The sequence below is a fragment of the Marmoricola sp. RAF53 genome (assembly GCF_052114005.1).
Classification (GTDB): domain Bacteria; phylum Actinomycetota; class Actinomycetes; order Propionibacteriales; family Nocardioidaceae; genus Marmoricola.
This window is the reverse complement of the sequence record NZ_JBFRDX010000030.1, coordinates 1-41,624: the sequence shown is the minus strand read 5'-3', so window position 1 is coordinate 41,624 and position 41,624 is coordinate 1. Positions and strand designations below refer to the sequence as shown.

Below are 41,624 nucleotides of genomic sequence, written 5' to 3'. Positions count from 1 at the left end.
CTACCGTGCTGGATGTTCAGGAGTGGATTGACCGCGTACGTCAGCAAGTGCGCGAAGACAACGCTGAATTGGAACGCACCGGCAAGGACGAGAAGTTCTACACCTTCACGCTGAACGAGATGAATCACCTGATGCTACTCTTGGCACCGAAGGCAAGCGCAGTACAGGAAGGCTGGAAGCTGGTGCCGGTGACGATCACCGAGGCCATGCATATCGCAGCGGTGAAGGCAATCCTCCGCAGCACCGGCAACGACGATTGCCCGCCGAGCGTATGGAATGCCATGCTCACAGCCGCTCCATCTGCGCCACAGGCAGAGGATGTGTTGGTCGATCTGCATCGCCTTTTCGCTTCAGCACCGGCGCAGGAAAGCTGCAACGGCCGCCCCACCTTCGAAGCACTCTATCGCAAGCTTACCCGCATGCCTGAAGGTGAATGCCTGAATTGGCGTGCGGCGCAGGTGATGACCGCGTTTGAGTGGTGGCAGCGGGGTATGCGCTGCGCGGCCGAGGTCGCAGCGTGAATCGCCTATTCATCATCCAGCGGGGTCGTCATTGGCGCGGCAAGGTGCTGGATCGTTCCGATAAAGCGGTCAGTGTCATGGTCGCACACCAAGTAGACCGGCTCAATCGACACTCCGGAAAGCTTGAGCCTGTGCTCAATTGCGACGCGCGCCGCGTCGTCGCATTTGACGACGTCTTCCATACCTTCTGGCCAGACACCATCGCGGAACTGAAGAAAATATTTTTGCTCGGATGCTTCGGCCGGCTCACCAGTCCAGACAGTTACATGGGCAACGGAACCAAGCACTGTCACATCGAGCAGGCCACTGCCCACAGGGCGAGCGAAAAAGTTGATACGCATGTTGTCTCCTTGTTGGCGTCCAATCGTACCACCACTCAACAGTAGAGACACAGCAAGACAAGTTTGTAGGAGAATGAATTATGAAGATGTTTCTTGACTCGGACGAAGTGCGGGAGCTCACTGATCGAATTCAGCGGGCCGCGCAAGCGAAGGTGCTGAGATCCATGGGGATCGAGCATCGCGCGCGCCCGGATGGCAGCCTGGCTGTGCTCCGCGCGCACGTGGAACAGGTGCTGGGTGTGGGCGCTACTACGTCCCGGAAGAAGCAATCGTCTGAACCGAATTGGGGTGCATTGGATGCCGCGCGCTCGTAAGCCAGAGAATCAAGGCCTGCCAGCCAGGTGGCGGCATGTGCATGGTGCGTACTATTATCAGGTACCGCCTGGGCAGGAATCTGCCTGGGACGACAAGAAGCTATTTCGCCTCGGCGCCACATTGCCAGCGGCATACGCCGAGTGGGCCGAACGCATCAAGGTGACCGACGACGCGCGGAATATTGGCCAGCTCTTAGACCGGTACACCCTCCAGGTCATCCCAACTAAGGCGGTCACAACACAAAACCACAACCGCACCGCAATGAAGCGGCTACGCGCAATCTTCGGAGCCATGGGCCTGAATGATATCAAGCCTCGCCACGTCTACCAGTATGTCGACAAGAGCAAGGCCAAGACGGCCGCGCACCGCGAAGTCGAAGTCCTGTCGCATGCGCTGACGAAAGCCGTCGAGTGGGGTTACATTGATCGCCACCCTTTCAAGGGCGAGGTGCGACTGAAATCAGAGAAAGCCCGGACACGCTACATCGAAGATTGGGAAATCGTGGAATGCCTGTCCCTGGAATCGAAGCGCAAGGCCGGCAGCGTGCTGGCGGTCCAGGCGTACATCCGCATCGCCCTGCTCACCGGCCTGCGCCGCGGCGACTTGCTGCGCCTGACCATGAGCGATCTGCAGGATGACGGCATCCATGTCACGCCGCGCAAGACCGCCAACACGACCGGCAAGAGCATCATCATCGACTGGACCGATGAACTGCGTTCGGCCGTGGCCAGCGCCAAGGCAGCCCGCCCCGTGAAACTGGCGAAATATCTTTTTTGTAATAGGGATGGCGAATGTTATTTCGATGAAGAGACTGGCCGCGCCGGCGGTTGGGAATCGATGTGGCGAGGATTCGCGCAGCGCGTAATCGCAGAAACCGAGGTCAGAGAGCGGTTCACGGAGCACGATATCAGGGCTAAGTGCGGCAGTGACGCCGAGAGCCTGGAGCATGCCCAGCAGCTGCTTTCTCACGCAAACAGCGCTATCACACAGCGCGTTTACCGGCGGAAGGCTGAGCGAGTCAAACCACTGAGGTAGTTAATAGGTTCGCTCTTTTCATTAAGCGCCTGGTGGCGGCAACGCGGGCAAATCCGGGACAGCCCCGTGATTATCTGGTCCGCGCGCCGCCGCGCCGATGTCAATCCCTGCGGACTTCAGTTGTATGGCCAGCAGTTCAGCTAAGTAGTTGTGGAGCGGGGTCAAATCCAACGCGCCGGCTTTGAGCGAATTGTCCACCGCTTTTAGTGCTTGCACGTATTCATCTCGGTAAAGCCTGATCAATTCGGGCAAGATAGTCTCGCCTGGAAGCCAGTCTCCGGCCTTTACACACAAAACAAAGTAACACGCGGCCCTAGCTGTCCTACCATTGCCATTGATGAACGGATGAATGTAGTTCAAGCGCCATAATGTGTATGCGGCTAGACCCACCGGATCACCACCCGTCCACTGGCTGTTGACCAGATTGACGAAGTCATCCATAAGTGCCTGAACTTGGTAATGCTGAGGCGGGAGGAAATCGTCCTCACTTCCATTCCCAACGCGCACCGGACATGGCCGGTATTCGCCGGGATTGGTATGCAGGCATGTGATCGCTTGGAAGTTGAGCGCTTTTATTATGTGTTGAGACAGAAACCGGCGTTCAGCGCCGATTACTATGGAAACGATCGAGCGCAGAAAATCGTACTGACGCGCGCCATTAGATACTTCGAGCGCTTGGTACAGTGGATCATTCTCCGTCCCAGTCAGCTCGAAAAGGATCATTTCCCAGTACGTCCCTCGTGTTGATCCAATACGACTTGAATGCTTTCACGAGGCAGCTCACTGTTCTTGTCGAGTGACCCGTAGATGAACGAGATCTTTTGTTTCCGCAGCTCGTCTTCTGTAGGTTTGTGGTGGATTGCGCGCTGCATGGCTGCGAGTAAATTCGGGCTCGTTTTGATAAGTACGTTGTCCATCGCGATCTCCTAGCAAGGCATGCCTTGCATTCACATTCGTTAGCCTATCCGGCTTATCGGCGCCAAGCGCCAGGGCGAACAGCTCGCGTTAAGTTAACACGTGCTAACAATTTAATCAACAAGGATTCGTGTAGGAAACAAGAATCAATAGTACAAATGGGATCAATAGTACAAATGCAAAGGGCTACTTGAAAGTAGCCCTTATGTATCCTTGGCGGAGAGAGGGGGATTCGAACCCCCGATAGGCTATGAACCGGTACTCTTCTGAGACACAAAAGCCAAAGAAATCAAATGGTTATGTACATCTATGTGTACTATAGATCAGGCCACTGAAGCTCTGTAACCCGTTGATTTGATTGAGACAGGCAACTTTCAATAGTACATGTCATGAGACATATCGCCGTTCAATATCGACTTGGCTTCCGTATCTGTCGGCACTGCCGGTGCGCGGCCCTTGGCGCAACCCTTTACGGAAGATATACTGTGCATACATACAGTAAAACTACCATGAGCCAAACCTTCAAGCCATCCCTCACTCGCACCGAACTGAGTGAGATCAAAGCACGTCGCGACGCCGCTGACATTCCGCTGCTGTTGTGGGAAATCGCGAGGCTCCGCGCGGTCGCTTTACGTGCAGACCAGTTCTTGCGGGCTGTAGGGCCGCTTGGAGGTGGTCCCGGCATCATTGGCGACGCGATGCGGCGTGAATTGGATGAGTTGGCATGCATCAGGGAGTTTGATGCGATCAGGGTTGATATCGAGCGCCCTGGAGGCTAACCCGCACGCACTTCATTGCGGCCAAGCGTCATCTAAGGTTTTTGCGTCATTGGCGTGGCGATCAGCCTTTTCTGCCAGTCCTCGATATCTTGCTTGGCACTCGTTGAGTACGGTACTGAGGGTTGCGGTTGACTGACGGAGGGTTTCGATGGTGGCCGTGGGCACGCCGGTATTGATGGCGTTGAGGGTGTCGCGCAGGCTGAGAGAAGCAGCGCTAGAGCCAGCGGCCAGATTGCGGATAGTGATTTCACGTTCATCCCTTTTTGCGACAGCGTCGTCGCGTTGCTTGAGTAATTCGGTCTCGCGGATTCGGCTTGCCTCTTTTGCGGCAACTTCCTGCTCTTTCCACTCTTTGCGCACTTCCGCGCGGCCGATCTCGCGCTCATGTTCGAGAAATTCGTGGATACCCCAAACAACGCCGATTGCGAGTGCGCCGAAGACGATGATCTCGGCGACCAGCTTGTAACGTGACAACGTAGCCATGAACATCATGCAATCCCCCGCGAATAGACCACACCGCCAGGATTGAAGTTCGCCGTCAGCACCTCGCGGCGCGGCTTGTCTTCCGACAGGCCGATGTGCACCCAAGTGCCTTCATAGATCAGCTGGTCGAACAGGATATTGCTGGCCAGGATCATCTTGGCCAGCGCCTTCGGGGCCATGCCCGGCACATTGATGTCGGCGGCCAATCCCAGCAAGTGTGCGCTGTTCGCGGCGCCGCCCACAGCCTGGTTGACCGCTTTCGAGCGGAAGCCGCTGGAGACGGTGACCGGCGCCCCAACGAGTGCTCGCACCTCCTCAAGTACCACACACACGCGTTTCAGGTTGGCCAGCTCCTGTGGACCTGGGCGATTATCCAGGCGGCGGCGCGTCGCAATTTGCGAGGCGACCATCTCTTCGAGAGTGAAGTGTTCCGAGAGGTTCATAGCCCGCTCCGCACGTTTTTGACGACCGCGGCTGCATCCTCCGCCATTTCGCCGATATCCTTGCCGCGGCGCTTCTCAAGCCACAGCACAATGGCTCCCAGTACCCACCACGCTGGCAACCCTGCTAAAACCATGATCGGCGCGGAAACAAACAGCATGCCGAGAGCCTGATCGATGCCATACATCACGGCCATTTCCTTCGCGGACGTAAATAGCGTCGGCCACCAAGCATGCAACGCGATCACCAGCACCGGCCCGAGAATGGCCGATGTCAGGATCGTAGACAGGAAGCGCACGAATGCTTCGCGACGACTGTTCGGCCACATGAACAGGAACGTCAGCGCCACCGCCGCCGAGCCGGCCAAGACGGGTAGCCCAAAAATTTTGATCCCGGCTCCGACGCCGGCAGTTTCGATTGCCATATTTGCTTTCATGGTTTGGTGAATTGGACATTGACGAAAGTGGGACCGCACTGGACGAGCATGCGACTGGAAAGCATGGCGAATGCGTCCGCCGGGCTGAAGCGGAAGCCTTGACCAACTGCCACGCCGCACGCCTCTACGCCGCCTTCGGAGCAAAAGATCTTGCGCACCGCGCCACGAATCGGCGACCACACGAAATGTAGATTGCCAAACAGGTCATAGCCCCAGCCGACGCGATCTTCGAAATACTTGCGGGCGTCCGGCTCCATCCATTCAGGGAGATCAATAAAGTCCCAGTTGGTGTCCGTGGTGTAGTTGATTTGCTTGAACCTTACCCCACCGTCCATGTATGAGGCGGAGGCGGATAAACCATCGGAGAACTGAAGCTCCATGTGCGAATAAATGGAATTGGTCCACCACTGCACTACACGGTTATAGATGCCAGGGAGGCCTGCGTGCACCCCCTTGTAGAAGCAAGCGCGGAAGGCCATTACGGTCCCTTTGGCCTTTCTTCGTCTGCGATCGCTGCGTCTAGAATCTCCTGCGCGCGACCCATGGCGAGAATGCCTCCGTCCTCCAACGCTTGCACGCCAGCACGGGTATCCGTGCGGTTCAAGTCAATGTAACTGGCCGCCGCTGAATCCGCCAGGCTCGCACGGATCGCAGCGGACTGCTGGCGCGCTGGCAGAGAGGCTGATGGATCATCTAGAGCAGCCATCTCTATGGCTACTTTTTCAGCCTGGGTAAAGCGATTGCGAAACGCCAGCTTCGTGATATGGCGCGGCAGCGTCGAAGGATCGACGTAGCCTACCGGATAAATTATTTCATCGGTCATGAGTAATTCCCATAAGAGCGTAGTACGTTGGAGGAAACGTTCGCGAATTTGGTGGTGCTGATCGGGAAGAACAGTGCTGGCACGCCAGACCAGCTGTACCAGGTGCCGCCATAATTGACTGCCTTGTCCGATAATGAGTCGGAAAACACCGCAAGCGCTTGGGACGCCAAGGTGTACGCAGTCGAGATAGTTGTTCCTGTAATCGACAACTTGGAATAGGTTGCCGTTCCCGTTGAATATAGGTTCAGTCCAGTTGTGATATCGGTCAGAATTCCCTGCGGCGAGCCAGAGGAAAACACTGCGCCAAACGTCAGCGTCGTACCAGAGATGGACACCGCTATCAGCGATCCGCCAGTACCCAGCAAACCCAATACAGTGGTGCTGTTGACCAGTGCGCCGTAGAGCCAGTTCGATCCGCCAGCACCGATCGTCCCATGGCGATAGATGAAGGTGGAACGCTGATAGCGGGTCCAGAGAACACTGGTTTGCACTGATACAGTGCCGATCGTGACGGTTGTTCCTGACACCGTAATGCCGTACCAACTACCATCACTTGAGCTCGTGCTATTCGTGGCGCAGAAGATGTAACTCGCGCCAGCCGACACGGTAAACAAGCTTGCAAATGGGCTTGTGTTACCCTGAATTACGCTCGTTGCCGACACAGCCGCAGTGTTGAGCGTCAACGTGGTGCCGCTAATAGAAACTACTCGTGCAGTGAGCGAAGTAGGCGAAGTTCCAGCCGTGGCATACGCAATGATCGCAGCTGTTGGCGATATCGGCGCCAGCCGAACGCCGGCATTTGCTGCTGACTGCGCTGTGACTGCCGTACCGAGTGAAATAGTCGTGCCACTCACGGATAGAACAAACAGGTTGTTTGTCGCGGCACCGACCGATACCAGATATGTCGTTGCCGTAAGCTGTATTGGCGCGTCAGTCGGGTTCGCGCTAAGCGCTTGGCTTGCTCCCAGGGTGATGGTTGTTCCAGAGAGGCTTCCAGCTCGGGCGAACTGTCCGCCTGCCCCCACGTAAACGAACGACGTGGAAGAGACCGCATAAATCCAGCCCGATCCGCTAGTTGCGGCAAGCGTTACTGGAGCGCCCCACAATCCGGTCGTAGGATCGACCGCGATCGCATACATCCCTGGCGTGACAGACTCAAGCAGCACATAGACATGGCAGGTTGCCGACAGCGCAACAGACGCTATGACCGACAACGATCCAGAGCCGACCGCCGCCGATGTCCCGTTGAGAGGCGGCGTCATAGTCAGACTTCCCCACCACCCGTGAGGTGACCCGAACGCCAATGGTGCCGCTGTCTTGGTTGACCCGGCTGAGAATCCGAGATTAACCGTCCACCCATCCGAAGTGGTCGGGTTGTTGGTGAGCGTCGGGAGGTTGCTCGGCGTGGTCAACGAAAACTGCTTCGCCACCGAGAAATCTGGCATCGTTACCGACACATCGGCGCTGTAAATATAATGATTCTCCGCCAATGTACCTGTTGCAGTAATCAGCGTGGTACCAGGGACGGCTGGTGACCAATTAGTCGGATCGATAGCGGGATCGGTCGGACTGCTGCCTGCGGTGTTGCGACGATAGGTCCGAAGATTCAGCAAAGAGAGCGCCGCCCCATATTGGGCATAGTTCGTGGCAGCATTGAAAGGCAGCGCATTCGCGGTGGACGAGGCCGCGTTCGCTGCCGCCTGTGCCAATGCGACTTGTGCTGCTGCCGCCGTAACCGATGCCGCTGCGGCCGCCGCGCTTGCACTGGCAGCCCCTGCATCCGTGTTTGCGCCACCTGCCATCGCGTTCACCTGCCCGGCTAACACATTGAACTGGTCCTGTGCATTGCCTTCAGCGTCTACCCAGGCATCAGCCCGATCGGGGAAAGTAGCCGGATCGGTGCGCGATGGCTTGGTCAGGCCCGTAAAGGCGGTAACGGGGGTCAATGGGTAGGTCATCAAATCAGCCCTTGCACTTTAAGATTGAAGAAGGACCCCGCCGACGAATCGAGCACGTGATCGAAGTCATTTTTGAAGCCAAGTATGTTCATGGATGGGTACTTGTCGCCCTGGAACGACCAGGTGACAATCTGGCCAGTCAAATCGGCCATCTGCCGGTTCACATCGTCAAACGAGCCATTGAGGCGAGGCACAAAGACCTTTGCTTGCACCACCAGCGCTGGAACACGCGGCGTGATCTTGATGTTGCCGAACGTGTCCTGCTTGTAGGTGGAGAAGTCCAGATGCCGGACGCTCGGTTGCCATTGGACTTCGCCCATCTCGCGTGACAATCCGCACTGAACCGTCCCTACCGTCATCGTCCCGCCGCCGTGAAACGTCAGCGTCACCCTCGCGACACCAATCGGCGGAAGGTCGAACAAGGCCATGGAGTTCTGCATCAGGATCGGTTCGAACCAGTAGTCATACCAATCCACGACATTGGATGATGCGAGACTTACGGTGCGGCTATATACCGTAGTTGCTCCCTGCGACACGGCTACATCGATGCTGGTCACCCCATCGATATTTCCGATGAAGATGGAGTTGATGCGTCCCGGATCGAAAACAACGGATTTTGCGGATGGCCCAGTCGCAGTGCTCACACTGGAATTGACCGTATCGAACATCCGGTAGGGGTTCGTATAGGTCACCTCAGCCCAGTAAATTGTTCCTGTCGTAGCACCCGCAATAGTGCTCGGCGGATTCTGGTTCGTATTCGCGACCAGGCACTCATAAAGTTTGTGCACGCTCCCTGAAACATAGGCGCGCTGCCCTACCGCGTATGCAACGGCATTGCTCCACAGCGCGCCATCAAACGTCTCCACAAAATCCGACGAAACAAGTTTTGGAAATACAGCCTCCACGTTTGCGAAGGCTGGCCGGATAACGCGCAAAGTCATACTTGGGTTCCTTATCGCTCGGCAGGCAAGCCTTGCAGGTTGAACTGGTCGAGCGTATCGGCCGTGCTCTTCGTATGCGCGGCAATATTCATCATTCCGCTGGTCAGAGCTTGTTCCAACGAATCGAGGCGCTTCTCTACACCCTGCATCGTGTTCGACACTTCAGGACTAACCGCCCGCGACGGCGCACTGACAATCGCTCCTCCAATGGCGCCGTTGCGAGCGAAATCAAGCGCAGTGTTCTCCCAGAACGATGTGACGAAACTATCTGGATTCGCTGCTTTTGCTGGAGTTGTGCTCGTACTTGCGATCCCGGAGGCCGCACCGCCACCACCAACCGCTGACTGTGCTGAAACGGCGTTACTGATGGATGACGCAAAGGCCGTGAGTGCGTCGCGTACAGTGAGCACCGAAGTGTTCACGCCGTTAATCGCGTCAATCTGCGCCTGCGCTCGCTCCAGCTGGCTGTTCAGCGCATCCAGCTCCGCCGTCTGCTGTGTCTCGTACTCAGATTTCCATTGCTGCACCACCGCGAGCGAATGCTCTTCACCAGTGAGTTGACGGCCTGCAGAGTCTTGAATAGCCAGCAGATCATTGCGGGTTTGCGACGTCGCCTTGACCAGATCAAACTGACTGGCGAAGTCCTCCGGATTAACCTGCGTGGCACCCGCAATCGCCTGCCGGATAACATCGATATCGGGAAGGGAGGAGCCATGGGCGATGTCCGCAAGGCGCCGGCGGGCATCAGTCCCAACTTGTGTTTCTTGACCTGGCAGTGCAAAGGTCTGGATAGCATCCTTGGTGAGAGCAATAATGTCCTTGGTGCGCGATATCGACTGCCCCAATCCGTCTATAGCAGTGGACAACGATCCAACTATTCCGCTATAGCGGCTGGCGATCGCTGCTCGTTCTCGATCCACCGCACTACTGAGGGCGCTGAATGCATTCTGAGCCACCGATTTCGCAGCGCTGAACGCATCGGCCAACTGCTGGGCCAATTGCACAGCCTGCTGTGCCTGCTGCGCAGCCAAGTCGTCCGCAGATTTCTTGACCTGATCCAGGTAGTCCGCCACCTGCTTAAACTGCGGCGCAATAGCGAGTAGCCCCTCATAAGCCTTCTGGCCCGCTTCGGTCGCCAGTGCGCCGGAACTCGTCAGGTCCAGCACCGCGTCGCGGAACTGGTCCACCGTCGTCAGACTGGAGTAGCCCAGTGCCGCGAGCGCGTCCGTCACTTGCTTCTGTACGGGCGCAATCCGCTGAGCGTCGGTAAGGAAATTCTGAGCAAAGTACGCAGTCTGGTTGACCAGACTGTCAATCCCGCCCGCCAAAGCAATCAGCTTTTCGCGAGCGGATAGAGATGCGACACCGACGGCGCCGAAGGCCTTGTCCGCGTCCACACCAATCGCGGCCAGGGATGCGCCGACCGCCACAAAATCGCCAGTAACGCGCTGTAACGTTACGCTAGCTGCTTCTCCAGCCTGACTAAACTCTGACAGGTTTGGAACGAGCGCATTCGCCAACTCGTTGCCAATGCCAGCGAACATGTCTGCGATCAGCTTTTCATTTTCAGCCTGGTCCTGCGTCAGGGTCAGCTTGATCTGCTTGCTGTAGCCAGTGATGACGTCGGTGGACACACCCAAAGCTTCAGCGTAGGACTTGGTGGAATCCTTGATAGCCTTGAAGGCGGTATCGAAGGCCGTTTGCTGGTCCGCAGTCAGGCTAGAAACGTCGGTACCGGTCTTGTCCGAACGGAACCAGCCGCCCTTTTGAATCCAGTCTGCGAACTGCTGGCCGGTGAAAGTATCGCCGCTGAAGGTGCCAGTAACGCCGCTGGCGGTCGTCTCTTTCGGGCCGCGACCAAATGCACGGTTCACCAGGCCGCCAATAGCGCCGCCAACAATGCTCCCAAGGCCGGGCAGCAGGAACGTGCCGATTGCAGTACCGATGGCGGTTGCGGTAAGGCTGTTATTGCCAATCGCCGAATAGCGGCCGGAAATCAACTGACCGATACCGACGCCACCTGCAATGCCCAGCGCAGGGCCGAGATAGGGAGCGATTGCGGCGCCGGAGCTGAAGCCAGGCAGCAGAGCCGATCCTTGTGCGGCGATACCGCCTCCGCCGGACAGCCCCATACCAAAGCCTTGCAACGACTGAATGCCCAACGTAGAACCAATCGATGCGATGCCGCCGCCGATCGTAGTTCCCACGCCAGCAGTGATCAGGCTGTACAGGTTCTTCGCGCTGTTGGCGATACTAGCAATCGAGCCGATCTGGCCAAGCGCACTGCCGCCATCGGCTCCAGGGATGACGTTGGCTGCATTTGCGGTACTGCCGAAGACGCCAGCGGGAACGCCCAGGCTCGTGCCGATATTAATGATCCACTTCTTGACCGTCATCTGATACAGCCAGTCGAAGAAAATGCTCTTGAAGCTGTCGCGCAGCCGCTGGGCGACCGACTTGCCGCCTTCGCCGATTGATAGGAACGCCTGGCGTGCAGCGTCATCAACAGAGGTCCAGAACGTTTTTTGGCGATCGAAATCTTCCTGCTTCAGCAGGCCATCGCGTTGGGCCTTTGCAAGCTCCCGGATGCGAGAGGCCGTCAGGCGAAGCTTATCTGCCTCCTGTTCGCGACCAGCGGTGGTGTCCAGAATTGCCGCTTGCACGTCCTCGCGGCGCGCAGCCTCCTCCGCCAAAGCAACGTTCAGATCGGCTATTTGCTGGCTCGACATGCCAATCTGAGCATTCGAGTCCTGCTGACCACGAATCTGCTTAAGTAGGCTTTCGTTGTAATCGTCCCGCTTAGCAATCAGATCGGCGTAGTTATTTGCCGCCTGGCGTGTTTCCTTCACTTCCAGGGCAAATAGCTCGTTCTCATACTGTAGGCGGCGGCTCAGTGATTTCTCGTCCAAAGCTGCAATTTGCCCGCGAAGTGCAGCCTGGTCCTTCTGACTGTTCTGCTTGCCTGCCGTTAGTTTCAGCTCTTCTTGCAGGCGAGCTTTCTCCCTGGCGAAAGCGGCTTGATCCAATTCCTCCGTGGCTTGGATGTATTCGCGCTCATTCGTGATGCCAGCGGTCTTATAGGTATTGAGAGCATCCAGCGAGCGCTTTGCCACCTCGTCCTCAACAGCACCTCGGCGCTTGATCGCTTCAATCTGGCTATTAATGCCATCATTGAAGATGTCGGAATATTTTTGGCGAGCCTTGTTTTGTTCTGTGAGAATTTCTGCTTTTTCTTTACCCGCAGCTATCCCTTTGTTCTCGATGGCCTCAAGTTCCCTCTCCATCAGGGTTCGCCGAGTTAGATTACCCTCGACAACCTTGTCCCATTCCGTCTTGGCCTGTTGCGACTTCACTTCGTTGGCCTCGATCATCGCCAGGATCTGTTGCGACGCAATGCGCTTGGAAAGGTCAGATGCATCCGTGCGTAGATCGTCCAACCCCTGCGAGGCTGACAGGTTCGAAGCGCTGGAATCAAAGCCTGTACCGCCACCAAATAGCGACTTTTGCGTCGCCTTAGGCGTGCGCGCAGCAATACGCGCTTGCACCTTGTCCAGCTTTTCCTGCATCGTGTCTTCGCGACCGACATCCAGCATGGCATCCCATGCGGACTTCGCCCAGTCTTTAACCCCGGCCCAGGATTTTTCTAACGTCCCTAGGCTCGCTTTGATCCTGTCGGCGCGGCTGGCAAGCGCGTCTGCATAGGCTTTCTGAGCCACTTCTCCAGCTTCATCCTGCTTGCCGAGGTCCTGAAGGGTCTTGATCTGCTTATACGTGGACTCCGTCAAGTAATTCAGTTGCTCGTTGAGTTTTTCTGTAGCGCGAAGGGGCGAATTATTCAGCTCCGCGAAGTCCTTTGCGGTGTCCTGTACGCTCTGGCCGATTGATTTTTGCACCTTGACGGCTACGGTGGCGAAGTTTTGAAGATTATCGGAGCCGACCTTTCCGGTGCCAGCCAGAGCCGCCAGTGCTTCAGCCGCAGCGCCGCGCGTGGACACACCCGATGCGCGAATCTGTCGGGACATCTCCGACAACTGATCTGCGGTAGATCCCGCCGCGTTTCCGGTCAAAATCAGCGCTTTGGCATAAGCATCCGCCTCTTTGCTACCCTCGTGATATGCGACCGCCAGAGCAGCAGCTGCCGCTGCAGCGAGCGTGAACGGATTGATTAGTCCGACAACGTAGCCGCCGAGAGCGCGCGCGGCCGCACCGGCGGAGCCGAACATATCGCGCAGCTGGCCGCCCTGCTGGAGAATGACGGTAAGCGGGTTCTGACCGCCTTGCAAGGATGTGATGATGTCGGTGAACTGCGCCGGCACGCCGCGTAATGCTGCTGCAGTCTGGGCTGCAGATACACCAACGCTACGCGTCTGGGATTCGATCGCGCGCAGCTGATTCAGGTACGGCGTCAGGGCCGCAGGATCAACGCCGCGTTGGCGAGCGAGCGTTTCATAGTATTCGGCACTGGTCCGGCTGCCGGCCTGCATTGCGGCCGTCGTGCGCTGAATCGAGCCAATCAGGTTGCGCTGAGCGGCTTCCACCTTCTCCGCAGACTGGTCAGCGCCACTGCCGATAGAGCTGACCGCGCGCTGTGCACGTTCACCCGCCGAAGAAACGGCGTTGGCCATGGTGCTGGCTTGCTGGCCGATTTCCTGAAAGCCTTCGCGCGTGCGCGTCGTATCAAGTTCAGCAACGAGTTGGACGCGCCGTTCTTCGTTCATGCCTACTCCCTTTGTTCCTGCATCGCTTCAAGTGCGGCGAATTCCATGGCACATACATCCGCCTCCCACTGTTCGTACTCAGTAAGAGGAAGATCCATGCGATCTAACTTGTGATAGAGGACGTTGTAGTCGAGCCCCAGTAACCCACTCGATCCGGCTCGCCATTGGGTCTGAAGCTGGCAAAACAGGTGAAAGACTGGCCAGTTTTCTGGCCACACCTCGAACCCGCTTGCGTCGGCCTGGGCGGCGGCCATGGCCGCGAGGAATGGGTTAGCTTCCTTCGGCTTGGCCGGTTCGTAGAACGTCGCCGCCGCCTGCTTTAGTTTCCCAAACGGCCTTCGGTCATCGCCTCGCGGTATGCCGCGATAATGGTGGTGGCTGCGAGCGGCAGTTCATCGACCAGCTGCTCCACGGCTTCGAGGTCAAACGGGATGTCGAGATTCCACTCTTCTACGCAGCCCATGATGAAGTCAGCTTGGCGTTGCGCCTTCTTGGCGTTGATTTCGGTTTCCGACACGCCCAGGTCGATCGACTGCACGGCGTCGTCCGCCTTGTCCTTCGCCTTTTCGCGTGCGGCCGCAATGGCCGCTTCGCTTTCCTGTTTGATGACGTCGATCATGCTGTCAACGAAGGTACCAAACTCGGTGCGGGTCCGGTATTTATACGTGACCTTAATGCTGCCCGTGGTGCCGTCGAGCATTGGGAATGTCAGCTCTTTGGAGATTGCTTTGGGTGGTTTGCCAAGGATGACTTTTGCCATGATGTGTTCCTTTCGCGGGAGGATATAAATGCCCGTGCCAGCCGCCGCGCCCGCGAAGGCGACAGCAGCCGGCCGGTGCTCTGGTAGTGGCTTGCGCCGGTTTAGTAGGAGATCGTGCGGCCCAGGAAGGAGAAGGCCGCGTCAACGGTGTTGACCTGGTTGTTATTCAGCTTCGGTTGCTCGGAAACGCTCATATAGCCGTAGCCATACTGAACGGCGCCGCCGGAGATGATCTGTTTGAATGCAACCGTGGACAGTGTGCGACTGATGCCGACCATCGACTTGTAGTTGGCGTTCTGAGCATCGTGTGCCAGCGACAGCGTGAGACTGGTCGCATTGAATCCGGTTGGGATCTTGATAGCGTTGCGCTTGGCGAGCGGCGCCACGTCGGTGAAGCGTGGGTCACCGCCAGATCCACCAATAGTCAGCACCTGCGGGATCGTCGTCCAGCCGGTGATTTTCTGGGCGCTACCCGTGCCACTCCCCGACGGGAAGAAGCTGGTGTTGGAAGCATCCAGGCCGTTGATGCTGAACGAGTTTGCGTCAATGACGGTCACCGTCCATACCGTGTTGGTTGCATCTTCCCAGCCGGACGTCAGCAGAATCTCGTCGCCGGTTGTGTAACCGTGCGCGTTGCTGGTCGCCACGGCTGGATTTGCATTGGTCAGCGCGGTGATGGTTTTTGCCGAAGCAAAGGTATTGGAGAACTGCTGTTGACTGCCCTCCGCGAAGTAGTACGCCATGGGTGGCCCTTTCTATGGACGAAAAAAAAGCCGCACATGGCGGCTGGTGACGCCCTGTTACGGGCAGAAAGATTGGTTCGCTCGGCGAACCGGGTAAATCAGGTGCTCTTGTCGCACCAAATCGTGAAGTCTTGCCTGCTGCAATAGATCGGGATATTGCTATCGAAGTCCGAAGCTGGTGCTGCGCGCGGCTTGGCCGTGAATTCGGAGGCCAGGATCAGAGCAGATTCAATTTGCTGAATTGTCGCCTTCGCTTCCGCGCAAGTGTTCGACCAGACATTGATCTGGATTTCGGCGTTCTCAACATTAGGGACCGCGCGTCCAAGCAGGACGATAACGTCGCCGCCGATCTGCTGGTACGTCACATACGGTCGCGCAGTTCCGGCGTCAGCAAAGTTGGGGAAAGTGCGCGGGCAGATCCCCTTAAGAATTGCCGTGAGCTTAGCTTCGAGTGCCACGATTGATGATCTCCAAGAGCTTCGCCTCCGCTACCGCCATGGCAGCGGGGAATTTCGATTGAGCCGCGCGCAAAAATGATCTGGCTGGTACCTGCCTGGGCGTCGCGAGCGGGACGTAGTACGCGTCCTTGACTTCTTGCGATGCTCTTCGCGATGGTTTCCGTTGACCTCGCATCGATCGCCGAATGGCTGTATGCCACCTTCCGTCTTTGCCGATGTAGGCCTTGTATCGCTGGATGTACCCGAATTCGATCAAATAACCGTGGGGTGCCTTACGAGGATTCCAGCTGACGTGATATGTCGCATGGCCAGGACCACTGTTGGCTTGGGAGAACGCCTGATAAATAGCATTATCCAAGTTGCCTGTCTTGCGGCCGATAGACTGGACGTTGCGCTTTACCTCGTCGTATAAGACTTGGGCGACAGCCTGAGCTACCGGGCGGGCTGCCGCTATTGATGCATCGCCCATTTCATCCAGCATGCTACGAAGGCCGCCAAGATCAACCTTGAGGAAGCTCACTCGATCACCTCGCACGCTAAATCCAGAAAGACCCTGCCCTGCTCCTCAGGAAGCACCGCGTTGATCTGGTACGTCGTTGCTCCGTGCACTACACGCATCGCAGCGGACAAGCCCGTCCGGTACCGGATGCGGATCGAGGCCCGTACCACGGATGTGTCGGCGCCACCCTTGACCGTCTCCAGACCGTTCAAGTTCCGGATATCAGCCCATGGACTGGCGATGGTGTTCCAGCTTTCCAGCGGCTGCCCAAAATCGTCTGTACTGGCGGAGCGCTCCTGGATCTGCACTTTATGGCGCAACTGCATCGGCAAGTTCATGCGTACACCACATATCTGTCCAAAAGACGGTCGATGTAACAGCCTTGTATCGTTACCTGCTCCGCGCGAATCGCAGGGTCATACTGCTCGCGCAACTTGGCAATCAGGTACAACTTGATCCCGGCCGGAACCGCCGTATCATCGGCGCCATACCCGCAGGTGTAGTCCACGGATACAGTGTTGATTTCGGCATACGTAGCAGGCCAAGCCTTGCCGCGCGCAGGCACGACATAACCCGGTTCGCTGGAAGCGTCCAGCACATAGTCAGCTGGATCGAGCGTCTGCATGGTGCCCGAAGTAGGCATAAACCGAAGCTGCGTGACAGTAGCGATGGGGGGATGAGGAAGCTCGATCGCATCAGGGAAGCTGTCGAGGGTGACACGCCAGGCCTGGTTAATGAATGCCCGTCCCGTATAGTGCTCGGCATGCGCGACGATACCCGCCACCCATGCCGCAACCATTGGATCTTGATCATCCGTGTCGATCTTCAGAGCGTCCTTCGCGTCAGCGAGGCTCAGGGCCAGCGCTGCAGGAGGTGTGATCAGCCGTACCGTCATCGTTGATTCCTTTGTGTTGCGGCTTGCCGTCCGCCACCTGATGCCTCTGGTCGGCTGGTGGCCTCGTCGCGGCCAGGCGAATAGCCAGCACCTGCTGGCGCGCGGGCGTATTGCGAACTTTGCGTAATCGTCGGAGCGTAGCCGGTCAACATCAGCACAGCAGCGCCGGGCGAAACATACTGCGCCGCAGTTTGCGTGATCGATGGTGCGAAGCCGGACAGGGTCAGGCTGGCCGCGCCGGGCGAAATCGTCTTCGGTTGGGCAAAGGTGGGGGCGTACCCAGCAATCGATAACGTCGCTGTGCCAGGTGTAATCGTGACACCGCCGCTTTGCGTGATGCTCGGCGCGAAGCCAACAATATTCAACGCAGCCGCGCCCGGTGCAACGATTTGATTACTTGTCTGTCCGAACGACGGTGCATAACCCGTAAGGGTTAGGCCTGCCGGCGCGGGAGTCACTACCCTGTTATCCGTTTGAGTAAGACTTGGCGCGTAGCCCGTCAAGGCCAGCACAGCGACACCAGGTGAGATATTTGTGTTCGTGCCAGCCGCGGACAGTTGCAAGCGCATGGACTGAAGACGGAATAGCTGCCAAGGATTGTCGGCGAGCGACTGCATTTCCGTGTCGGACAGCGTGCGATTCCAGCCAAGAACAAGGTTAAGTCCGCCAGTTCCCCACGAGGAGCCGCCCGACCCTTTGTGTCCTCCGAGACGGAAGCTGCCCGACGGCACCCTCTGAGTACCGGCCGCCGTATTGGCGGTCTTCGTCCCGCCCTGATAAACAGCGATACTGTTACCAGCTACCGCTGCCCCGATCACAAAACCACTCGCCAGCTTTGTCGCAGACATCGCTGGTGCAGTAGCGAAATACGGGTTGGAGCTTGTATCGAACGTAATCAGTTCGGCCTTGCCGGCATTGACACGGAACTGGAAACAGCGTGGCGAGCCTGTATCGACGTCATCATCGACCGCGTTCTGAATTGCCGATGTGCTGGTGCAATTACCTACTACAAGCAGCGAATAATTGTTGCCGACAATCCCGGTGGCGCCAGTGTCGTAAAGATAGTTGGTGGCTTGGCTGGCAACACCCTGACTATTAACGACCTGACTGCTGCCCGATGCATACGGAAAGGTAACCTGTTTGCCACCGATAACACCAAGGGCCGATAGGTTCTGTCCGTTGAGCGCAACAAGACACAGCCCTTGCGCAATGGGATTTCCCCAATCGACCTGCAATGCACCTTGCGGCTGGCGCCAGGCCCGCCGCTTCAACAGAAGATCTGTCACGATCAGGTGTAATAAATTTCGCGATACTGCGCTGTGACGGTGGCGCCCAATGCGGTGCCAGCGTCATTGAACAGAACGACGCCCCATTTGGGCGGCACGCAACCAAACGGGCCAGAAAGCTCGAGCTCGCCACGAATAGTACGCGAATTGGCACCCTGATTAAGTTGAATCGTGCCGAGTTGGACGAGATTCGAAGGCGAACCCAACGCTGTGAGCGCCTTGTCGGTGCCGTCCACATCGTCAGCCGTGCCCGAAGCACCACTGAAATTTGTTCCGTCAGTCGATTTATAGCCGTACACCACGACCTGCTTGTTCCCCGAAGGCGCGGTGGCGGTGGTCAGAATCGACACCTCAAGCATGATGCCGACGACATTTTTCGTTGTGTCGGTCGAAACCGCAGCTGACGATCGGCTAGCGCCCACGCCGAGGGAACCGGCAGTCATGGTCAGCGCGGTTGCTGCTCCGTATTGAATTGCCATTATTGTCCCTCCTGAACATCAGGGATGGTTACAAACGGAAGACCAAGCATTTCGGCGCGGCTGGCCGCCTGCGTCGCACGCGCCATCAGGTCGTCGTGCTGGGCCGGCGTAATAAGGCTCGCGGTTACCCAGCCTGCAAACATCTCCTGCATTTCCGGCAGTTCGACGTGAATCATGTCGCCGGCCATGAACGCGTCTCGGATTACCAAACACGACGCGCGGCAGGGGTGATTGGGGCTGTTCGAAGCGTCCACGATTGCCGCATACGGGCCGGTAGCAGCCCAAGCCTTTGCGGTAGTCGTGCGAAGCGCTTTCACCATGCTTTGCGTCTGCGCATTCAGCAGATCAGCAACGGTACCGGGCGAGGCAGGCAACCACTGCGCATACCCGATGCCATTGGGATCGGTGTGCAGCTCAGTGCGAAGGGTGTTCAGCTGTTCCGGGCTCATTCGCTTACACCAGAGTCAGGATGCCGGAGGCGTTCGGGGCGAACGTCAAGGTATTGGTTGCAGTGGTCGCGGGGACATCGGCTGGCGTGGCATCGCCCAGGGCGTGCGCCAACAATGGATTGACCTTGCCGTTCACGGTGCCAAGGTAGTACAACACCAACCGGCGCCAGGCGGGAATAGAACCGCCCGACGCCGTCCAAATGAAATTACTGCACGTGAACTTGACTGTTCCGCCCGACTGGTTGAGCGTCACGCCTGTCAGCGCGCCGCCGCCAGTGCTGTAACCGTTGCCATTGGCGATTTCGTTGGCGGAGACATCTGCCCACACTTCGTCGGTACTGTTGGCCGGTGTCCACGCCGAGGAAACCAGAGCGGCGCGGAAGTTGGCAGTGTTCAGGGACAGGATCGCCGTGGCGTTGGCGATATTCAGTTTAGCTTTGTCAGGAATAATGAAAACGCCTGCGGCCATGGCCAGCTCCTGTGGTTAAACGATGTCTGCTGGCTTGGCCAGCGATTCGGCATAGGCCACGGCGGCCTCGTCAGCATCAACCACGCCGGTCAAAGAGTCGAGCTGCTCGGCATCGACTTCGACCACGTCGTTGACCTTGCCGAAAGCACCATCGACCAGCACGCGGGCGCGCACCTTGGTACCAGGCTGGGCGTTTTTCGGTTTTGCCATGTTTTGCTCCTATGTGTGAGGAAAACGGCCGGAGCAATCGCCGGCCGTCTTGGGTGGATTAGGTGGCCGAATTGGCGTAATACTTCACCGCGCCGCCCACGTCGATCAGGTTGCCGCCAGTGCGCATGAAGGCTACAAAGCCGATCTGCCCCAGCAAGGTGAAGGCCGAGTCGGTCATGCGGAACATGGTCAGATCCATCACGTCACGGACGATGTATTTGTTGAACTGACCAAACAGGATCGATTTGGCATTGGCAGCCATCACTGGCATGTCCTGATTGATGGCGATCGGACGGCCCATCAGGGTATCCGGCGCGCCGCCATTGATCATCGCGTTGGCTTCGTAACCAGGCACGAAGATCGGGCGATTCTGGCCGTCTTTGATCTTGCGGATTGCCTTCACGGTGGTGTCGTGCATCATGTAGCCGACGCCCGCCTGATTGCGGTACGCGGGGTCTACGGAGTGCTCCAGATCTACCAGGTCGTCATAGATCACACTGGTGGTCTGGCCGGTAGTGCCGACCTTGCCGGAACCAGCAGCGGTGACCAGGCCGCGCGGCTGACCGGTACCGGTGCCAACGGTGTAATGGGTATTCTGGATACGACCGAGGCGCATCGCCAACACGGACTGGATATAGGCTTCGATATCGATAAACGAGTCCTGCACCAGTTCGAATGGCAGCGCGATCTTCTTGGACGAGTATTTGTAAACGTCCAGGGTGATGTTACCAAACGTAGTATCCAGGCCGGTGACAGCGGAGTTCTGGCCGACGATTTCACCGATTTCCGACGTGGCATCGGACGTCGGGAAGTTCATGGTGATACCGGTGCCGGTGCGGATATTGGTGGCCACGCCGCGCATGCCGCCATACGCCTTCATTGCCGACTCCAGCTTGTGCTGGTATTCCAGCGCCGTGGTGTAGCCACCCTCGGTCGTGGTGGTGGTGGACATGGCGGCACGGATATCGGCGTTCTGGCGCGCGTGCATGCGCTGGCGATCCGCTTCGCCCATGTTCATGACACCGCCGGCGAGGAAGGCGCGTAGCGCTTTCGATTCATCCGATTGCTTGGATGGATCGACGGTGTGGTCGTTGCGCATTGCTTCTTCAGTCTGACCGGCGAGCTGGGTAACCTTCTGCTCACGGGCGATCTCTGCATCGACCTTGGCGACTTCGTCCAGGATCTTGTCGATCTTTTCCGCATCCTCCGACGACATGCGTTTGTCGCTTGGCGTCTTGGCGTTCAGTTCGTGAATCTGTTTGGCCAGAACATCGCGCTGTTCGCGCAGTAGGGCAAGCTTGCTCATAAAGTCCTTTCTATCAGGGTCCGCTCTCGCGGCCCGGTTACGGGGCATAAAAAAACCGCCTCTAGGGCGGTCGGTTTAGTGGCGCGAGAGCGTCAACTAAGGGGTAACGCGCGCCATCAGCGCAATGCGCTGTTGCTGGCGGGCGCGATGTTCTTCAGTGGCCAGGTTGGTGTTTGTTTCGTCGTTTGCTTCCGGCGCGATTTTGGGTGCCTTGGCATAAGCCGCCAGATTCCATTGGCCTTGATTCTTCGCCTTGGAGCCTTCCGCCACTTTGTCCACCAAACCGTTCTTGACCGCTTCGTCAGCCGTGTACCAGGTTTCAACATCCATGGCTGCCTTCACGTCGTCGATGGCCATTCCTGATTTCTTCGCGTATTGCGCAGCTAGCACGCCATCGACCTTGTCCAGCAACTCAGCGCAGGCCTTCATATCCGAGGCATTACCCATCGCAAAGGTCCAGGCGTTATGGATCATGAAAAAGGCACCATCTGCCATCTCCGACTCGTCAGCTGCAACGGCAATCACGGTTGCGGCCGACGCCGCATAGCCGTCGATATGGGCGATAACCTTGGCGCCGGTGTCCTTGATTGCTTGCGCGATCGTCTGAGCGGCAAAAACATCGCCGCCGGGCGAGTTAATGCGCAAATGGACCGTTCCGGACTTGATTCCTCGGATTTGCGGCACAAGGGTTTCCGCCGACACGCCGCCCCACCATTCGGCAGTGATGTCGTCAGCCACGATGGCGTCATACAAATAGATGGTCGTATCAGAACCATCGGCACTTGCTTCGATCCGCGACTGCGGCAGCTTGGCGGGACGGGCTTTGTTATTAGCCAGCAGTTGGATCAGTTGCTTTGGCATTCGTGCCTCCATTCATTTGCAAATTGGCGTCTGGCGCCAGGTTTTCCTTGGCCCGGACTTCGTCCACCGACATAAATGGCATCTCGCCTGCGCGACCGAGAGCAATGCGATAGGATTCGTATCGCGCCTTCATGTCTGCCGCGATCAGCGCGTCGGTAACGTGCTCCACGAAGTATTTCTGACGTACCGGCCATAGCTTCGCGTTCAGCTCTTGCTTGATCGGTGTCATGTGCCGCTGCAGTGTGTAGCGGACAAAGGCGGTTGACTGCTGCTCGATGCCGGTGCCGAACGAGGTAGATTTGCTGGTGTGGCCAATCATGTGCGGCGGAACGCCGAGAATGGCGCAGATTTCTTCCACCGTGAACAGGCGAGTCGCCAGCACTTCAGCATCCTTGGCGTTCACGGACAACTGCGCCGGCTCAAGGCCGCCTGTCAGAATCAGTGGGCCGCGGCCGCCGTTCTGCACACGCCCCAGGAGCGAAGCTTTCAGCTGCTCAAGCTGCGCTTTGTCCAGTCGGGCCGCGGTCTTCAGCGCGTAGTCGAATGCGCCACCGCCGGCGAAGAACTTGCCGGTGAATTCCTGTGCTGACAGCGCGTTGCCCACCGCTTCTCTTGCTGCATACGTGATCGGTGACGGACTGCACAAGCCGTCATAGCCCGGACTGGTCAAGTGGATTACATCTGCCCTGTCCAACACATATGAACCGGTGCCGTCCAGCGGGGTGACTTGATACAGCACTTGGGACCGATTGTTCGGATTGCGGAACGACTGCCACTCCTGACGCAGCAATGGCTTCCATCCGATTACGCGATTGCTGTAAGGACTCGGACGTATCCACTCTCCCAGGGCATCGCCCGTGAGCAGCTTTGAGCTGATCATCTGACTCCAGGCATCGGCTGCCGTCCAGCCATCTGTAGCCAACTCGTTCAGCATCCACCAATAATCGTGCTCCACTGCCGAACGCTCGAAACCATTTCTCTGAAAGACTCCGAGCGGCAGAGAGGATATGGCGCCAGAAATCAGCGATACACACCCGTACACGGTTGACACCCGCATTGCGGTATCTTCAGTCACCGATGCCCCCGAGGTGGAGCGATACGCGGCGCCAAGCAGGTTGGCCAGTTCGCTCATCGTGAGCTGCTGGGTGGAATTTTCACCAAACGCCTGCACGCCGACGCGGGAGGATCGGCCTTCGTCTCCAGCCACCCATGCATTCAGGACACGAGACTCATGGCGCGCAGCGGTCAGGTCGAGGAGCTTTGCGGTCATTTACAGGTCCAGTACGATAATTTCTGGGGCGGCTTCGGACTCAGGGTTCAGCGCCATCAGCGATACAGCATTCAAAAGGGCCATCAATGGGTCGATCTTTGCCGAGCCGCTGGCCTGCTTGGTGATGATCACGCCATTGCCTCGCGGCTCGATGCGGGCATTCCCCACGCTCCAGGTGAGTAGTGCTTGGCCGCCATGCACCAGCACGCCTTCGGCCAGCTTGCGTTCAGCTGTTTTGATTGCACCGGTCATCTTCCAGCCCTGGGAGATACCAACGATCTTCTCTTCCGGTATTCCCGCTTCGATCAAGCCGTCGAGGATGCCGCCCAGCCCGGATGGGTCCACGCCAATCTTGTCCAGCTTTCCCGACTCTTCCATCTGAGCGCAGAGGGCGGCCACCTCGTCAACGTCGTCGCCAATGCGCTTGACCAGCACCAGTTGCCCGGCGTTGGCGAAATCGATTAGGCGAGAAGCCACTTCTTTGCGGCGCTCAAGAACAGAGGGATGCGCCCATGCGCGCGCCCAGGTCAGCCAGCGGCGTGTCTCTCGGCACCGACCAATGGCCGTCAGCGCCAGTAAGTCATCCAGACCGCCACCGTCGATACCGACATCGATCACGTCGGACCGTTCGATCAACTCTTCCAGGGTGAAGACCGGGATGGCCTGTTGCTCCCAAAAGTCGGCGCCCGCCCAGCGGTTTGATAGCAGGGCCAGACCAATTTCCACGTTAAGGTGCTTTGCGAGGAAGCCGCGGAATTCAGCTTCGCCTTTTTCCTGCGCTTGCCTGAAACCGCGTGCGATGAATTCCTCATCGACCGACAAGCCCATGTTGGGATTCGTCACGTAAGCATTCTTCGCGTCCCGGTGCGCGTCAGCATCGAGCATGTGCTTCGGGAATTCGTACAGAATCGGATAGAAGGCCGGATCGTTGATCTTTCCGTCCCGCACGCCGCGCGCATACAGCAGGCGACTCAGAAACGCGCCGGCGGGCGGCTCGTCCGACTGCGTGGTCGCGTAAATGATGAAGCCCTCGGGGCGCGACGCCAGGCCACCTGTCGCTTCAAGCAGCATTGCATCTGCGCGCGGATTCTTACCGAACAACCACAATTCATCGATGAAAACGCCGATCGCCTTCTTACCGGAGACCGTCTCGCCGTCCGCAGCTACCACTTTCAGCGTGGCGTTCGTGGTCATGTGCGTGATGGTGCGGATATGGTCCTGCACCTTCAACAGCACTTCCAGCTCCTCGTCGGCGCGGATCATTGCTGCCATCGGCTTGTAGCTGTTATCCGCCACCTCCTTGGTTGGCGCCAGGACGATGTATTCACCCTCCAGGCGCCAGTTCATCAGCAGGGCCGTCAGCATAATGCCAGCTGCGATGGTGGACTTGCCGTTCTTCTTGCTGATCAGGAGCATGAACTCCTTGATCAGACGCCGGCCGGTATCTGGGTCGTACGCGCCAAAGATCGCCTCAACGAACTCGCGAACCCACAGTTCGACCACCTCGCCCATCTTCGGGCTACCCGGCGCGTCCACCATCCGCAGCTCGGCGAATATCGCCCACGCGGCTGCGGCTTGGTCCGGGTACAGCGGCGGGCAAGGCGTGAGCGTCTCGCGTGCGACAATCCTGCGCTCCCAATCGGGGCAGGACGTCGTCCAGCTGAAACTCATTTTTTACCGCCCGCCACCAGTCGAGGAGGTGGTGGTGGCGCGCCAAACCGTCCAGTCGCCACATTCGCGGCGGCGTCCTTCTTCGCCTCTTTCTTGCCGCCCTCGCCTTTGCGCTGGTGCACGAACGGCATCAACGCCTTGGCCGCCTCCACCCGCAGCTTCTCCGGCAACTCGCCATCGTTCATGGCAGCGGTCAAAAATGCTTTTGGATCGCTGAACAGAACCGGGTTGGTCGGATCGAACGGTTTTGGCGGCGCCGGCACCGGATATTCCTTGGTAGCGGCGCGGCACGCTGCAATGTATGCCGCGACCGGCGGTTCCTTTACCAGGCGCGATCCGGCCGGGCCGGCGGTCTTCGCGCTGTACCCAGCGGCGATTGCGGCCTCCTTATGGGATTTGCCGGCCAACACGGCGTCGGCAAACCGGCGTCTCTTGCCTGTCAGTGCCATTAACAAAACCCTCCAGGGGGGAATAAAATCTGCGCGTGGGGTACAGTGCGGTGTCCGCCGGGGCGGCGTAGCCTTTTGCCCCCCCCCATGCCTCGGCGAAGCCATCAGGACTGACCAGGATTGCGTCAGTGCCCTTTTTGCGGCTCAGTAGCCTCGATTGCGCTGCGCCGCCTCGCGCGCCGTCTTGGCGTCGTGATGCTCTTTGCACAGCAGCTGTTTATTGCTAGCGTCGTCTGAACCGCCATCCCAAAGCGGCTTGATGTGATCCACCAACCAGCCAGGACCGGGACGACCAATTCGTATACATTCAGCGCAGAGATCCGCATCGCGCTCTCTGATCGCACGTCTTTCTCGCACGCCAGCGCGTCCACGCTTTCGCTCCACCCGATCAGGTTGAGTCTGCAAGGTGGGCACGCGGGCGGTACTGACCGCCTGTATTCGCGGCTGGAGGCGTTTCAGTTTCACTTCTGTTCACGATTCGGGACGAGCGCCGCAAGTCTGGTCATGCTTGACCAGGCGCTGCCATACCCTTTGACCTGCAAAATCTGTTTTGCCTGAGCCGCATCGTCCATGTGCGCCGCCAGCAGATCGAGCGATACGCCGCCTTCCTTGACCGCACGAATAATCATGTCGCGATAGTGATCAAGGCGGAGCTGTGTCATTCGACACCTCGAAAAGAAAAGCCGCCGAAGCGCAACGCTAGGGCGGCAAACACTTGGCGGTTCACCAAGTGAGGAGACAGGTTGTACCGGTCAGCTAGTCGGCCGGCGTGAAGTCAACGTAGAACTTATCGCCAACCTTGAACTTATCCCACAACTCAGGGTTGGCAATGTTGATGCTCAGGTTTGCGCCAGGGCTCCATTTCGCATAGGTGTTGTCTTCATCGCTACCATCAGCCGGGTAGGACTTCGCGCAAACAGCGTTCATCTGCAGCGTTTCCATGGACTTGGTGGGCTCGGCGTTCGGGTCGTATTTGCCCTCGGCGTTGATGCGTTGCGTGTGTACTTGTACAAAGCCTACTTGCAGCTTCGCGCGCATGGTCGTGGTCATGTGTATCTCCAGAAGGGTCAATCTCGATCAACCTGGTCAGGTTGACGCAGCTCAGGCAGCAAGTGCCATCCCAGTTCGCGCCGAATCTCTTCAGGCGACGGCGGCGGCTCAACTTGCTGGTGCGTGCGACGCTCCAAATATTCGCGCACCAAGTGCTTCGGTGGATGCGTCGTCTTGGTCATAGCGACCTCACGATTCAGCAGCGGAAAATAAAAAAGCCACCTCATGGTGGCTTGGTTTGCTCCCGCGACTATCGGTGCACAGTGAGCGGTCTTACTTTTTTCTGGGCGAGCGAAACCACCCAGTGCCCGAATAGTATCAAAACAAAACCGCCGTGCAAATATTTTTTCGCAACTTTTTTTCAAGCTCGTTGCGGGCCTCACACACAACATCTTCCCAATTTGCGTTCGGGAAGCGCCAAACCGTCGCCAGGCTGCAGGCGCGATAGATGGCCCAAACGTGAATACGCGACAGGCTGCTGATCATCGCGTCAGTCGCCTCGGCCATGCGCATATCACTGGCGCGTTGTGCGTCATGCACGTCCACACCGTGGCCGTCTCCCTCCCCGCTTAGACCGCGCATCGTCTGCGCGCCCAAGTCCCGGTCATTCGCAGTAGCCATCCATGACTTCCACATCTGCAAGCACAAATCGACTGGGTCTTCCTCGACGTTGGCCGCGTGCTGGACGACGTGCAGTGTGGGCGTGATTACGCGCACCGATGGCGCCGCCGCCGGCACTTCCTCCACGAAGACCACTTCAGGAACGCGCGCCGTGTTGCCGCGCCAGGCCAGCGTCAGTTTTTCTCGTTTCATAGGGTTCCCTTTGCCGCAGTTTTCGTGAGATGTTCGGACGCTTCAGGACGCGCCTCGTATGCGTTTGTCTGATGACTGTTGATAATCATGTGTTTCAGGTTTCACTAAGTTCGCTTTGCTGCATCGCGCCACTTTCGCGCCTTAACATTCCGGTTTTTTCGGCGATACGTTGCTGCGCCGCCACGACCGTCTCCATATTCGACTCGATGTACTCCATCGTGGTCAGCGGGCTCTTGTGTCGCATGACCTCCTGGACGGTGCGTAAGGTGGCTCCTGCTTCAAGTAGCAGCGTCGCAAAGCTGCCACGCAGGCGGTGTGGCGTAATGCCGTTGACGCTGCTTTTCTGGTTCGCGATATGGATAACGCGCCGGGCAAACCCACTGCCAAAGCGGTTGCCATCCGCGCGAGGGGCGATCAGTCCCGAGTCTTTTCGCAGTGGCGCCAGATGTTCAAGCAGCCATGCCGGCAGCGGGACCGGCACGGCTTCCCGCCCTTTCGTTTCGCCAGGGGTGTAAGTGCCGCGCTCCCAGTCCATCCATTCCCAGCGCGCGCCAGCGGCCTCTGCTTCGCGCAGACCGGCGCCGAACATCATGCGGATTGCCGTCCCCATCGACTTGTTGCTGGCCGCCGCGTCCACTTCGGCCAACCAGACGGTGACGACCTGCATTGGCATGATGGACCGCGGCTTCTTCTGCACTTTCATCATCTTCACCTTCCACGGCAGGCGTGGAAGAATCTCGCGGGCGACCGCCCAGTTAACGACCAGTTTGATCACGCGCAACCAGTGATTGACCGTCGATGGTGCATGAGTCTCAAGGTGCCTGTTGCGGGCGGATTCGATTGTCTCCGTGGTCAACAGATTCAGCGGTTTATCGCCCAGATCATATAAATGAAGGCGGCGGACAACATCGACTGATCGCCGATGATGACAGCTTGCGACCGGTGCGCGCAGGACCGTCCACTGGTCGAACATCTCACGGAGGGTCGGTATTGGCTGGCCGCCGTTCGCGATGATGAGCGCATTTGCGTACTCTTTGGCGGCCAGATCTTCCGCTGGTGCGCGAAGGCGAAGTCGGGTGCTACGCTGAATGCGCTTGCCATTCACCTGGAACCGGTAATGGAAGACCGCGCTCAGCTTGTGGCGCCAGACCGTCACCCCCATCAGGCCACCATTCCTTTCAGCTGCGCCAAAGTCTTGAGCCGCATGATCACGGCGTAGACCACCGCAGTGCGCACGGCATGGTCAAGGCTCGGGAAATCACCGACGACGAGATGCCCAAGCGGCTTACCGTCGCGCTGCACATAAATCAGGTTACGATCCACCAGTCCTAATTCCGGGAAGCAGCGGTGTTCGACCATCAGAGGACCGCAGGCATTCCAGCTGCCGCACCAGTCAGGCACCGCGGCTTGACCACGGCATGCGGGCTCACCGCTGGGCGGGCGGCCAAGCAGCATGCCGTCGCCGACAGCGACGATCTCGGTCCAACCCAGGAGGGAGGCCAAAGCGAGGTTCGCGCTTTCGCAGGCCGACTTCATGCTGCCCTCCGTTCGTCTGCCCAGGTGTGCGCGCACTGATACATGTTCTGGTTAATGCGGCTAAAGATGCGATCACCCAGAAAATGGTTCAGAGTCTCGAATAGCTGATTGCTGATCGTAACGGTGGCGCGACCGTTACTGTAACGGCGGTTGTATATCTCATTCATCAGAAGCAGCGCGTTCGCGCTGGGTGCGCCGTCCTTCTGCGGTATCGCATCGGCCTCGTCCACGATGAGCAGGTCGTAAGCGCTGAACTTCGCAATCTCCTCTTCCTGGCTGCGCGTATCAGAACTGTACGTGGCCTGAATTTCGGAAATCATGCCGCCAGCCGTGACATATCGCCCCGACACTGCACGCTTCCTGATCATGCTCTCCAGAAGTTCGCACGCCAGCAACGACTTACCGGTTCCGGTTATACCGGTGAGTACGAGCGAGGCCCAGCCGCCCTGCTGAACAACGAAGTCGCGGAATGCGGCTACCTGATGCTTGACGGCCGCGTGCTCTTCCGAGCGGACCATGAATCGCTGCCCGAAGAAGCGGCTCGGAATCTTGGCGCCTTCCAGCATCCACCCCACTCGCTGGTTCTTGAGGTAATTTTCCTCTTCCTCCTTCGTCTTCCGATCCAGGCAAACCGGGCAATACCAATCCGGGCGATCGAGACGAACCAGCACATCAGCCTCACCGTGCTCTTCGCAGCTGCCTTTGACCATCTTCATGCGCCCCGCTACGGAGGCGAGAAAATCCCCTGCCTTTTGCATGTCGCCTCCCATCAACCCAGATTCACATCAACATCGACGGCGCCACCACGCGCGGCAATGCTTGCGTTCATGGCCGCGCGCGCGCCGCTATGGTCATTGCCAGCCACGAGCATCAGTGCCTTCGTCCCGGTCTTGCCACGAGAGATCGCGTACGCTTCGAGGTAGCGCTTGCCTGGCCCGAAGAACGTCGCAGCCTGCAGCACGTAGCGCGAGCCGATCTTTCCGTCTGCCGCGACATAGGCCTTGTAGCGCTCCAGGCCAGCCAGCATGACTTCGGCAGTTTCGCCTTCGCGCAGGCGAGCGCTCCAGGCTGCCAGCGCTTCCTTCTTCGGATTTCCGCCCTCGCGCGCCGGATACATCGCCCATGCTTTCTCAAAGTCGGCATCAGCAGGCTTACCAGCCCTTGGTGCTTTTGCCTTGACCTCTGGCGGCGGCTCAAAGCCTGGCAACTCTCCCGGCGCGGATGCGCCAAGAGGTTTACCTTCTTCTCTGTTCTGTTCTGTTCTGTTCTGGGCCGATTCGGTAACGTTACCGATACGTCTCGCCATCGCTTCCGCTTGCGCTTTCAGCTTCGCGCGGTGCTTGGCGACCCGTGGCGCACTGGAGTCAGAAGCCATCTGGCGCTTGTCCCAGTTCGCCAATTGCCAGCCTGTGGCCTCCCCGTCAAGGAAACCCTTCTGCACGAACAATGCACGGGTGGCAGTCAAATCATCTGCGCTGATGCGCAGGGCGAAAGCTAGTTCGTCATCAAGTAACGTTCCGAGGGTGTTACTGCAACGCAGGCAGAACAACATTACAAGACGTCGCTGCATCACTTCCGGCAGGCTCTGCACTTTCGGATCAGCGGCAAACTCGCTGTACATACGGAACCAGTCCATTAATCAGTCTCCGAGAACAGGCGCGGCTGCACCGCACCATTTTGATAAACCACGTCCATGATGGTTGTCGCCAACGGCTCGCTGCCATCCCATCTGTCCGGCCAAGTGTTTAGGCTGATCAGTTCACGAATGCGCGCTTCTTCTTCAGCATTGATAATGTCCACCAGCGGCCGGCGCAACAATGCGGCGGAGGTATTCACTTCGGCCTGGATAGCAAGAAGACGTTCCAGCCCCATCAACCGGGCCTCCAACGTGAGTGGACCCATGCGTTGCGGGTTCTTACCGATACTGCCGTCCTTGAGGCGTTCGATGCCGGACTTGCGCAGGCGATGCTGCGGTTCGCGAAGCTCCCGCCAAAGGACTTTGATTCCCTTCATGGGTGCCAGGTAGGTCCACGAAGCGTTCAGCAGCACCGTATCGAGTGCGCTGTCCTCTTGAGCAAGAGGACAGCCGACGCAGCCGGTGCGCGCGTTGATTTCCTCCGCCTCATCGCCGCCATAGGCGTCAGCGATGGCGGCTGTGCTCCAGTCACCGAATTCTTCTGTCGGCGCCCAGTGCTTCAACCATTCCCACACATGGCACACTCGCCAATGAAGGAGCGGGGCCAGCGTTGCGATGCGGCCCCGAAGGCCGGTAGCATTCGGCAGAACTTGCTGATACCAGCCCTGTCCGCACTCCGCACCGTCCTTACTGCAGCTCATCTCAATGCGGCGATCGCGAATCGCGCTCTCGCCCTGACGTACGCCGGTAATCATCAGGATCTGGCCGTCCAGTTGATCAAGGCGTCGGCGCAAAGCATCTTCCATCGGCTCGATCTTGATCTGGCCAGTGCACCACCTAAGCGTATTGTTGTTCGGGGGCGGCACGCCGCGACCGAGGATGTACACCATGAAGCGGTCGTCCATTGGCGCCATGACCACCTCCACGGCGAGGCCGCGCTCGCGCAGCTCGTCCATGATCTGCTGTGCAGCATGCGCGAGCGGCAGCAGCTCTTGGCGAGTGTCAGCGTAGAACACGGTCAGTGTTTTCGGTTTCGGGATCTTGCCCGAGTCGATAAGATAAATGAGCAGAGTGAGCGTCGCACTGGAGTCCTTGCCGCCGGACCACGCCACACCCCAATGCTCATGGGTCGATCCGTATGCGAGCAGTGACTGGATCGTCAGCTCAATCGATTCGGTCATTTGCAGGCGTCGAGCGCCGGCGGCGAACAAATCAATCTGATTCACTGGGCGACTCCTGCTGAAGCAGCAGGCCCGAACAGCGCTGCCACCAACGGATCACGCTCCATACCGATCTGCACCGCACGCGACCATACGCCTCCGATTGCGAAGCCGAGCATATCGCTGTCGCCCAACTCCCAGAGCAGATTAGGAGCGCGCTTGCCCGGCACCTTCCGCGAAGTGCAAGGGCGCGCCGCGCCTTCAGCACGAAGGATATCCAGGTGATGGCGGACGCAATCTGGAGTGAGACCAAAATCTTTCGCCATCACGCCAGCCGTATCGCTTTGCCGCTCAAGGCGCTCGAGGATGGCCGCCTGGATCATGCCAGAGCGAGCCGCGCGTACCGTACGACTCATTCCTTGCGGGAGCTGTAACTTTTGCTGTGTTATCATGTCTACCTCTTGTTGTTGATCTACCTAAGGCCCGCCTGCATGCGGGCCTTTCCTATTTCTGGTTCGCTTCCGCTGCTTCGCGAGCCAGGCGCTCGTAATGCTCGCGGGCCATAACATGACCCGGATCGAACGGCGCGCCGCCAACGGCGCTTTGTTCCTGCTGTTGATTCGATTGCTGATTCACTTCTTCTCCTTATTTTTCGGCCATGCCTTTAAGGCGGCCTACCATTTGACTCAGGCTCTGGTTGACGCGATACACCGCCTCTTCCACTCGCTGAACTTCGTGCTTGTCAACGACGCCGTCTTCCAGCGTCGCGTGTACTTCCTTACCTACCTCACCACTCGCTACCCACACCTTGGCCACCAGTTCCAACACAGCCAGGTCGGAGGCGGTCGCGTCGCTGTGCACCTTCACGCACACAAAGCCGTGATTGCGCGCCAGCGCGTGCAGAACTTCGTAGTCCTCGGTCAGAGCCATCACACGGTCAGCCTCTTCGAGGTGGACTTTGTTGGCCGTGATGTTCGGATTCGCCTTGTTGCGCAGAATCTGTGCAGAAATGCCCAGGCGTACTGCCAGCGCCTCGACGCCACCTTTCGCGTCGTGCACGGTTTTATGGAAGGCGTCGAGGATGTGCATGTGATGACCTATCAAAAAAATGAAGAAATTGATTATTTGCAAAGCGATACTTCTTAAAACCTAAAATGGGGTGAGGCTTGCCAAATGCGCTACTATTTCCGTTCCACAACTTCGATAACAGAACAAAGGCAGCCTCATGGGAAACGCAAAACTAGCCTTCAAAGTCACCGTTCACACGCAGTCGATTGCTGGACTAGAGTGGCCGGACGAGTTACCTGTGCCAAACATCGGTGATGACGTGATGTGGCAACATGACGATCAAACGTTTGAATTCCGGGTCACAAATCGCCAATGGCAAATCGGAACAGACCTCGCAGGTGCGCCGCTGGCCATCCTGGCTATCACTGGGGAATCTCCACAACCGGTTGTGCGCGGACGAGCGACTGTCGGCCCTCTTCGCATTTGATTGCGAACACCGGCAGTCCCACGATTTGCGCGCCATGGGCTACGTACACAGCCTTGCCTCCACGCGGACGGACATGCACCATGAATCCATCTTCGACAGGCCACACTGTTACTTCGGGCATGTAGCAAGTGTTCGTATCTGTCATGTCAGTCTTTCTTGGTGGGTGTGGGCGATACCACGGCGTTTTCTGGAATCGTGTCGAGGACGTTGTGCGGATTCGGTGGCTGGCGGCCACCACGTCCAGTGGCCGGCTTAGGGTCGGCCGCGCGACGACACTGAGGCATTGCCAACTCAGGCCAGATCTTGTGCCAGTCATCTGGTCTAAGATCCTTTCTCGTAACGACTCCCCGTGTTGCGACCTCAATATCCACACAACGCTCGGCGGAAATAGGAGACGTGCCAGCGACCATCTGGGAAAAATATGAAGCGGAGACACCCAGCGCTGTGGCCAGCTGAGTGGCGCGTCCCCGTTCGGATGAGATGTAAGTTTTGAGGTCCATGGCACGAGTTTAGTGTTTGCTAAACCTCATGTCAAGTGAATGCTACTTTAGAAAAAGCTAAACTACTGCAATGGATATCGTTGACCGCCGCCGAGAAAACTTGAAACGCTGGATTGCGCTTCATGGCACACCACAGAAAGAAAAGAGTCTGTTTTCCCAGCTCAAGGGGACTGGCTCATTTGGCGAGAAAGTAGCGCGCCGTCTCGAGGTCGAATATCAGATGGGTGATCTATACCTTGACCAAGAGCCGGAACTCGAATCAAGCGACGATAGCCTGCCGTATATGCATAATGTGAGCAGGGTTGCGGTCGGCTCTTCGGCCCGCGACACAGTTCCGATTAAGATGGTGTCTATGCGGTTGCAAGCAGGGATTATGGGATTCGAAGTTCAGCAGAATTTTGAAGATGGAGGCACTCTGGACGTGCCGCTCGAATGGATTGAACAAAACGATTACGTTCCGCACTGCTTATACGCGATCAAAGTCCGTGGCGAGAGCATGCAACCGCTTATGTATGACGGCGACATCGCAGTAGTGAATGTAGCTGACACAAAGCGCGTGAGCGGCGGTGTTTATGCCATCAACTTTGACGGGGAAGCAGTAATTAAGCGGTTAAAATACGAGGGCCGTGAATGGTATCTGACTTCCGAGAATCGAGCGCCAGGCTTTGAGCGACGAATGTTCCGAGCAGGAGAATGCATCATCGTCGGCCGCGTGGTGCGTTTCGAGCCTAGAAACTTCAAAGACAGGCTGTGAGCTAGTTCTCGGCGGTTTCCCGCAGGTCACTTAGGTTACGATGTCGAAGTTAGATTTGACTGGCAGTGACGACATTTGATTGCTTCGCGCCGCACAGATTCTGCGCAAAATGGACACTTCCTATAGTCCCCGAACTCACCTTGGGCGACAGCCGCTTGCTCGGCATTGTCACTCATTAAGGCAATCACAAAACCTATAATGGGGCAAAGGAACGCCCCTAACCACATCGCAAATGACTTGTGCTCCATGTCATCGCCGAAGATGCCTGAGATCAGAATCATTAAGGGCACCGGCACGATCAGGAGCACGACAAAAAAAGCGCCTCCAGATCTACCTTTTTTGGATGCGATCAGAGCAACGATCACGGCAAGCACGAGATACATAATTGCCCATCCAGCTGGTCCCATAAATTCCCCTCTTTTTAATTGTCATAACATCATCGCGATAATATTTCGCCTTCGCGCGCCCTATTGTAAGCAGTAAACAGTACAACAATCTCACCAATTATCACCATCCGTGCGGCGCTGGAGCCTCGCGCCACAACGGGTTAAATGAAAGTTTAGTTTTTACTTGACTAAATCGTTTAGCACATACTAAACTCTACTCCATCGCATCATTTTTCTGATGGAGGTTCACATGAACGATGTCGCAGTAGCAATCGAGTCCACCCAAGCTGTAATCCCTGTCGCCGTCGGCGCGGCCTTCGCTGGCGGCATCTACGCCGGCATCATCCGTGGCGTCAACGGCGCTCCTGATCAACACCTGATCCTGTTGGACGGCGACGAAGGCCGCTTCGACTGGAACGAAGCTATCGCCCGCGCCGCGTCCCTTGGCGGCGAACTCCCAACCCGCCGCGAGCAGGCGCTCCTGTTCGCCAATCTGCCGGAACACTTCCAGCAAGCCTGGTACTGGTCGGGCGAGCAGCACGCCGACTATTCCGACTATGCGTGGGACCAGTACTTCGACGATGGCTACCAGGACAACGGCCACAGTTCGTACGCCGGCCGCGCTCGCGCCGTCCGCAGATTGCCAATTTAGTCCTTCATCAATTTGAACCGGGCCGCAACACGCGGCTTCACCTTCATTCGTCCAGGGAGCTTTGATGAGCACCACCGCGTCCACCGCCGACAAATCGGCGGGCCAACAAAAGATCAATCACGACCAGCTGCGCCTGTCGGCGATGCTCGTCGCTATGGTTGCGCCGTTCATGGGCAAGTCCGATCCGCGTCACTATCTGAACGGCATCAATGTGCGCCCGCACCCGAACGGCGGAGCAATCATCGCCGCCTCGAATGGCCATGTTCTGGGTGCGGTGCACGACAAGCTCGCCACGTGCGAGCACGAAGTAACGTTACATCTGGCATCCGGTATCGTTACAGCATGCCGTGCGCATCAGGGCGACAAACGCGAACTGGTGCTACTCAAGGGCCGCTTAGCCGTCGTGCATGGTCATCAGGAAGTTTGCATTCAAGCGGGTGATCCTCTGATCGAGGGCGGCACTTTCCCAAACTATGAGTCACTCATCCCCGACCCGAAGTCCCTTAAGCCCGGACTGTCAGGCCACTTCCAGGCGAAGTACATCGCCAAGCTGCAGGACGCGATCAAAGTAATAAAGAAGGCCGGCTACACACATTGCCCGGTCACCTTCTATCACGTGCCGGGTAACGAAAGCTCATACGGCATCGCACGTACCCCGGCGCTCGAAGAGTTCATCGCCATCCTCATGCAATGCCGCGAAGAGCAGCCAGAAAGCGGTGTGCCGCGCTGGGTGGCTGGCGTCGCAAAGAAAGCACATTCGAATGCTCAATCGAAGGAGGCAGCGTGACCACGACCACCAACCCACCGAAGGAACAGGTGCGCCACTGGATGCATCTGCGCCAGCTCTCCAGCCTTCCTCCAGCTAAGCCTGAGGAGATTCGTCGCCAGCTTGGCTGGAACTTGATCCACCGGGTGCCACGATGAAGTACCGCATCACAGTGAAAACTGAGGGTGGCTCGCGCACCTACTCCGCTATCGGCGATCTCGGCCTGCTGGTCGATGCCGAATATGACGCCGGCGCGCTTGGCGTAACCGTGATGGTGTTGTGATGTCAGTACAGAACGCCATCACTGCACTGATGAACGCTGTTGCGTGCATTGCGCGTCCAGTGCAGAAGGCCTGGCTGCGTACGCAACACCAGCACGCCGAACAAAGGCTTGATGCCCTTCAGGCCCAACTGAAGGCGCTCCGCGGTGATGAGCAGCGCGCCATTGTCGCCGTCGTCGCATCGCGCAACCGGTTGCAGGCCTTTCAGGCCAAACATCAACGATAGGAGTCCATGAATGAATGCCCGTCTTCACAGCATCGCGGCGCCAGCCATGAGCCCGGAAATCTTCACCCAATCCGGCCGCTATTTCAGCTTTACCAATCCATCGGAGTCCGACTTCGACATCGGCGATATCGCTCACGCACTGTCCAACATCTGCCGCTTCACGGGCCATGTACGCGAGTTCTATTCGGTGGCTCAGCATAGCGTGTTGGTGAGCCTGGCCGTGCCGCCGAAGTACGCGATGGCGGGGCTTCTGCACGACGCAACCGAGGCCTTCATTGGTGACGTTGCCAGCCCTCTCAAGGCCATTCTGCCCGACTACAAAGCCATCGAGAAACGGATTGAAGAGGCGGTACTGACTCGCTTTGGCGTCGATCCGCTCTTGCCGCCGGAAGTGAAGCAGGCGGACATGGTTTTACTTGCGACAGAGCGTCGCGATTTGATGCCGGAGGGCGCCGGGTACTGGCCTTGCCTGACTGGCGTTACGCCGCTCGACTTCGAAATCGTGCCGCTTACTCCAGAACAGGCGAAGGCGGCGTTTCTGAAACGTTACACCCTGCTGCAAAAAGTCGCGGACCTTGGGGGCGAGGATGAATAAGCCCTGCAAGCCGACCAAGGTCGAACACCTCGAGGCTGCGTTTTACGGCGGCTTGCTGGCCCTACTTCTTCTGAGCTGGTTTTCGTAATACCCGTCCCGAAAGGGCATTCACCCAACCTGAGAGAGATCATGAACCAAGACACTCATATCACCCTGGTCGCGATTGGCGCGGCCTTCGCTGGCGGCTATTACGTCGGCCAGATCAAATCTGGCGACAAGACCTACGCGCTGATCATGGCTGGCGCCGAAGGCGAACTGAGCGGCCGGTGGCATCCTGAAGCAGTGAACGTGCCCGACGCCATGAGCGCTCACGACGGCTTTGCCAACACCGAAGCCATGGTGGCTGCAGGAAGCAAGCTGGCGCAGCGCGTGCGCGCCCTGAACATCGCTGGCTTCGCTGACTGGTACATCCCGTCCAAGGACGAACTTGAACTGTGCTATCGCAATGCCAAGCCTTCCAAGCGCACCAATTGGGAGGACGAAGGCGTCAACGAGAACAGTGTGCCGGTTGGCGCGGCTTACACCCCTGAGAATCCGGCCCAAACCACCATCCCGGCTTTGCAGGAAGACGAGCCAGATGCACTGGTGCCGGCCTGGTATTGGTCGTCTACGCAGCACGCCGACGGTTCCGACTATGCGTGGAACCAGGGCTTCGGCAGTGGCGACCAGTACTACTACCACAAGTCGTACGCCGGCCGCGCTCGCGCCGTCCGCAGATTGCCAATTTAGTCCTTCATCAATTCAACTTCGGAGAAACCGATGAGTAAGCAAGATTTCATGACTCAGCACCTTCGTCCAGGCGAAGTCTATGCCGGCCTTCTACTGGGCGAGAACGGCGCACCCGATGCGCACCTGTTCCTGCTGCCCGGTGATGTGAGCGGGGTTACATGGGACGCAGCGAAGGCATGGGCAGTAAAGGCCGGTGGCGAGTTGCCGACGCGCCGCGAACAACGCATCCTTTTCGCGAATGCCAAGCTATGCTTCCAAGCAGCCTGGTACTGGTCGGGCGAGCAGCACGCCGACGGTTCCGACTTTGCGTGGGGCCAGAACTTCGGCAATGGCGACCAGTACTACGACCACAAGTCGTACGCCGGCCACGCTCGCGCCGTCCGCAGATTAGCAATTTAGTCCTTCAGTAATTTCATGGCCATCCATACCAGTCTGCCGATCTATAAGCTTGCGTATGACCTGCTCAGCCTCTCAGCTGATCTGGTCAAGAACATGCCTCGGGACTTCAAGAGCTCGTTCGGGCGCAAGATCAACGACGAATGCGTTGACATCACGGTTCTGATCGCACGCGCGAACGCGGCGCAGCACAAGTTCCGCTATCTGCAAGAGCTCCTAGAGCGTCTGCAGGTTGCGGAATTGTTGATCCGCCTGGCGCACGACAAGCGCTTCATTTCGCAACCGCAGTACGCGAAAGCGATCGAGGTGACACAGCAGATCGGCAGGCAGGCTACAGGATGGAAGAAGAGCTCCGCACGCCCGCAGCACGGTGGTCAAGGCCATCATGCCTGAGCGTCTTTTTAATCTGGTCGTGCCGCTGGCTCACGAGGCCACCGCTATGCGCACCACAGGAACCGGCCAGCGGCGTCCGGCGAGGCCTGGCGCAGTTTCCCCGTTGATCGGCTTCAGCCTTCTCCAGGGCGACGTAGATAGCACGATGGGACGCAGCACGCCGACAATTCCGACTATGCGTGGAACCAGAACTTCGACAATGGCAACCAGAACAACAACCACAAGTCGTACGCCGGCCGCGCTCGCGCCGTCCGCAGATCAAAACGGAGACGAGTTCACTTTCGAGGACTTGGTGGTAGCATACTTCGACTGCCGCCGCAATAAGCGCAACACCCCGAGCGCCCTGGCCTTCGAGCAACACCTTGAACGCAACCTCATGCAGCTGCACGAAGAGTTGTGTGATGGGTCTTACACACCAGGGCGCTCGATCTGTTTCGTTGTGACGCACCCGAAGGCACGCGAAGTCTGGGCAGCCGGCTTCCGCGACCGCGTCGTGCATCACCTGTTATACAATCGCGTAGCGCCGCGCTTCTACGCTTCGTTCATCGCGAACAGCTGCGCGTGCATTCCAGGTCGTGGCACGCTGTACGGCCTGAATCGGTTGGAAGGGATGGTCCGCAGTCAGACACAGAACTGGTCCCGGCCCGCGTGGTACCTGAAATGCGATCTCGCAAATTTCTTCGTCAGCATCAACAAGCAGGTGCTGCATGGCCTGCTGACCGCGCGCATTCACGAGGCATGGTGGCTTCGTTTAGCCGAAACTATCCTGTTCCATGATCCGCGTCAGAACTACGAATTGCGCAGTGCCGCACGCCTGTTGGAGCGCGTTCCGCCGCACAAGCGGCTCGTCAACCAGCCGTCGCACCTTGGCCTGCCGATTGGGAACCTGAGTTCGCAGTTCTTCGCCAACGTGTTTCTGGACGTGCTGGATCAATACGCGAAGCATAAGCTGAAGGCGCGCCACTATATCCGCTATGTGGATGACTTCATCCTGCTGCACGAGTCCCGCGACTGGCTGGTGAGCGCACACGATAGCGTCGCTGCGTTTCTGCCAACGCGCCTTGGTGTTCAGCTTAATCCGCGCAAGACGATCCTGCAGCCGATAGCACGCGGCGTTGACTTCGTCGGCCATGTGGTTAAGCCATGGCACACCCACACGCGGCGCAAGACCGTGTGCCGCGCTGTCGTGAGGCTGGCTGACATTGACGCCAATCGCGTTCACGCAACGGCCAACAGCTATTTCGGTCTGCTGCGCCAGTCAAATAGCAGCCACCATGACCGCGCCGTTCTGGCCAGGGCGCTACTGCGCCGCGGCCACGCCGTGAACCAGGCGCTTACGAAAACCTACCAGAGGAGCATATGAACTACCGCGACCAAGGACCATCGTACGCCCAGCAGCTTCGCGAGGCGACGGAGAAGCACGAATTGATGCTGCTGCGCGCCGCCCAGACCGGGCGCCAGGTCATCCACGAAGCAAAGTACCAATTCATCCACACAATCCACGGCCAGCAATCGGGTGGCAGCTTCGAGGTGGAGATTTACTTGACAGGCATCGCCAAGCCTGTCCGTCCCGACCAACTGCAACTTGCACCGGCCCCGGCCGCACACGAGAAAGAAGCAGATCCTCTTAACAAGGATGGGGAAGAGGTCGCGTCATGAGCTGCGAATATGTACGCGAACACTACGAAGTCCCGGCTGAAATCGGGCGGCGCGTCGTCATCAACGGCAAGCCCGGCATCATCGCGGCTGACAGAGGCCACTACATCGGCGTGAACTTTGACGAAGACAAGCCCGGCGTGATCGCCAATGCTCACCCCACCTGGGAAGTCGTCTATGGCGACATGGGCAACGTCCGCAAGCCAGGCCGCCACGCAGCACGCTATCAGCGCTGGCTCGAATATGGCGATTGCTTCGACACCTTCATCGACTTTTGCCGCTGGGACGCCCAGCCAGAGCGCAGCTGGAACCGTGGCTATTGAGCCGCCCACCCCACTCGGAGAGAGAGCATGAAAGACTTCACCCCAACCAAGGAAACAATCAGCCTGCACGGCCTGGGCTTCATCCAGCTTGTGCTGGGCGGGAATCAGCGCATGCACGTATGGCATCCCGATCTGCCGCGCCGCGAATGTTTTGAGCATTCGCAAATCCATAATCATCGCTTTGGCTTCAGGTCACTGGTGTTGAAAGGTGTGCAGGTAAATCAGCGCGTCGATCTGGAGATTGTGAAGCCGGGAAGTGGAACGCATGACTTGATCAGTCACAACGGGCCGCGCAGCGAGAAAGGTGGCCGCGAAAGTTACCCTGTAGCGGATGTGACAGTGTGCACGCGGGTGCGCGGACTTGAAGAATACGCGGCAGGCGAGGAGTACAGGATGCCAGCAGGCGAATACCACTACACACCCAACAGCGGCATTGTCGTAACGCTGATGACTAAGTTGGAAGAATCGAGCATTCACGCAAATAGCGTGTGCCGCAAGGGTATCGGGTTCCACTACGACTTCGACCGCTTCCAGCTCTCGCCGGAGCAGCTGTTTGCCTATGTCGTTGATGCGCTGCGCAGCTAATCAGGGAGATACCATGGTACATAGCAAACCCTCTACCGTGCTGGATGTTCAGGAGTGGATTGACCGCGTACGTCAGCAAGTGCGCGAAGACAACGCTGAATTGGAACGCACCGGCAAGGACGAGAAGTTCTACACCTTCACGCTGAACGAGATGAATCACCTGATGCTACTCTTGGCACCG

Annotated in this window: 60 protein-coding genes; 17 read left to right on the top strand and 43 right to left on the bottom strand. The window is 58.0% G+C overall.

Going from position 1 to position 41,624, the window contains the following annotated elements; all coding sequences use genetic code 11:
• The coding region (locus AB4Y76_RS19455) for a hypothetical protein (RefSeq protein WP_441928328.1) at nucleotides 1-521 on the top strand (521 nt) is incomplete at its 5' end.
• A 5-nt stretch (nucleotides 522-526) separates the two neighbouring features.
• Here the strand turns inward: AB4Y76_RS19455 and AB4Y76_RS19450 are convergent.
• Nucleotides 527-862 carry a hypothetical protein gene (locus AB4Y76_RS19450; RefSeq protein ID WP_441928326.1) on the bottom strand — a complete coding sequence of 112 codons (336 nt, stop codon included), beginning with the start codon at nucleotides 860-862 and terminating at the stop codon, nucleotides 527-529.
• A gap of 80 nt (nucleotides 863-942) precedes the next feature.
• Between AB4Y76_RS19450 and AB4Y76_RS19445 the strand changes: the two genes are divergently transcribed.
• Nucleotides 943-1,176, top strand: coding sequence for a DUF4224 domain-containing protein (locus AB4Y76_RS19445; RefSeq protein WP_441928324.1), 234 nt, complete (start codon nucleotides 943-945; stop codon nucleotides 1,174-1,176).
• Between the two features lie 37 nt (nucleotides 1,177-1,213).
• Nucleotides 1,214-2,212 carry a tyrosine-type recombinase/integrase gene (locus tag AB4Y76_RS19440; RefSeq protein ID WP_441928322.1) on the top strand — a complete coding sequence of 333 codons (999 nt, stop codon included), beginning with the start codon at nucleotides 1,214-1,216 and terminating at the stop codon, nucleotides 2,210-2,212.
• 21 nt (nucleotides 2,213-2,233) lie between these two features.
• On the opposite strand, the gene AB4Y76_RS19435 is transcribed toward AB4Y76_RS19440, so the two are convergent.
• Complete coding sequence (locus AB4Y76_RS19435) at nucleotides 2,234-2,935, bottom strand: Fic family protein (RefSeq protein ID WP_441928320.1); 702 nt, start codon at nucleotides 2,933-2,935, stop codon at nucleotides 2,234-2,236.
• Nucleotides 2,932-3,129, bottom strand: coding sequence for a hypothetical protein (locus AB4Y76_RS19430; RefSeq protein ID WP_441928318.1), 198 nt, complete (start codon nucleotides 3,127-3,129; stop codon nucleotides 2,932-2,934). Before AB4Y76_RS19430 ends, AB4Y76_RS19435 begins: the two co-directional genes overlap by 4 nt.
• A gap of 507 nt (nucleotides 3,130-3,636) precedes the next feature.
• Between AB4Y76_RS19430 and AB4Y76_RS19425 the strand changes: the two genes are divergently transcribed.
• A complete protein-coding gene (locus AB4Y76_RS19425) occupies nucleotides 3,637-3,906 on the top strand; it encodes a hypothetical protein (RefSeq protein WP_441928316.1) in 270 nt (89 codons plus the stop codon).
• A gap of 12 nt (nucleotides 3,907-3,918) precedes the next feature.
• Here the strand turns inward: AB4Y76_RS19425 and AB4Y76_RS19420 are convergent, their stop codons facing one another.
• The 38 genes from AB4Y76_RS19420 to AB4Y76_RS19235 form a co-directional block, all read right to left on the bottom strand.
• Nucleotides 3,919-4,398 carry a hypothetical protein gene (locus AB4Y76_RS19420; protein WP_441928315.1) on the bottom strand — a complete coding sequence of 160 codons (480 nt, stop codon included), beginning with the start codon at nucleotides 4,396-4,398 and terminating at the stop codon, nucleotides 3,919-3,921.
• On the bottom strand, nucleotides 4,395-4,832 hold the full coding sequence (locus AB4Y76_RS19415) for a D-Ala-D-Ala carboxypeptidase family metallohydrolase (RefSeq protein ID WP_441928313.1): 438 nt from the start codon (nucleotides 4,830-4,832) through the stop codon (nucleotides 4,395-4,397). The genes AB4Y76_RS19420 and AB4Y76_RS19415 overlap by 4 nt, the downstream gene beginning before the upstream one ends.
• Entirely contained in the window at nucleotides 4,829-5,254 is a 426-nt protein-coding gene (locus AB4Y76_RS19410) for a hypothetical protein (RefSeq protein WP_441928312.1), read from the bottom strand. Before AB4Y76_RS19410 ends, AB4Y76_RS19415 begins: the two co-directional genes overlap by 4 nt.
• An 8-nt stretch (nucleotides 5,255-5,262) precedes the next feature.
• Nucleotides 5,263-5,745, bottom strand: coding sequence for a hypothetical protein (locus AB4Y76_RS19405; RefSeq protein ID WP_441928311.1), 483 nt, complete (start codon nucleotides 5,743-5,745; stop codon nucleotides 5,263-5,265).
• The gene (locus tag AB4Y76_RS19400) at nucleotides 5,745-6,089 is read right to left on the bottom strand and encodes a hypothetical protein (protein ID WP_441928310.1); all 345 of its coding nucleotides are present in this window, start codon (nucleotides 6,087-6,089) and stop codon (nucleotides 5,745-5,747) included. Before AB4Y76_RS19400 ends, AB4Y76_RS19405 begins: the two co-directional genes overlap by 1 nt.
• Entirely contained in the window at nucleotides 6,086-8,047 is a 1,962-nt protein-coding gene (locus AB4Y76_RS19395) for a hypothetical protein (protein WP_441928308.1), read from the bottom strand. Before AB4Y76_RS19395 ends, AB4Y76_RS19400 begins: the two co-directional genes overlap by 4 nt.
• Nucleotides 8,047-8,988, bottom strand: a complete 942-nt coding sequence (locus tag AB4Y76_RS19390; protein ID WP_441928307.1) for a hypothetical protein — start codon at nucleotides 8,986-8,988, stop codon at nucleotides 8,047-8,049. The genes AB4Y76_RS19395 and AB4Y76_RS19390 overlap by 1 nt, the downstream gene beginning before the upstream one ends.
• Nucleotides 8,989-8,999: 11 nt before the next feature.
• Nucleotides 9,000-13,706, bottom strand: coding sequence for a phage tail length tape measure family protein (locus AB4Y76_RS19385; protein WP_441928305.1), 4,707 nt, complete (start codon nucleotides 13,704-13,706; stop codon nucleotides 9,000-9,002).
• A 2-nt stretch (nucleotides 13,707-13,708) separates the two neighbouring features.
• Complete coding sequence (locus AB4Y76_RS19380) at nucleotides 13,709-13,960, bottom strand: DUF1799 domain-containing protein (RefSeq protein ID WP_441928303.1); 252 nt, start codon at nucleotides 13,958-13,960, stop codon at nucleotides 13,709-13,711.
• A 65-nt stretch (nucleotides 13,961-14,025) separates the two neighbouring features.
• Nucleotides 14,026-14,466, bottom strand: coding sequence for a phage tail assembly chaperone (locus AB4Y76_RS19375; RefSeq protein WP_441928302.1), 441 nt, complete (start codon nucleotides 14,464-14,466; stop codon nucleotides 14,026-14,028).
• A gap of 101 nt (nucleotides 14,467-14,567) precedes the next feature.
• Nucleotides 14,568-15,209 carry a phage tail tube protein gene (locus tag AB4Y76_RS19370; RefSeq protein ID WP_441928300.1) on the bottom strand — a complete coding sequence of 214 codons (642 nt, stop codon included), beginning with the start codon at nucleotides 15,207-15,209 and terminating at the stop codon, nucleotides 14,568-14,570.
• A gap of 98 nt (nucleotides 15,210-15,307) precedes the next feature.
• Entirely contained in the window at nucleotides 15,308-15,667 is a 360-nt protein-coding gene (gene gp17, locus AB4Y76_RS19365; protein ID WP_441928299.1) for a tail completion protein gp17, read from the bottom strand.
• Nucleotides 15,651-16,187 carry an HK97 gp10 family phage protein gene (locus tag AB4Y76_RS19360; RefSeq protein WP_441928297.1) on the bottom strand — a complete coding sequence of 179 codons (537 nt, stop codon included), beginning with the start codon at nucleotides 16,185-16,187 and terminating at the stop codon, nucleotides 15,651-15,653. The genes gp17 and AB4Y76_RS19360 overlap by 17 nt, the downstream gene beginning before the upstream one ends.
• On the bottom strand, nucleotides 16,184-16,504 hold the full coding sequence (locus tag AB4Y76_RS19355; protein ID WP_441928295.1) for a phage head closure protein: 321 nt from the start codon (nucleotides 16,502-16,504) through the stop codon (nucleotides 16,184-16,186). The genes AB4Y76_RS19360 and AB4Y76_RS19355 overlap by 4 nt, the downstream gene beginning before the upstream one ends.
• Nucleotides 16,501-17,061, bottom strand: coding sequence for a head-tail connector protein (locus AB4Y76_RS19350; RefSeq protein ID WP_441928294.1), 561 nt, complete (start codon nucleotides 17,059-17,061; stop codon nucleotides 16,501-16,503). The genes AB4Y76_RS19355 and AB4Y76_RS19350 overlap by 4 nt, the downstream gene beginning before the upstream one ends.
• Nucleotides 17,058-18,347, bottom strand: coding sequence for a hypothetical protein (locus tag AB4Y76_RS19345; protein WP_441928292.1), 1,290 nt, complete (start codon nucleotides 18,345-18,347; stop codon nucleotides 17,058-17,060). The genes AB4Y76_RS19350 and AB4Y76_RS19345 overlap by 4 nt, the downstream gene beginning before the upstream one ends.
• Before the next feature lie 2 nt (nucleotides 18,348-18,349).
• Nucleotides 18,350-18,826 carry a hypothetical protein gene (locus tag AB4Y76_RS19340; protein WP_441928290.1) on the bottom strand — a complete coding sequence of 159 codons (477 nt, stop codon included), beginning with the start codon at nucleotides 18,824-18,826 and terminating at the stop codon, nucleotides 18,350-18,352.
• The gene (locus AB4Y76_RS19335; protein ID WP_441928288.1) at nucleotides 18,826-19,275 is read right to left on the bottom strand and encodes a hypothetical protein; all 450 of its coding nucleotides are present in this window, start codon (nucleotides 19,273-19,275) and stop codon (nucleotides 18,826-18,828) included. The genes AB4Y76_RS19340 and AB4Y76_RS19335 overlap by 1 nt, the downstream gene beginning before the upstream one ends.
• A gap of 4 nt (nucleotides 19,276-19,279) precedes the next feature.
• Nucleotides 19,280-19,744, bottom strand: coding sequence for a hypothetical protein (locus AB4Y76_RS19330; RefSeq protein WP_441928286.1), 465 nt, complete (start codon nucleotides 19,742-19,744; stop codon nucleotides 19,280-19,282).
• 15 nt (nucleotides 19,745-19,759) lie between these two features.
• A complete protein-coding gene (locus tag AB4Y76_RS19325) occupies nucleotides 19,760-19,954 on the bottom strand; it encodes a hypothetical protein (protein WP_441928284.1) in 195 nt (64 codons plus the stop codon).
• Nucleotides 19,955-20,012: 58 nt separating this feature from the next.
• Nucleotides 20,013-21,260 carry a phage major capsid protein gene (locus AB4Y76_RS19320; RefSeq protein ID WP_441928282.1) on the bottom strand — a complete coding sequence of 416 codons (1,248 nt, stop codon included), beginning with the start codon at nucleotides 21,258-21,260 and terminating at the stop codon, nucleotides 20,013-20,015.
• A gap of 96 nt (nucleotides 21,261-21,356) precedes the next feature.
• Nucleotides 21,357-22,121 (bottom strand): head maturation protease, ClpP-related, encoded by a 765-nt coding sequence (locus tag AB4Y76_RS19315; protein WP_441928280.1) that lies wholly within the window; start codon nucleotides 22,119-22,121, stop codon nucleotides 21,357-21,359.
• On the bottom strand, nucleotides 22,090-23,391 hold the full coding sequence (locus AB4Y76_RS19310; protein WP_441928278.1) for a phage portal protein: 1,302 nt from the start codon (nucleotides 23,389-23,391) through the stop codon (nucleotides 22,090-22,092). Before AB4Y76_RS19310 ends, AB4Y76_RS19315 begins: the two co-directional genes overlap by 32 nt.
• Nucleotides 23,392-25,062, bottom strand: coding sequence for a terminase large subunit (locus tag AB4Y76_RS19305; RefSeq protein WP_441928276.1), 1,671 nt, complete (start codon nucleotides 25,060-25,062; stop codon nucleotides 23,392-23,394).
• A complete protein-coding gene (locus tag AB4Y76_RS19300; RefSeq protein WP_441928275.1) occupies nucleotides 25,059-25,511 on the bottom strand; it encodes a terminase small subunit in 453 nt (150 codons plus the stop codon). Before AB4Y76_RS19300 ends, AB4Y76_RS19305 begins: the two co-directional genes overlap by 4 nt.
• 144 nt (nucleotides 25,512-25,655) lie before the next feature.
• Nucleotides 25,656-25,868 carry an HNH endonuclease gene (locus AB4Y76_RS19295; RefSeq protein ID WP_441928330.1) on the bottom strand — a complete coding sequence of 71 codons (213 nt, stop codon included), beginning with the start codon at nucleotides 25,866-25,868 and terminating at the stop codon, nucleotides 25,656-25,658.
• Between the two features lie 104 nt (nucleotides 25,869-25,972).
• A complete protein-coding gene (locus tag AB4Y76_RS19290) occupies nucleotides 25,973-26,173 on the bottom strand; it encodes a hypothetical protein (RefSeq protein WP_441928273.1) in 201 nt (66 codons plus the stop codon).
• Between the two features lie 94 nt (nucleotides 26,174-26,267).
• A complete protein-coding gene (locus AB4Y76_RS19285; RefSeq protein WP_441928271.1) occupies nucleotides 26,268-26,561 on the bottom strand; it encodes a hypothetical protein in 294 nt (97 codons plus the stop codon).
• Nucleotides 26,562-26,879: 318 nt separating this feature from the next.
• A complete protein-coding gene (locus AB4Y76_RS19280; RefSeq protein ID WP_441928269.1) occupies nucleotides 26,880-27,374 on the bottom strand; it encodes a hypothetical protein in 495 nt (164 codons plus the stop codon).
• A gap of 94 nt (nucleotides 27,375-27,468) precedes the next feature.
• A complete protein-coding gene (locus tag AB4Y76_RS19275) occupies nucleotides 27,469-28,536 on the bottom strand; it encodes a tyrosine-type recombinase/integrase (RefSeq protein ID WP_441928267.1) in 1,068 nt (355 codons plus the stop codon).
• The gene (locus tag AB4Y76_RS19270) at nucleotides 28,536-28,910 is read right to left on the bottom strand and encodes a hypothetical protein (protein ID WP_441928265.1); all 375 of its coding nucleotides are present in this window, start codon (nucleotides 28,908-28,910) and stop codon (nucleotides 28,536-28,538) included. The genes AB4Y76_RS19275 and AB4Y76_RS19270 overlap by 1 nt, the downstream gene beginning before the upstream one ends.
• Nucleotides 28,907-29,680, bottom strand: coding sequence for an ATP-binding protein (locus tag AB4Y76_RS19265; RefSeq protein ID WP_441928263.1), 774 nt, complete (start codon nucleotides 29,678-29,680; stop codon nucleotides 28,907-28,909). Before AB4Y76_RS19265 ends, AB4Y76_RS19270 begins: the two co-directional genes overlap by 4 nt.
• Nucleotides 29,680-30,546: a hypothetical protein gene (locus AB4Y76_RS19260; protein WP_441928261.1), complete on the bottom strand. Its 867-nt coding sequence runs from the start codon at nucleotides 30,544-30,546 to the stop codon at nucleotides 29,680-29,682. Before AB4Y76_RS19260 ends, AB4Y76_RS19265 begins: the two co-directional genes overlap by 1 nt.
• Nucleotides 30,546-31,772 (bottom strand): phosphoadenosine phosphosulfate reductase domain-containing protein, encoded by a 1,227-nt coding sequence (locus tag AB4Y76_RS19255; RefSeq protein ID WP_441928259.1) that lies wholly within the window; start codon nucleotides 31,770-31,772, stop codon nucleotides 30,546-30,548. The genes AB4Y76_RS19260 and AB4Y76_RS19255 overlap by 1 nt, the downstream gene beginning before the upstream one ends.
• A complete protein-coding gene (locus AB4Y76_RS19250; protein WP_441928257.1) occupies nucleotides 31,769-32,089 on the bottom strand; it encodes a hypothetical protein in 321 nt (106 codons plus the stop codon). The genes AB4Y76_RS19255 and AB4Y76_RS19250 overlap by 4 nt, the downstream gene beginning before the upstream one ends.
• A gap of 121 nt (nucleotides 32,090-32,210) precedes the next feature.
• Entirely contained in the window at nucleotides 32,211-32,342 is a 132-nt protein-coding gene (locus AB4Y76_RS19245) for a hypothetical protein (RefSeq protein WP_441928255.1), read from the bottom strand.
• A 9-nt stretch (nucleotides 32,343-32,351) separates the two neighbouring features.
• On the bottom strand, nucleotides 32,352-32,795 hold the full coding sequence (locus tag AB4Y76_RS19240; protein ID WP_441928253.1) for a phage regulatory CII family protein: 444 nt from the start codon (nucleotides 32,793-32,795) through the stop codon (nucleotides 32,352-32,354).
• A gap of 552 nt (nucleotides 32,796-33,347) precedes the next feature.
• A complete protein-coding gene (locus tag AB4Y76_RS19235; RefSeq protein WP_441928251.1) occupies nucleotides 33,348-33,701 on the bottom strand; it encodes a transcriptional regulator in 354 nt (117 codons plus the stop codon).
• A 70-nt stretch (nucleotides 33,702-33,771) separates the two neighbouring features.
• Here AB4Y76_RS19235 and AB4Y76_RS19230 point away from each other — a divergent pair, with 70 nt between their 5' ends.
• Nucleotides 33,772-34,455: a S24 family peptidase gene (locus AB4Y76_RS19230; RefSeq protein ID WP_441928249.1), complete on the top strand. Its 684-nt coding sequence runs from the start codon at nucleotides 33,772-33,774 to the stop codon at nucleotides 34,453-34,455.
• A 35-nt stretch (nucleotides 34,456-34,490) separates the two neighbouring features.
• Here AB4Y76_RS19230 and AB4Y76_RS19225 read toward each other — a convergent pair whose 3' ends face one another.
• Nucleotides 34,491-34,829 (bottom strand): hypothetical protein, encoded by a 339-nt coding sequence (locus tag AB4Y76_RS19225; protein ID WP_441928247.1) that lies wholly within the window; start codon nucleotides 34,827-34,829, stop codon nucleotides 34,491-34,493.
• Nucleotides 34,830-35,091: 262 nt separating this feature from the next.
• On the opposite strand from AB4Y76_RS19225, the gene AB4Y76_RS19220 reads away from it, so the two are divergent.
• From AB4Y76_RS19220 to AB4Y76_RS19205, 4 genes are all read left to right on the top strand, one after another.
• The gene (locus AB4Y76_RS19220; protein ID WP_441928245.1) at nucleotides 35,092-35,493 is read left to right on the top strand and encodes a hypothetical protein; all 402 of its coding nucleotides are present in this window, start codon (nucleotides 35,092-35,094) and stop codon (nucleotides 35,491-35,493) included.
• Nucleotides 35,494-35,557: 64 nt separating this feature from the next.
• Nucleotides 35,558-36,280, top strand: a complete 723-nt coding sequence (locus AB4Y76_RS19215; protein ID WP_441928243.1) for a hypothetical protein — start codon at nucleotides 35,558-35,560, stop codon at nucleotides 36,278-36,280.
• Nucleotides 36,277-36,417: a hypothetical protein gene (locus tag AB4Y76_RS19210; RefSeq protein ID WP_441928241.1), complete on the top strand. Its 141-nt coding sequence runs from the start codon at nucleotides 36,277-36,279 to the stop codon at nucleotides 36,415-36,417. Before AB4Y76_RS19215 ends, AB4Y76_RS19210 begins: the two co-directional genes overlap by 4 nt.
• Nucleotides 36,414-36,542: a hypothetical protein gene (locus AB4Y76_RS19205; protein WP_441928240.1), complete on the top strand. Its 129-nt coding sequence runs from the start codon at nucleotides 36,414-36,416 to the stop codon at nucleotides 36,540-36,542. Before AB4Y76_RS19210 ends, AB4Y76_RS19205 begins: the two co-directional genes overlap by 4 nt.
• Nucleotides 36,543-36,544: 2 nt before the next feature.
• Here the strand turns inward: AB4Y76_RS19205 and AB4Y76_RS19200 are convergent, their stop codons facing one another.
• Nucleotides 36,545-36,757 (bottom strand): hypothetical protein, encoded by a 213-nt coding sequence (locus tag AB4Y76_RS19200; RefSeq protein WP_441928238.1) that lies wholly within the window; start codon nucleotides 36,755-36,757, stop codon nucleotides 36,545-36,547.
• A 19-nt stretch (nucleotides 36,758-36,776) separates the two neighbouring features.
• Here AB4Y76_RS19200 and AB4Y76_RS19195 point away from each other — a divergent pair, with 19 nt between their 5' ends.
• The 8 genes from AB4Y76_RS19195 (at nucleotide 36,777) to AB4Y76_RS19160 (ending at nucleotide 41,443) form a co-directional block, all read left to right on the top strand.
• The gene (locus tag AB4Y76_RS19195; RefSeq protein ID WP_441928236.1) at nucleotides 36,777-37,361 is read left to right on the top strand and encodes a hypothetical protein; all 585 of its coding nucleotides are present in this window, start codon (nucleotides 36,777-36,779) and stop codon (nucleotides 37,359-37,361) included.
• A 129-nt stretch (nucleotides 37,362-37,490) separates the two neighbouring features.
• Nucleotides 37,491-38,090, top strand: coding sequence for a DUF1566 domain-containing protein (locus AB4Y76_RS19190; protein ID WP_441928234.1), 600 nt, complete (start codon nucleotides 37,491-37,493; stop codon nucleotides 38,088-38,090).
• A gap of 48 nt (nucleotides 38,091-38,138) precedes the next feature.
• A complete protein-coding gene (locus AB4Y76_RS19185) occupies nucleotides 38,139-38,489 on the top strand; it encodes a hypothetical protein (protein WP_441928232.1) in 351 nt (116 codons plus the stop codon).
• 15 nt (nucleotides 38,490-38,504) lie between these two features.
• Nucleotides 38,505-38,879 carry a four helix bundle protein gene (locus AB4Y76_RS19180; protein WP_441928230.1) on the top strand — a complete coding sequence of 125 codons (375 nt, stop codon included), beginning with the start codon at nucleotides 38,505-38,507 and terminating at the stop codon, nucleotides 38,877-38,879.
• The gene (locus AB4Y76_RS19175) at nucleotides 38,857-40,242 is read left to right on the top strand and encodes an RNA-directed DNA polymerase (protein WP_441928228.1); all 1,386 of its coding nucleotides are present in this window, start codon (nucleotides 38,857-38,859) and stop codon (nucleotides 40,240-40,242) included. The genes AB4Y76_RS19180 and AB4Y76_RS19175 overlap by 23 nt, the downstream gene beginning before the upstream one ends.
• The gene (locus AB4Y76_RS19170; protein ID WP_441928226.1) at nucleotides 40,239-40,538 is read left to right on the top strand and encodes a hypothetical protein; all 300 of its coding nucleotides are present in this window, start codon (nucleotides 40,239-40,241) and stop codon (nucleotides 40,536-40,538) included. The genes AB4Y76_RS19175 and AB4Y76_RS19170 overlap by 4 nt, the downstream gene beginning before the upstream one ends.
• Nucleotides 40,535-40,858 (top strand): hypothetical protein, encoded by a 324-nt coding sequence (locus tag AB4Y76_RS19165; protein ID WP_441928224.1) that lies wholly within the window; start codon nucleotides 40,535-40,537, stop codon nucleotides 40,856-40,858. The genes AB4Y76_RS19170 and AB4Y76_RS19165 overlap by 4 nt, the downstream gene beginning before the upstream one ends.
• Nucleotides 40,859-40,885: 27 nt before the next feature.
• Complete coding sequence (locus tag AB4Y76_RS19160) at nucleotides 40,886-41,443, top strand: hypothetical protein (RefSeq protein WP_441928222.1); 558 nt, start codon at nucleotides 40,886-40,888, stop codon at nucleotides 41,441-41,443.
• Nucleotides 41,444-41,624: the final 181 nt, after the last annotated feature.

What these genes read in the sequence shown, in the direction of transcription:
- AB4Y76_RS19450 (WP_441928326.1), bottom strand. Translation starts at nt 862, where the DNA reads ATGCGTATCAACTTTTTCGCTCGCCCTGTGGGCAGTGGCCTGCTCGAT.
- AB4Y76_RS19445 (WP_441928324.1), top strand. Translation starts at nt 943, where the DNA reads ATGAAGATGTTTCTTGACTCGGACGAAGTGCGGGAGCTCACTGATCGA.
- AB4Y76_RS19435 (WP_441928320.1), bottom strand. Translation starts at nt 2,935, where the DNA reads ATGATCCTTTTCGAGCTGACTGGGACGGAGAATGATCCACTGTACCAA.
- AB4Y76_RS19430 (WP_441928318.1), bottom strand. Translation starts at nt 3,129, where the DNA reads ATGGACAACGTACTTATCAAAACGAGCCCGAATTTACTCGCAGCCATG.
- AB4Y76_RS19425 (WP_441928316.1), top strand. Translation starts at nt 3,637, where the DNA reads ATGAGCCAAACCTTCAAGCCATCCCTCACTCGCACCGAACTGAGTGAG.
- AB4Y76_RS19420 (WP_441928315.1), bottom strand. Translation starts at nt 4,398, where the DNA reads ATGATGTTCATGGCTACGTTGTCACGTTACAAGCTGGTCGCCGAGATC.
- AB4Y76_RS19415 (WP_441928313.1), bottom strand. Translation starts at nt 4,832, where the DNA reads ATGAACCTCTCGGAACACTTCACTCTCGAAGAGATGGTCGCCTCGCAA.
- AB4Y76_RS19410 (WP_441928312.1), bottom strand. Translation starts at nt 5,254, where the DNA reads ATGGCAATCGAAACTGCCGGCGTCGGAGCCGGGATCAAAATTTTTGGG.
- AB4Y76_RS19405 (WP_441928311.1), bottom strand. Translation starts at nt 5,745, where the DNA reads ATGGCCTTCCGCGCTTGCTTCTACAAGGGGGTGCACGCAGGCCTCCCT.
- AB4Y76_RS19400 (WP_441928310.1), bottom strand. Translation starts at nt 6,089, where the DNA reads ATGACCGATGAAATAATTTATCCGGTAGGCTACGTCGATCCTTCGACG.
- AB4Y76_RS19395 (WP_441928308.1), bottom strand. Translation starts at nt 8,047, where the DNA reads ATGACCTACCCATTGACCCCCGTTACCGCCTTTACGGGCCTGACCAAG.
- AB4Y76_RS19390 (WP_441928307.1), bottom strand. Translation starts at nt 8,988, where the DNA reads ATGACTTTGCGCGTTATCCGGCCAGCCTTCGCAAACGTGGAGGCTGTA.
- AB4Y76_RS19385 (WP_441928305.1), bottom strand. Translation starts at nt 13,706, where the DNA reads ATGAACGAAGAACGGCGCGTCCAACTCGTTGCTGAACTTGATACGACG.
- AB4Y76_RS19380 (WP_441928303.1), bottom strand. Translation starts at nt 13,960, where the DNA reads ATGGCCGCCGCCCAGGCCGACGCAAGCGGGTTCGAGGTGTGGCCAGAA.
- AB4Y76_RS19375 (WP_441928302.1), bottom strand. Translation starts at nt 14,466, where the DNA reads ATGGCAAAAGTCATCCTTGGCAAACCACCCAAAGCAATCTCCAAAGAG.
- AB4Y76_RS19370 (WP_441928300.1), bottom strand. Translation starts at nt 15,209, where the DNA reads ATGGCGTACTACTTCGCGGAGGGCAGTCAACAGCAGTTCTCCAATACC.
- AB4Y76_RS19355 (WP_441928295.1), bottom strand. Translation starts at nt 16,504, where the DNA reads ATGAACTTGCCGATGCAGTTGCGCCATAAAGTGCAGATCCAGGAGCGC.
- AB4Y76_RS19350 (WP_441928294.1), bottom strand. Translation starts at nt 17,061, where the DNA reads ATGACGGTACGGCTGATCACACCTCCTGCAGCGCTGGCCCTGAGCCTC.
- AB4Y76_RS19340 (WP_441928290.1), bottom strand. Translation starts at nt 18,826, where the DNA reads ATGGCAATTCAATACGGAGCAGCAACCGCGCTGACCATGACTGCCGGT.
- AB4Y76_RS19335 (WP_441928288.1), bottom strand. Translation starts at nt 19,275, where the DNA reads ATGAGCCCGGAACAGCTGAACACCCTTCGCACTGAGCTGCACACCGAT.
- AB4Y76_RS19330 (WP_441928286.1), bottom strand. Translation starts at nt 19,744, where the DNA reads ATGGCCGCAGGCGTTTTCATTATTCCTGACAAAGCTAAACTGAATATC.
- AB4Y76_RS19325 (WP_441928284.1), bottom strand. Translation starts at nt 19,954, where the DNA reads ATGGCAAAACCGAAAAACGCCCAGCCTGGTACCAAGGTGCGCGCCCGC.
- AB4Y76_RS19320 (WP_441928282.1), bottom strand. Translation starts at nt 21,260, where the DNA reads ATGAGCAAGCTTGCCCTACTGCGCGAACAGCGCGATGTTCTGGCCAAA.
- AB4Y76_RS19315 (WP_441928280.1), bottom strand. Translation starts at nt 22,121, where the DNA reads ATGCCAAAGCAACTGATCCAACTGCTGGCTAATAACAAAGCCCGTCCC.
- AB4Y76_RS19310 (WP_441928278.1), bottom strand. Translation starts at nt 23,391, where the DNA reads ATGACCGCAAAGCTCCTCGACCTGACCGCTGCGCGCCATGAGTCTCGT.
- AB4Y76_RS19305 (WP_441928276.1), bottom strand. Translation starts at nt 25,062, where the DNA reads ATGAGTTTCAGCTGGACGACGTCCTGCCCCGATTGGGAGCGCAGGATT.
- AB4Y76_RS19300 (WP_441928275.1), bottom strand. Translation starts at nt 25,511, where the DNA reads ATGGCACTGACAGGCAAGAGACGCCGGTTTGCCGACGCCGTGTTGGCC.
- AB4Y76_RS19290 (WP_441928273.1), bottom strand. Translation starts at nt 26,173, where the DNA reads ATGACACAGCTCCGCCTTGATCACTATCGCGACATGATTATTCGTGCG.
- AB4Y76_RS19285 (WP_441928271.1), bottom strand. Translation starts at nt 26,561, where the DNA reads ATGACCACGACCATGCGCGCGAAGCTGCAAGTAGGCTTTGTACAAGTA.
- AB4Y76_RS19280 (WP_441928269.1), bottom strand. Translation starts at nt 27,374, where the DNA reads ATGAAACGAGAAAAACTGACGCTGGCCTGGCGCGGCAACACGGCGCGC.
- AB4Y76_RS19275 (WP_441928267.1), bottom strand. Translation starts at nt 28,536, where the DNA reads ATGGGGGTGACGGTCTGGCGCCACAAGCTGAGCGCGGTCTTCCATTAC.
- AB4Y76_RS19270 (WP_441928265.1), bottom strand. Translation starts at nt 28,910, where the DNA reads ATGAAGTCGGCCTGCGAAAGCGCGAACCTCGCTTTGGCCTCCCTCCTG.
- AB4Y76_RS19265 (WP_441928263.1), bottom strand. Translation starts at nt 29,680, where the DNA reads ATGGGAGGCGACATGCAAAAGGCAGGGGATTTTCTCGCCTCCGTAGCG.
- AB4Y76_RS19260 (WP_441928261.1), bottom strand. Translation starts at nt 30,546, where the DNA reads ATGGACTGGTTCCGTATGTACAGCGAGTTTGCCGCTGATCCGAAAGTG.
- AB4Y76_RS19250 (WP_441928257.1), bottom strand. Translation starts at nt 32,089, where the DNA reads ATGATCCAGGCGGCCATCCTCGAGCGCCTTGAGCGGCAAAGCGATACG.
- AB4Y76_RS19240 (WP_441928253.1), bottom strand. Translation starts at nt 32,795, where the DNA reads ATGCACATCCTCGACGCCTTCCATAAAACCGTGCACGACGCGAAAGGT.
- AB4Y76_RS19235 (WP_441928251.1), bottom strand. Translation starts at nt 33,701, where the DNA reads ATGGACCTCAAAACTTACATCTCATCCGAACGGGGACGCGCCACTCAG.
- AB4Y76_RS19230 (WP_441928249.1), top strand. Translation starts at nt 33,772, where the DNA reads ATGGATATCGTTGACCGCCGCCGAGAAAACTTGAAACGCTGGATTGCG.
- AB4Y76_RS19220 (WP_441928245.1), top strand. Translation starts at nt 35,092, where the DNA reads ATGAACGATGTCGCAGTAGCAATCGAGTCCACCCAAGCTGTAATCCCT.
- AB4Y76_RS19215 (WP_441928243.1), top strand. Translation starts at nt 35,558, where the DNA reads ATGAGCACCACCGCGTCCACCGCCGACAAATCGGCGGGCCAACAAAAG.
- AB4Y76_RS19205 (WP_441928240.1), top strand. Translation starts at nt 36,414, where the DNA reads ATGAAGTACCGCATCACAGTGAAAACTGAGGGTGGCTCGCGCACCTAC.
- AB4Y76_RS19200 (WP_441928238.1), bottom strand. Translation starts at nt 36,757, where the DNA reads ATGTTTGGCCTGAAAGGCCTGCAACCGGTTGCGCGATGCGACGACGGC.
- AB4Y76_RS19195 (WP_441928236.1), top strand. Translation starts at nt 36,777, where the DNA reads ATGAATGCCCGTCTTCACAGCATCGCGGCGCCAGCCATGAGCCCGGAA.
- AB4Y76_RS19190 (WP_441928234.1), top strand. Translation starts at nt 37,491, where the DNA reads ATGAACCAAGACACTCATATCACCCTGGTCGCGATTGGCGCGGCCTTC.
- AB4Y76_RS19185 (WP_441928232.1), top strand. Translation starts at nt 38,139, where the DNA reads ATGACTCAGCACCTTCGTCCAGGCGAAGTCTATGCCGGCCTTCTACTG.
- AB4Y76_RS19180 (WP_441928230.1), top strand. Translation starts at nt 38,505, where the DNA reads ATGGCCATCCATACCAGTCTGCCGATCTATAAGCTTGCGTATGACCTG.
- AB4Y76_RS19170 (WP_441928226.1), top strand. Translation starts at nt 40,239, where the DNA reads ATGAACTACCGCGACCAAGGACCATCGTACGCCCAGCAGCTTCGCGAG.
- AB4Y76_RS19165 (WP_441928224.1), top strand. Translation starts at nt 40,535, where the DNA reads ATGAGCTGCGAATATGTACGCGAACACTACGAAGTCCCGGCTGAAATC.
- AB4Y76_RS19160 (WP_441928222.1), top strand. Translation starts at nt 40,886, where the DNA reads ATGAAAGACTTCACCCCAACCAAGGAAACAATCAGCCTGCACGGCCTG.